Genomic DNA, 54,532 nt, shown 5'->3' on the forward strand with positions numbered 1-54,532 from the left:
AGGGTGGACTTGCCGGCTCCGCTGATGCCGACCACGAGTACGCGTTGCATCAGCGGAGCCTAACCGGGGGCGTGGCCCCTCAGGCGCCGAGCGGCTCCTGCAGTTCGGTGACCCACTGGTCCCGGTCCTCCGGGCAGGCCAGCGACACCTCGCGGGCGTAGCCGGAGGAGCGCTCCCCGTTCGCGTCGATCCACTGCGCCAGGGCCTGAGCGGTCGGCAGGACGGAGTCCATCGAACCCCGGTGCACGACCGTCGCCGCCCGCTCGACGGCGGGCAGCACGACGATGCGCACGTCGCCCCCGAGGTCCTCGGCCCGGACGCCGGCGGCCACCGCCACCCCGGCGTGGACCAGGACGGCACCGGGCCGCGACGCGTCGCCGGCGTCCTCGTAGTACGCCACGCCCGGGGCCGTCAGCGTGACGCCGGCGGACTCGACGCGGCTCAGCAGCTCGTCGTAGAGCGGGCCGATGACCGGGCCGATGTCCTGGCCGTCGTAGCTGGCCGCGACCCCGCTCAACTCGGCGAGGCGGACGGGCGGAAGGCTCTTCACGACGATGTCGATGGAAGACATGGTTCCCTCGTTCTCGATGATCCGGAGCCTCGTCTCGACCTGGGTCAGCCGGGCCGCCGCAGCGGCCATGGCCGATTCCAGTTCCGCCTGCCGCAGCCGCAGCATGCCGCGCAGCTCCTCCGCGCCCACCAGCTCGTCGAGTATCGACCCCACCTGTTCCAGGCTGAAGCCGAGCTCTTTGAGCGCGATGACACGGTTGAGGCGGGCGAGCTGCCCGGCCTCGTAGTAGCGGTAGCCGCTGGCGGGGTCGACACGGGCCGGGTGCAGCAGTCCGAGGGCGTCGTAGTGACGCAGCATGCGGACCGATACCCGGCCGTGCTTGGCGAAGTCTCCGATGGTGAACATGACGCCTTCCAGTGCAGGCCCTGACACGGTGTGAGAGTCAAGCGCGCCCACACTATGCGGCCATCGGGCCAGGTCAGCGGTCGGCTTGGCGGTCGCCTCAGCGGTCGCCTCAGCGGTCCGCTTGGCGGATGCAGAGATCGACGATGGAAGGCGGCAGGGCCCCTTCCGCGGCCGCGCACAGCTCGTCCGTACGGGGCGGCGGAGGTACGGGATCCCGTACGGGGCGGTCGGGCCGGGCGGCGGCCTTCTGGGGCGGGTGCGCGCGGCGCGGCGCGGCCGGTTTCGCGCGCCGTTCGGCCGCTGGGCGGGGGGCCTTGGCGGCGCGCCGGGCGGGTTCCGGCGCGGCGCCCCGGGCGGTGCCGGCTCCTGCCGGGAGTTCGCCGAGGGGCAGCGGCTCGGCGGGGATCCCGAGGGCACCGGCTGCGGGGGACGCGTCGTCCGGCCCGCTCGGATCCGGCGCACCGGCGGGCGGTACGGGGCCGCGCGCGGGCACGTCGGACACCCGCGGGCCGCCGACGGACACGCAGCCGGCGCTCGCGAGGAGGGCGACGAGGGAGAGGGGCAGGACCCGGCGTAACTGCATCGGACCACCATGCCGCACGGGCGGGCGGCCGGTTCCCGTGCTCCCGCGCGCGGGTGCGGCGAGGCCGGCCGAGCGGGACGGCCGAGTGGGCCGGGAGGGCGCCGTGGGGGCTGCTGAAACGGTTCGCTGAGCTCAGTGTGAGCGTTTCCGCCGTGTCGGGAGGTTCAGGAGGTTCACCGGCCCGGGAGAACGCCCACGTGGACGGGGGGTGGACCTGGCGGAGAAATCCCGACAAGGTTCGGACGGGAACGACAGTACGGATGCCGGGGGAGGCGCGACCTCCGGTGCTCCGCACGGCCGTGCCGGCTCCCCGGCCCGGCCCCGCCCGAGCGGTGGGAACGCTCCGGGTGGGCCGCCCGCCTGTCCGCCCGCCTGCCCCGTATGGAGTCTCGCCCCATGACCGCAGCACCCGCGCCCGGCAACGAACCGCAGCCCCCGGAGCCGAAGCACCACCTCTCGAGCCCTGCTCCCGTCCCCGTCCCCGTCCCCGCCTCCGCTCCTGTCCCCGTCGCAGGGTGGCGGGGATGGGGGGCCGTAGGGGCGGTGGCGCTCGGGATCTTCTGCCTCATCACCTCCGAGCTGCTACCCGTAGGCCTGCTCACCCCCGTGGGCGCCGATCTCGGTGTGTCCGACGGCACCGCCGGGCTGATGGTGACCGTGCCGGGGCTGATCGCGGGATTCTGCGCGCCCCTCGTGACCGTGGGTGCCGGACGGCTCGACCGGCGGTGGGTGCTGGTCGTGCTGATCGCCCTGATGGCCGTCGCCAACCTGGTCGCGGCCCTCGCGCCGGGCTTCGGGGTGCTGCTGGCCGCGCGGCTGCTCGTAGGGGTCAGCGTCGGCGGGTTCTGGGCCATAGCCGGCGGCCTCGCCGTCCGCCTCGTCCCGGAGCAGCACGTCGGCCGGGCCACCGCGCTCGTCTTCGGCGGAGTCCCCACGGCCTCGGTGCTCGGCGTCCCCGCCGGGACCCTGCTCGGCGAACTCGGCGGCTGGCGCTTCGCCTTCGCGGCGGTGGGCGGGCTCGGACTCCTCACCCTGATCGCGCTGCTCCTGCTGCTCCCGCCGCTGCCGCCGACCCGGAGCATCACCTTCGCCCAGCTCCCGTCCCTGCTCCGGCGCAACCGCGCGGTCCGGGCCGGGGTGGCCGTCACCTTCCTGCTGGTGACGGGGCAGTTCGCCGCGTACACGTTCGTACGGCCCATCCTGCAGGACGTGTCCGGTGTGAACGCCGCCTACGTGAGCACCCTCCTCCTCGGGTACGGAGTGGCGGGCGTGGCCGGCAACTTCCTGGCGGGGGCACGCGACCCGTACCGCACGCTGTTCACGGTCGGGGCCTCCCTCACCGTGATCCTGGCGCTGCTCGCCACGGTGCCCGGAGCGGTCGCGGGGACGGTGCTGCTGCTGGCCTGGGGGCTCGTGTACGGCGGGGTCTCGGTCAGTCTCCAGAGCTGGATGATCAAGGCCGCACCGGACGACGCGGAGGCCGCCTCCTCGCTCATGGTGGCCATGTTCAACCTGGCCATCGCCGCGGGTGCGCTCGCGGGCGGTCTCGCCGTCGACGGGATCTCGGTGCCCGCGGCCCCCTGGGCCGGAGCCGCCCTGATGGCCCTGGCCGCCGTCACCGTCCGGGTCACCTCGGCGTCCCGCACGGCCACGCGGGCCGTCACGGGCGGGGGCGAGGCGTCCGCCTCCGGTGCTCCCGACGCCGGAGGCCTCGCCGACAGCCGCGACGCCTCACCGGCCGACCGGCGATAGAGCGGCAAGGCCGCAGCGGCACACCCTGGAGGAGGAGTTGACCGTTCGCAATCCGGACGGCCGACCTCCTCACCCTGGCAGAGGAACCGCTCCGGGCGGGAGGGTTCCGGTGAAGTGGTCATGCCCAGATGGGGCGGATGGGGTGGATCGGACATCCGGCTTGACCTGGGGCATCTCCTGGAGAAAGAGTGCGCCGGTCGAACACCGCCACCCGGAGCGACCGCGTCCGCGCATCCGGACGTCCGGCGCCACCGCACGAGCCGCACCTCGGAGATCCCTCACATGCCCCTGTCCGCCCGCCCTCCCCTGGCCGCGGCAGCCGTCGGCGGCTTCGGCGCGGGCATGTCCGCACCCCCGGCGATCGGCGGTGGCCTTGTTCCGGCCGCCGGCGCCGGGACGGTCCTGGCCGCCCGGCGGCGCAGGACCTGACCGGCCGGGTACGGGGGACGACACCGCACCGCCGCGCCGTCCCCCGTACCCGCCGCGAGACAACCGTGTCCCCCGACCCTTATGAGAGTGGGATCGTGCCGGAAGACGATCGCTTGCTCGTACGCCCCTACGTGGCCCCCTCGGGCCCGCCGCGCGGCTCCTCGGCGCCCGCCTGGCCCGAGGAGTCCGGGCGGCTCCTCGTACCGACGCGCTTCGGGTCGCCCGCCGGGGAGCCCGCGCCGGCGGAGCGGACCACACCCTCGGCGGCATTGGCGGCATTGGCGGCTTCAGCGCCTTCGGCGGGTTCGGTGGCTGCCGCGGCCTCGGCGGCCGACCAGCGCGGCAGCCGGCTCCCGTTCGTGGGACTCGCCCTCCTCGCACTCGGGGCGGCGGGTGGCCTCGCGTTCCTCCTGCGCGGCCCCGACCGGGAGCCGCCGCGCACCGTGGTCCCGCCGAACCTGTCCGTGCCGGTCCTCCCCGCACGCAGCCCGGGGGCGGGCGAGGAGACCGCGCCGACCGGGGAGCCCTTGAGCCCGCCCTCGCCCGGAGCCCCGTCCGCGACGGCTCCGCCGGCCACGGAACGGCCCCCTTCGGGCCCGTCGCCGAGCACCAGCCGGGACCCGAAGCCCACGGGCCCGACGGGCACGCGCCCGACGCCCGGCGACGGCACCCTGGGCCCGGGGGACCGCGGGGCCGCGGTGCGCACCCTGCAGGAACGGCTCCACGCGCAGGGGTTCACGTACGTCTCCCTCACCGGCGTCTACGACGAGCAGACCCGGCGCGGAGTCCTCCAGCTCCAGCAGAACAGGAGCATCCAGGGCGACCCGCCGGGCGTCTACGGTCCGGCGACCAGCGCGGCCTTCGGCAGCGAAGACTGACGCCGACGGGCCGTCAGCGCCCGCCGGCGACGCGCAGGATCGTACCGGTCGTGTACGCGGCGTCCGCGGACAGCAGCCAGGCGATGGCCGCGGCGACCTCCGCCGGCCGGCCGGCCCGCCCGAGCGGGATCTCGGCGGCCGCGAGCGCCGGGCGGTCGGGGTCGCCCATGGCGGCGTGCATGTCGGTGTCGATGATGCCGGGGGCCACGGCGTTGACCCGGATCCCGTCCGGGCCCAACTCCTTGGAGAGGCCCAGGGTCAAGGTGTCGGTGGCGGCCTTCGTCGCGGCGTAGTGGACGTAGCGGCCGGGGCTGCCCAGGGTGGCGGCCGCGGAGGACACGTTGACGATCGCTCCGCCGCCCGACTCGGCCATGTCCCGGGCGGCCCGGCGGCAGCAGAGCAGGTACCCGAGGAGGTTCACGTCGAGCACACGGCGCAGGTCCTCGACCCGGATGTCGGCGAGCCGGCCCGGAGTGCCGGTCACTCCGGCGTTGTTGACCAGTCCGGTCACGGCGCCGAACTCGGCTCCGGCGATGTCGAAGAGCCGCTCCACGCCGCACTCCTCGGAGGTGTCGCCGCGCACGGTCACACACCGGGCACCGGCCTCCCGCACCCGGTCGGCGGTGGCCTTGGCGGCGGCGTCGTCGTGGAGGTAGCCGAGGACGAGGTCGTGCCCGTCGGCGGCGAGCCGGACGCACGTGGCGGCGCCGATTCCGCGACTGCCTCCGGTGACGATGGTGACCGGACGACGTGACATATGAGCCTCCTGTGTGACGCATTACCCCGTGTCGTGCCCACACCTGGGATCGCCGCAGGCTAACACCGTGACAACCCGCCGGACCAGCGAAAACGATCTCCCGCAGCGCGCTGCCGGAGCCCTGCCGGGGCCCCGCCGGAGCGGGTTTGCGCGTACTGGTTCGGGTTTGGTCTCGGCTTCGCCACTTGGGAGTTCAGCCGCGGTGCGGTTCGCCGGGCCGGCCGCTCGCCGTGCACGCGATCTGCTGTTCCAGGAGGCGGGCGGAGGTCTGACCGGGGTCCGGGAGGGCCGTGAGCGCGGGCGGATACAGTGCCGACATGGACGCAGCGAGCACGGCCACCGGCACCGGCACCGGCGCCGGAACGGCCACCGGCACCGGAACGGCCCCGACCCTGGAGGACGTGGCCCGGGCCGCCGGGGTGTCCCGGGCCACGGTGTCCCGCGTGGTGAACGGGGTCCGCAATGTGGACCCCGCCATCCAGCAGGCGGTCCAGCAGGCCGTCGCCGCGACCGGATACGTACCGAACCGCGCGGCCCGCTCGCTGGTGACCCGGCGCTCGGGTGCGGTCGCACTGGTGGTCTCGGGTGCGGGAGCGGACACCGGCCGGGTGTTCCAGGACCCCTTCTTCGGGCGGGTGGTGAGCGGGGTCGTACGCGCCCTGCGCCCGCGCGGGGTGCATCCCGTGCTGCTGTTCGCCGACGGGGAGGCGGACCGGGCGCAGGTGGTCGCGTACCTCACCCAGGGCGGTGGGGACGGGGCGCTGCTCGTCACCACCGACGGCCGTGACCCGCTGCCCGGCATGCTCGCGCGCGCCGGTCTGCCCGCGGTGCTCTTCGCCCGCCCGGCGCCCGAGGTTCCGCTGGACTGGGTCGACCTGCGCCACCGCGAGGGCGGAGCGCTGGCCGCGCGGCACCTCCTGGCCCGGGGCTGCCGGCGGCTCGTCGCGATCGGCGGCCCGGCGGACGTCCCGGCGAGCCGGGACCGGGTGGCGGGCTTCCGGGAGGCGCTCGCAGGAACGGCGGTACGGGTGGCCGAGGCGGACTTCACGCTGGACGGCGGCGAGCAGGCGATGCGTGCGCTCCTGGCCGAACGCCCGGACCTGGACGGGGTGTTCGCGGCGAATGACCTGATGGCCCAGGGCGCCTGCCTGGTGCTGCGCGAACACGGCCGCCGCATCCCGCAGGACGTGGCGGTGGTCGGCTTCGACGACTCCGGCGCGGCGGTGGCGGCCAGACCCCGCCTGACGACGGTCCGGCAGCCGGTGGAGGAGATGGCGGCGGAGATGGTCCGCCTCCTCCTGGACCGGGTGGCCGGCACGGCCCCGGCAGAGCCGGTCGCGGTGCTCTTCGACCCGGAACTGGTGGTCCGCGACTCGGCGTGAGCGCCGCCGGCCGGCCGGGAATTCGGGTGCGGCGCGGCGGGGACCGGGCGATCATGCCCGCATGGTCGAACTGCCGCGGGACGAAGTGAACAGCCTGTTCGGCAGGGAGGGGAGCCGCATCCTGGAGGGACGGGCCGAGGGGACCGGTCCCGAGGGCTGGCAAGCGCTCCTGGACCTCGCCGCCGAGGACCGCGGCCACCCGCTCATCGGCTTCGACACCGTCCACGATCGCGAGCTGGTGCGTCCCAACGACCAGCCACTGGTCCGCAGGCCGTAGAGGCAGATGCGACCATTCTTGGAGCCGCGCCAGACGGTGGCCGGGGGTTCACTGGAGGGGATTCGGCAGGCGGAGGGGTCAGGACACGTTGGCGCGGACGCTGTCCCCGATCAGTCCGTCGGTGTACGTCACCGTCTTCGCCGTGAAAACGCCCTTGCCGGTGATCGTGCCGGTGATGTTCTCGCCCGGCGCCAGCTCGACGGTGTCGATCTGGTTCTCATCGGCGGCGAGTTCGGCCACATGCTTGGTGCCGTTGGTATCCGTGATCGTGAAGTACAGCGGGTTCACGTTGATCGCCTTCGAGCTGTTGTTGGTGACCGTCACCGACAGGCTCGTGTAGTTGCTGCTGTCCGCGAGGATGCTCTTCTCGAACTTCGTGTTCTTCGCGACCACGACGACCGCGGACTTCTTCTCCGGCTGAGCCGACGGCGCGGCGTCCGGAGCCTTCGCCGGCGCGGATGACACGACCGGGGCCGGCGCCCCGGAGGCGGCCCCCTTCGATGCCTTCGGGCTGCTCTCGCCTCCGAGTAGCGCCCCGACTATGCCGAGAACCACGACGAGGCCGACGATGCCGAGGCATGAGAACCCGACGATCTTTCCGACGCTGCTCTTCTGGGGCTGCTGGGGAGGGGGCGGGTAACCCCAGCCCGGCTGCTGAGGCGGGCCGGACTGCGGGTACCCGTATCCCGGCTGCTGAGGCGGTCCGGGCTGCGGGTACCCATATCCGGGCGGGGGCTGCTGGCCAGGTTGCTGACCGGACGGCGGGAACTGGTTGGACATGCGGAACCCCCACAGGACTGGTGCGAATCAGGTCACCGTATGGGCACATGGGTGCGCATGGGGGGCGGTATCCGAACTGTGACACTCGCAGCTTGGCCACCGGCATCACCCACGTGTGCCGGGGCGCGCCCCCCAGGGGAGTGCGGGGGATGCGGCCGGCCCGTCCTGATGGAGTGTGACCTGCGCCCCCTATCCGCGGGTTGGCCCGCTGTCACGACTGCGGTACGTGGGCGCGCCCGGGCGCGGAATGCCCCAAGTGCGCGCAAGCCCCGTTGGACCGCCACCACGTCCTGCGGAACGGCAAGGTAGACCCGCCCGCTGACAGCGCCGGGCACACATCGCGGGCAGGCCGCAGCCCCCTAGGGTGACCGGCGCTGAGGCGGAGGTATTGCGCGCAGCAGGTCCCACAGGGGGCGGGAGCCGGCGGCCCACTCGGCGAGCATCCTGCGGTCCACCAGGTGCAGGCGCTGGTCCTTGGCGAAGTCCACGGCATTGCTCGTGATCCGGCCGTTGGTCAGCATGACCAGGACGTCGCCGTTGTGGACCTGGCGACCGGTGCCGTTGAGGACGTGGAGATCGGGGGTGCCGACGGGCTTCCCGGACCAGCCCGCCTTGCGGTGTTTGCACTGGATGACCCAGCGCCGCCCGTACGGATCGGTCGCCTTCACGTCCGCTCCGTTGTCGCCGCGGCCGCCGACCTGCTGGGCGTCCGCGCATCCGTCCCGGTGCATGAGATCGCGCACCGCGAACTCGAACTGCGTGTGGTGCAGACGGTCCAGCTGCTCCACCGCGTAGCGAAGGCCCTGCGCGCGAACCTGTTCCCAGCGGGCTGCTTCCTTGCGACGCCACATCCAGGCCCCGCCCGCCCCGGCCGCTGCCAGGACGGTGAGGACCACGACCCAGGGATGCTCGGCCAGCCGACGCAGTGCCGCGGCCGCCAGGCTGAGTACGACCGTGGCCGCGAAGGCAGCCAGGAGTATGTGTTCCCTGTGCTGGTTCTTCCGCCGCCTGGAACGCCGTACCGGACGCCGCCGCGCACTCACCGGCCCCTCCGGGCGGGCGAGGAGTCCGCCGTAGGCTGCGTCAGCCGTGCGCGAAGGGAGTCGGCCGAGGTCACTGGCACGCCTGGGAGACACCGTTGACGAGCTGGCCGAGGAAGCCGGCCGGCGATGCCCTGGCTCAGGTCGGTGGGGGCGAGCATGGTGCCCAGCGCCAGCACGATGATCACAGCCCCCCTGTCAGAACCGGGGCAGCGGACGACGACCCCTGGCTTCCTGTGTAGCGGGAGGTCAGCGACGAGGTGACTGGATTGCCGGGGATTGGCGGCAATACGGTGCGATGGCCGAATAGGGCGGGCTACGCGTTCGAAGGCACTGTCCTACGGGTGGTAGAGCTTCTCGGCGCGGGCCGCGTCGACGGGCTCTTCCTGGTGCACGTGCAGGAAGTGGTCCAGTTGCCACGCCTGTGCCCTGCCGGCTTGCCGGTTGGTGACGTGAACCCAGGGTGGGTAGACGCGGAAGCCCCGTTTCCCGGCGGAGCCGTCCGCCGACACGACACCGTGCCGGAGGAGCGCCTCCATGGGGAAGACGAACTGGCCGAAGTGGTGATCGACGCGACTGCTGATGACGAACAGGTCGATGGGGTCCGTCGCGGCGAAGGGCTCGATGGGCCCGGCCGGGGACCTCTTCCAGACGGTGACGAATTGGCCGGCCTTGGTGGGGGTCGTCTTGGCGGCACGGAACCGGATGGCGAGTCCGTCCAGGGTGAACGCGTGGGCGGCGTACTCGGCACTCTCCGCTTCGGGGACGGGCTGAGAGCAGGTGAACCCGCAGGGGTCGTAGACAAGTTCCTTCGACGCAAGGAGATCGCCGTGGGCCTGGGTGGTGTCCGACCACGGTGCGAGGACGGGGGAGAGGTGCGAGGCGTGCTTGCGGGTCGTCGGCATTCGTTCACCCTGTCACGGGTGCTTGGACCGGGTCGTCGCAGGATCAGGATCAGGATCAGGGGCAGGTACCGGTACCCCCCGGCGTCAGCGTGCGGCGAGGCCGGGGAGGGCGGGCTCGGTCAGGTGTGAGCCGTCTCGGTGTAGGTGTCGCTGGTCGTGAGGTGGAACGGGATCGTGGTGTCCCTGCGGAGGGCGCTCAGCAGTCGAAGGCGGACCAGCAGATGGCGTTGCGCAGGCGCTGGTCGTCGAGGACGAGTTCGCGGATCGACTCCGGGAGCTGGGCGCGCTGCCACCGGCACTCCCGGCGTCCCGCCGCCTCGGCCTCGCCCTCCGGCGCTGCGGCGCGTGCGGCCTTGATCGCGTAGGCGGCCGCGCCGAGTTCGTGCGCTGCGACGTGGGCGACGGCGCCGGCCTGGCCCGCGGCGTACGCCGCGTGGCGGGCTGCCCCGCGCAGGTCTCTGGCCGCGCCCATCGCATGGCCGCCCGCCGCGCGTGATGCGGTCATCGTGACCTCGCCGCGCACCCACGCGCGGGCGTGCTCGATCGCCTGGCGCGGCCGCGGGTCCTCGGGTCGAGCCGACTCGAACAGGCCGAGCACGTGTTCCGCGCAGGATGCCGCCCACAGGGCGAGGAGGTGATGGTCCGGGTCGGTGAGGGTCCCGCCCCGGCGGATCGTCACGAATCGGGGGTCCCGGATCTTCGGGAGGATCATGGGGCGCTCCGCTCCGCTCTTCGGCCGGGTGGGGCAGTCAGAGTAGCGCCGGGGAAGGGCGCTGAGCGCCCCGTATCCCCTCCGCCTTGCCCGCTACCCCCCGACGGCCGGTGAGCCGCCTCGGGTCTGGAGCGAGGTCTGCCAGCCCGGAGCCTCCGCCGCGGGCTCCGGCGGCGTGCGCCGGCCGCCCGTGGCGAAGAAGGCGGCCAGCGGGAGGGTGGCCGCGCCCACCGTGACCGCGTCCGGGCCCAGGGAGCCCATGTCGATGGTGACCCGGGCGGCCGGATGGCGCAGTGAGTAGCGCATCGCGTGGTCCCGTACCGCCGGGAGGATGTGCGGGCCCAGCATCAGGCCCGCCCAGCCGCCGATCAGGATCCGCTCCGGCTGGAAGAGGTTGATCACGTCCGACAGGCCCGCACCCAGGTACTCCGCGGTCTCCTCGAGGAGGTCCAGCGCGACCTTGTCCCCGCCGCCGGCCGCCGCCAGCAGTGCGGCCAGGGCATCCTCCTCGTCGCCGCCGATCGCGTCCCCGGCCGCCGGGTTCTCGGCCGCCGGGTCCCCGCCGCCCCGCTCCGCCCACCGCGCCAGGAGCGATTCCGCCCCCGTGTACGCCTCCAGGCAGCCCAGCGCCCCGCAGCGGCAGCGCCGCCCGCGGACCTGCACCGTGAGGTGGCCCCACTCCAGCGGCGCGCTCCCGGTGCCGGCGCCGTCCGGGGAGCCGTCGGTGATCAGGCTCGCTCCGACGCCGGAGCCGAAGAGCACGACCACCGCGTCCCGGGCCCCGCGTCCCGCGCCGAACCACATCTCCGCCTGGCCGAGCGTGCGGGCCCCGTTGTCGATGATGTACGGGACCTCGGGCGGTACGGCTCCCGTCGCGCGCAGCAGCGCCTCCAGCGGGACGGCGTCCCAGCCGATGGTCTGCCCGTGGACGACGGTTCCGCCCGGCGCGTCGCGCTCGACGATGCCGGGTACGCCGATGCCGACCCCCAGGAGCCGGTCCGCCCCGACCCCGGCCCGCTCCAGGACGGTGGCGATCCCGCTCCGTACGTGGTCGACGATCGGGCCGACGTCGTAGCAGCCGCGCGGCTGCAACGGCAGCTCGGTGCGCGCCAGTTCGGTGAGGGTCAGGTCGAACAGCTCGACCCTGACCCGGGTTTCGCCGACGTCGATGCCGATCATGTGCGCACTGCCGGGCGCCACGCGCAGCAGCGTACGCGGGCGGCCGCCGTCCGAGTCGACGACGCCGGCCTCCTCCAGCAGTCCGTCCGCCACGAGTTCGCCGACCACGTTGCTGACGGATCCCGAGCTCAGCCCGGTCGCGGGTCCCAGTTCCTGCCGGCTCAGGGGCCCTCCGAAGTACAACTGCTGCAGCACGGCGCTGCGGTTGCCCGTTCGCAGGTCCCGCACCGTACGTCCACTGCGCCCCGTTGTCATATGACTCCTTCCGCCCCTGACATCGATCGCAACATACCGTGCGGAACCTCCGGGCGCGATCCTTCGCCGCCACTTAATTCACGCCCTGAATTAATCGGCCCCGCAGAAAGGGCCCGAACCGCGACCCCTTCGCGCGCAGCCGCGCCGCCGCGCCGCGCCCGGCCCTCCTCCCGGGGTGGGCGCGGCTCTTCGTGGTGGGATGGTGGGCGGGGGCAGGTGAACGGCTCACGGAGAGGCGAGAGGTATGTCCGAGGACCAAGAGGGCACCATGCGGGCGATGACGTACGACACGTACGGCGGAGTGGAGGTGCTCTCCGAGACCCGGATCCCGGTACCCAAGGTCGGACCCGGCGAGGTCCTCGTCCGCGTCCGGTGCGCCTCCGTCAACCCCGTCGACTGGAAGATCATGTCGGGCGGTCTCGACGGCCTGATGGACGTCGTGTACCCCGTCGTCCCCGGCTGGGACGTGGCCGGGACGGTCGAGTACGTGGGCATCGACACCCCCGAGTTCACCACCGGCGACGAGGTCGTCGCCTACGCCCGCAAGGACTACGTCCACGGCGGAACCTTCGCCGAGTTCGTCACCGTGCCCGTACGGGCCCTCGCGCCCAAGCCCGCCTCCCTGACCTGGCAGCAGGCCGCGGGGCTGCCGCTGGCCGGCCTCACCGCGTACCAGCTGCTGACGCGCCTGGACACCGGCAAGGAGGACACCGTCCTGGTGCACGGAGCCGCGGGCGGCGTCGGGTCCCTGGGCGTGCAGATCGCCCGGGCGCTCGGGGCCCGCGTCATCGGCACCGCCTCCGCGCGCAACCACGACCGGCTGCGCGAGCTGGGCTGCGAACCCGTCGAGTACGGTGACGGCCTCGCGGAGCGGGTCCGCGCCCTCGCGCCCGACGGGGTCACCGTCGTCGCCGACTTCGTCGGGGGAGTCCTCGACACCACCCTGGCGGTACTGGCCGAAGGCGGCCGGCACGCCTCCATCGCCGACCACACCGTGCTCGGCGCCGGCGGCCAGTGGATGTGGGTACGGCCCGCCGGCGCCGACCTCGCCGAGCTGGGCCGGCTGGCCGACGCCGGGCAGCTCACCGTCACCGTCGCCGAGACCTTCCCGCTCGCGGAACTGGCCGCCGCCTTCGAACTCAGCCGGGAGGGACACGCCGCCGGGAAGATCGTCCTGGAGGTCTGACCCCGGCAGCGCAGGTGCCGCGCAGTCATCGCGCGTGTCGTAGGCGCCGCTGGGCTTCCGAATGTGCGACCGCGCGCCGCCCGGGTTGGTTTCGGGCGGCGCGCGGAGCGTACGGGAGCGTCGTGCCGGGGATCAGGCGTAGACGCCGAAGCGGAGCGGGGAGTAGCCGTAGCCGGTGCCCCGTTGCCCCCGGATCCGCCTGGAGCCCCTGGAGCAGGCGCCCCTACGGGAGGCGGCCGTCGGGGCCCAGCACGGTGCCGGCCTCCGGGTGGAACTGGTCGTAGCCGCGGTTGTTGCACTGCAGCCCGCCCTTGATGCAGTGCTCGACCATGGCGTTCAGGGTGCGCTCGTCCCACGCGTTGAAGAAGTCGTAGTGGAAGGAGTGGCCGGACCCGCTGGACAGCCTGACCTGGGACATGTCCCCGCTGACCGGGAAGGCCATCTTGAACTCGACCATCGGGACCGCGACCGGGTGCGAGGTGGGGCAGACGTTGTCGTTGTTGCCGGGCTTCGTCACCGGGTAGGCCATGTGCGCCTTGTGGTCCGGGACGTCGAGGTTCTTGCCGTCCCAGCAACTGGGCGACTGCATGCGGATGTTGAGCTGGGTTCCGGCGGGGCAGTTGGCCGGGAACTCGGTGTTCTTGAAGCTGTCACCGCACTCCCAGCCCTCGACCCAGCCCTTGTGGGCGCGGAACTCGGCCGCGGTCTGCGTCGGGCTGCCGACGAGGAAGCGCAGGCCCTTGGGGAAGGGGCGCACGCTCGTGTAGTCGGTGACCCCGGTCTTGTAGTAGATGACCTGGGGGCCGGCGGGCAGGATCTTCTGGCTGCCGTTGAGGAGCGTCGGCATCCAGTAGCCGGACAGGTCGCCCAGTGCGGTGCAGGCCGTGCTGCCGGCGCTCAGGGAGGCGGTGGTGCTGTTGCCGTCCGTACCGGTGTTGCCCATGAAGGTGTGGTCGTGCGAGGCGCCGGGCCGGCCCGCGTACACGATCGGGTCGTCGGGTGCGGTCTTGGTGACCGAGCAGTTGGCCTGGAACTCGTGGAAGTAGCGGTCCGGCGGGTTGTTCCAGGACGGGGTCACGCCGGTGACCTGCGGAACGGCCGGGATGTAGCCGTCGCCGTCGGGGTCGTCGCCCCCGGCGACCGCCGCCACGGCGGAGTGGTCCATGTTCATGTGGACGGCCCCGGAATCGGGCGAGGCCTGTGCGGTGAGCGTGGTGGCGCCGAGTCCGGCGGCCGCGGTCACGGCGATGGCCGCCGAGACCAGGAGGGCGGACAGGGTCCGCGGTCGGAGATGCATCGTTCGTTCAGCTCCTCTTTTGGATGGAGGGGAGGGGGGAGAGGGGGCGCGGGGTTGGGAGAGCGCTCTCTCGGTTGCCCCGGAAAACGCGGGGCGGCCGGTGGCCGCCCCGCGTGCCGGGCGTCAGGGGTTGATCAGGGGAAGGAGACGACGGTGGAGGGGATGGTCGAGGTGCCCGAGGTCGGCGGGCCCGTGTTGTTGATGACGTGCTCGTACTGGCCGTTGCCGCCGAGCGAGACCACGAGGATGTCGTGGAACTTCACGCCGGGCTTCACCGGCACCTGGAAGCCGTGGTCCTGACGGATCGTCGGATCGACGTTGTAGTAGCAGTAGCTGCCCAGGCCCCAGCCCTCGTGGGTGTTGACCGAGTCCGCGACCTTGTAGGCGGCGTATCCCTTGACCGAACCGTTCTGGATCGCGGCCTGGTTGGGGGCGTCGTACGCCTTCTCGTTCTGGAAGAAGATGGTGCGGCCGCGCTCGCCGTTCCACTCCACGTCGTACTTGTTGAAGTGCTCGACGAACAGGCCGGTGGCCAGCACGTCGTCGCCGTTGACCCGGAACCCGTAGTCGGAGCGGTTGGTCTCCCAGCCCACGCCGTCGCCGTGGTCGGCGCGCCAGATCCAGGTGTGGTCGACGATCGTGTCGTGGTTGTTGATCACCATGCCGACCGTGGCCTTGCCCGCGCCCGCGCCGCCGACGCGGATGAACACGTCCTGGACGGTGGTCGGGTTCGCCGCGTGGTCCGTGGTGGTGCCGGCCGGGCCGACCTCCAGCAGAGTGGGCGAGTTGACCTGCCCCGCGTCGACCAGGAAACCGGCGAGCTTGACCCCGTCGACGTCGCCGACCTTCATCGCCGTCACCCCGTTGTCCGGGATGATGGTGGCGAGGCCGAGGCCCAGGACGACCGTGTCCGCACGGTTGACCTGGAGGGTCTGGTCGACGTGGTAGACGCCCGGGGTGAAGAGCAGGTGCAGGCCCTGGGTCAGGGCCTGGTTCATCGTCGCGGCGCTGGTGCCGGGCTTGACCACGTAGAACTGGCTCAGCGGGATCGAAGAGCCCTGCGGCGCGCCGTTGCCCCAGGAAGTGCCGCGGGCGTTGGTGCGCTTGGCCGGGACGAACACCTTGTACTCGGAGCCGTCCAGGTGGAGGAACGGCTTCTCTCGGGAGACCGGGGTGGTGTCGAGGGTGGTGTAGCGCGGCTCCGGGAAGCTCTGCGCGGGCGCGCCCTGGGTGCCGGAGAAGACCTGGTTCCAGACGCCGTTGGACCAGCCGCCGATGGAGCTGTCACGGGTGTACCACTGCTGCTGCGAGTAGTTGCCGACCTGGCCGTCGATCTTCGAGTCGGCGATGAAGCCGCCCGAGGACCAACCATAGCCGGACGGGGCGAGGTTGAGGCCGCCCTTGACGTGCATCCGGCGGAACGGCGCGGCCTGGGAGACGGCCCAGCGGTCGGTGCCGTTGACCGGGTTGAGCGCGAGGTTCTCGGCCGAACGCCAGAAGTTCTGCGTGGCGTTGCCGCCGAACCAGCCCGCGTCCACGGTCACGTCGCCGTTGATGGTGGTGTCGTCCGGGCTCAGCCCGAGGCCGGAGATCGAGGTGTAGAAGCCGATCTGGGCGTTGAGGCCGTTGTAGGTGCCCGGCTTGAAGAGGAACTGGTAGCGCCCGGAGCCGAACTGCGCCGACTCCTGCTGGGCGAAGACCTCGTCCAGCTTGGCCTGGATGTTCGGCGTGGACGGGTCGAAGACGATCACGTTGGGGCCGAGGTCGCCGCCGCCGGGCAGCTGCGGGCCGGTGCCCCCGGTGGTTCCGTAGACCTGGAACTCCCAGAGGGAGTAGCCGTATCCGGTGGTCCGCTGGGTGCCGTGGACGCGGACGTAGCGGGCGGTGCCGGTGATGTCGTGGGTCTGCACGCCGCCCGTGCCGTTGGTCGTGGAGTAGGCCGTGGACCAGTTGGCGCCGTCCGTGGACAGCTCGACGCGGTACGCCTTCGCGGCGGCGGTCTCCCAGCGCAGGACGACCTGGCTCAGCTGGGCGGCCGCGCCGAGGTCGACCTGTATCCACTGCGGATCGGCGAACTGGCTCGACCAGCGGGTCCCATTGTTGCCGTCGACGGCCGCGGAGGCGGGGGTGCCGGCGCCCTCGGAGGAGGAGGCGGTGGCGGGCTTGCCCTGGGAGAGGAGCGTGGGCGCGGCGGTCGCCGCGGTGCCCGGCAGGAGCACGAGGAGGGCCGCGACCAGGGCGGCCGCGAGGGAGGCCACGGTCAGCCGGGACGGCCGCGAGACGCGGCGCGCCGCCGGGTGGGGTGGGTGGGCGGAGAGGAGGGGCATGCGGGGCTACTCCTGACGTTGTGGATCCGGGGGGATCGAAGCGTGAGTGAACTGCCCGGCGCCGGGGCCGTCAAGGGTTTGAGCGTTCATGAACTGAAGATCAAATGACGTGTCAAACACGCATCAGGCCTGTGAACTTGGAGTTTCTTCAATCCTTGTGAAAAGTATTGACGAAAAAACTTTGCCCGACTCTACTGAGGCTCTGACCGCTCCGTCTCGCCGTGCCCGCTACGGCGGGGCGGAGCGCTCGGGCGGGAACTTCGACACGTTCGGAGAATGGGCCCGGATGGGCCGCGCCGAGCCGCCATGCGTTCGTTAGTTGTCGTCAGGGAAGGTCGGGGACGGTGCCGCACTCCGCCCAGGTCACCTGGGTGCCGGGGAGCGTCGCCGACCAGGGTGCGGCCAGGGCCGCCAGGGTGTTCGCGTCCGGCGGCGTGTGGCCGAGGCCGATCGCGAAGCGGGCCAGGCTCGGGGTCCGCTCGAAGGGCCGGGGCCAGGCGTGGGCGTCCGCGCACCCCGTCTCCGCGAGGGCGCCGAGCAGGGCGCGCAGCCGGCCGCGGGTGCGGCCCAGGCTGTCCTCGAAGTCGCGGGGCCGGGAACCCGTCACGGTGACCACGGCCCAGGCGGCGTGCCGGCGGTGCGGGGGCGCGGCGGCGGCGGCGGGCCGCGCGGTGGGGCTCGACTCCAGCGCCTCCCACGTGGCGAACAGCTCCCGCGTCAGCAAGTCGGCGATCGCTGGGGTGACTTGGGCGGTGCAGCTACGGACCGGGGCGGAGGGGGTCAGCACGGTGACGGGGTCCTCGCCGCCAGGGCCTTCCTCCCGCTGCGCCGGGGCCAGGCTCACGGGGGTGCGCCAGTCCCAGGCGGCCCAGGTGGCGAAGAAGGTGCGGAGGAGGGGGCCGGGGGAGAGGTCGGGGGCGGAGGGGACCGTGTGGGCGGACAGCACCGACCAGGCCAGTCCCGGCAGGCCGCCGAAGGGCGCCGAGTCCAGACCACGCGACCGGGCCCAGGACTTGACCTCGCGCGCCAGCCGGGCGAACGCCGCGTGCTCCGGGCCCGCGAAGTCCCGTACCGCCTCGGCGTCGCTCACCGCACTCAGCGCCACCGCCGCGGCCTCGCCCAGCTCCGCCCGCCGGGCGACGGCCCGGTCCGGCGGCACCGCCCCGGTGGCGACCACCACGAGGTCCACGTCCAGCCCGGCGACGCCGAGCCGCAGGCCCGGTACCCGGGCGCCGGTCACCGCGCGCAGCCGCTCCGCCTCGGGGAGGGCCGACGCGACCCGCGCCCGCACTCCCGCCAAGTCGACGGCGCCGGGCAGGGACACGACCAGGTCCAGATCGGAGCCCGGCACCGCACACCCCATCCGGCGCGAGCCGGCCACGTACACGGCCCCTTCGGGGAGCGCCCCGGCGATCCGCGCGGTGAGGGCCGCGGCGTCGGCCTCCGATGCGGACTCCGTACCGGATCCGGATCCAACTCGTGCTCCGGCTCCGGCTCCGGCTCGTGCTCCGGCTCCTGCTCCGGCCTCGGAACCGGTCCCGGCCTCGGCCCCGGGGGCCGGTTCGGGGGTCCAGTGGGTCTTTCCGGTGCCGAGTTCTACCGTGGCACGGATCTCCATCGGGCCGTCCCCGCGCCGCGACAGTACGGCGAGGGAGGCCACGCGGGCCGAGCGGCCGGCGCCGAGGCGGGCCGCGAACTCGCGTTCCGCGCGCCGGGGATCGGGGCTGCGTCCCAGCGTCAGGTGGGGCGTGAACCCCTCGGCCCGGCCCGGGCAGCCGGGGAAGCGGGCCGCCAGGGCCCGCCGGAGCTCCTGCCACGGCGCGTCACCGGCCGCGGCCGGGTCCAGCCACACGGTCGGGCCGAAGCCGTACACGCCCTCCAGGCGCGCCGTGAACGCCGCCGTTTCCGCGGCCGCTTCGGCGAGCAGGGGCAGCGCCGCCTCGAAGGAGGACTCCGGTACGAAGCCGAAGAGCAGGTTCACGTGCGCGGGCCAGCGCTCCGCCTGCGGGTCGTGTGCGCGCCGCACCGCCTCCACGGCCTCGTCCGCCGGCGCCAGCCAGGCCACCGCCGTCCGCGCGGTGGCCTGGACGTCCAGTACCGCGCGCCCGGACCCCACGCCGCCGTCGCCCCCGTCGGCAGCCGGGTCGAGGTCCAGGGTGGCCTCGACCCCGTAGTGGTCGGAGATGAACAGTCCGTCCGCTGCCGGGGAGTCACCGCGCAGCGCGGCCTCCGCCACGCGAACCCCCGCCGACCGCAGCAGGATCCGGTCCAGCCGAGCGGCCCGTCCCGTCAACGACCCCACGGCCGCGAGCGGATTGGCGACGGGGTCGAAGGTCGCGGTCCCGTCCTGCGGCCCGTGCACCTCGGTCCACGCGTCCCGGAGTCCCAGTGCCGCCGCCGGCCCCTCGGCTCCCGACCGGCCGTCGTTGAAGTCGCCGAGCAGGACGACGTCGGCCGCCTCGATGCCGGCCAACCCTTCCGAAAGCCGGGCCAGTTCGGCCGTGCGCCGGTCCTCGCCCCGCTCCGTGTGGTCGCTCGTGAGATGCGTGGCGGCGACCACCAGGGGTCCGCCCGCGGTGTCCACGGTCACGGCGACGACCGCCTTGTGCGGACCCAGTACGTGAACGCCCGCCTCCCGCACCGGAAGTCGGCTCAGCACCAGCAGCCCGCTCTCCGCCACGTCCCGGCCGCCCGGGTCCGCGGCGACCGTGTAGCCGGCCTGGACCCACGGCTCGGCGAGCAGCATGCCGAGCAGTTCGCGCTCCACCTCCTGGAGCGCGATCACATCGGCGTCGGCCTTCGCCAGGTCGGCCAGCAGCAGCGGCCTGCGCCGTGCGGTGGCGATGCGCGGGGCGTCGTACCGGTCCCAGAGCGTGTTCCACGTCAACAGGCGTATCTGAGAAGGGCGTTGAGTGCCGGTCGCGGCCTCGGGCGCGGCCCGCCACGCGCCGCCGCCGGACGCGTCCCACGCGTACGGGGTTCGCGCCGTGAAGAACGGCGCCCGCAGCAGCCTCGGGTCGCGGACCCGTCCGGCCACGGTGCTGTCGATGATGTCGACGCCCGTCGCCCGGTCCCACACCAGCTCGCCGTCGGCCTCCACGAACAGCACCCGGTGCCAGGGGATGTCGCCCCCGGGCACGAAGGAGGGCAGGGGGACCCGCTTCGGCGCGGCTCCGCGCTGCAGCAGTCCCAGCGTGAACCGGGCGGGATCGAAACGGGGGTCCCAGCGGACCTGGTGGTAGAGCTCCTCGCTGGTACGCATCAGCCCTCCTCGCGGCTCGCCGTACGGGCCGCCGTGCGGGCAGTCGTAGGGGTCGCCGTACGGGCAGTCGTACGCGCCGCCGCAAGGGCCGTCGTAGGGGAAGGCGGCGCACCGATCGTGCCCGCCGTGTCCTCGACGGTTCCGTCCGCCCCGATGTACCACGTGCGGTGCGCCTCACCGGGATACGGCGGAGCGAACCGGCGCAGCTGCGCGGTCAGCACCTGCTCCGGCACCGGGTGCGCGCGCGTGGAGTTGCGGCGCGTCAGCTCCGCCTCCCCGACCAGCAGCACGGCGTGCGTGACGAGGGCGTCACGCCGCCGGGCGACCGCCCCGGCCAGCCCGCGCTGCTGGGCCGTGAGGGAGGTCGCGTCCCACACCACCGTGCCCCCTCGTCGCGCGGCCGAGGCCAGTGCGGAGTCCAGCCGGTCGAGGCCCTCGCGGAGCACGTCCGCGTTGTCCCGCTGGTCCGCGCGGGAACCCCGGGCGCCGCGCAGGTCGTCGAGGCTGATGTACGCCTCCACCCCGGGCAGGTTCCGGGCGTAGGTGCTCTTCCCGCTGCCCGAGGGTCCGCAGAGCTGCACGAGCCGGGGGAAGGAAGCGCCGTCCCGCCACCGCCAGGTCGCCGCGACGGCCTCCTCGGCGCCGGTCAGCTTGCCCTGCCCGTAGGCATGGCGCGCTTCGGCCCAGCACCGGTCGGCGGCGTCACCGCGGATCCCGCCGCCGCGTCCGTCTCCGTCCCCGTCCCCGTCACCTGTGCCGGCTCCGGCGAGGGCCTCGCGCAGCCCGTCCCGCAGGGGCTCCAGGGGTGCGGGTCCGAGCAGCCCCGCCTCCTCGGCGTGCAGTGCGGACCACTCGACGCACGCGCCGGCCCCGTCGCCCCGCCCGCCGTCCGCACCGGCTCCGGGGAGCGCCCCGGCCAGCGCGTGCAGTACGCCCAGATCGGCCGCCTCCGCCATCCGTACGAGCCCCGCCCGCCGTTCCGTGTCCGGGTAGGGGAAGGGCTTGCGCAGCGCCGGGTAGAGCCCGACCAGGTCCGCGACCCGCCGTGCGGTGGCCATCCCGAGCGGCCCCGCCGCCAGCCGCGACGCGAGCACGGCCCGCGGTACGCCGTGCAGGGCCGCAGCCAGGATCCCGGCCAGCCGCTCCTCGCCGGACCTGCGCACGCTCAGCCCGTCGATGCGGTCCGCCACTTCGGCGACCAGCTCCCCGACTCCCGCCGCCTCGACCGCCGTGTCCGCGAACACCGTGCGGAGCAGCCCGGCCGCATCGGGATCCGCGCCCGACCGGGCGTCCCAGAGGGCGGCCGCCGGACCGAGCCCGTTCGGCACGACCTGGGCGTACATCCAGTGCGTGTCCGTCTGCACGTGCCCGCCCCGCACCCATTTGGCCACGCACCGCCCGAAGTCGGCCCGGTCGAAGCCGGCCGCGGTGCGGACGACGTACCCCTCCTGCCGCGCCGTGTCGAGCCGGAGCCGGCGCAGGGCCCGCTCGTCGAAGACCCCGCGCCACAGGACACGCGGTCCCGGGACGCCGAGACCGCGCAGGAAGAGCACCGTCCGGTCCCAGTCCAGGCAACGGTCGCCGTCCCACACCGAGAACCCGTAGAACCACGCGTCGAGTTCCTCGTACGCGAGCGAGTGCCGGGCGTAGACGTTCTCCCCGCACACCCGCCAACCGGCCGGGATCCCCGGGCCGATACGGCTCTGCAGGCCCTTCACCCAGGCCCGCGACGGATGGTGGCCCGAGTCGAGCGAGCGTGCGTGCAGGCCGTCGGCGTACAGGGTGGTGTTCTCGCCGTCGAGCTTCTCGGTGACCACGACCTCGCGCCCGGCGAGCCCGGCCAGCATGCTGGGTCCGGTGGTCCGCACATCGTCGGACGTGGCACCCGGAGACCAGGGCAGGTGCGGGGTCCGGGGGTAGTGCGTACGCATGATCCGCTCCCTGCGGGCCGAGGCTGGTGCCCCGGTCACTCTAGGGAGGCGGCACCCGCCCGGACCAGCGAATATCGGCGGCTCAGTACCCGATGGTGAACCGCTTGCCCGCGTGCGCGTCGCGCTCGATCTCGTCCAGCAGCGCCACCGCGAAGTCCTCCACGGAGATCTGGCTGCTCCCGTGATCGTCCACGACCAGCTCGTCGGCCCCCAGCCGGTAGGTGCCCGTCCGGGTGCCCGGCTCGATCGTGGCGGCCGGGCTGAGGTTGGTCCAGTGGACTTCGTCCACCGGAACGGTCCGCAGGAAGTCGAGGGCGTCCCCGTGGGCGTGCATGACGGCGAGCACCGGCGCCGGGATCCCCGCCTGGTCCCAGACCATCGGCCCGCCGGGGGTGCGCAGGGAGCCCGCCCCGCCGACGGTGACCACGCGCGGCCGGGGCCCGTCCTCGCCGAGGGCCTGTACGCCGCCGATCAGTGCCTTCGCCGCGCCGACGAGCGTGCCGGGATCCCCGGAGCCCGGACCGTACGCGCTGACCACCACGTCCTGCCCGGCCGCCGCCCGGCTCACGGACGCGGGGTCGAGGACGTCGCCGCGTACGACGGCGACGTCCGCGGAACTGACTTCGGACTCGGCGAAGTGCGCGGGATCGCGTACGACGGCCGTGACCTCGTGTCCGCGGCCGAGTGCTTCGTGCAGCACCCGGGATCCGATCATGCCGGTCGCGCCGAAGAGAGCGATCTTGGCCATGGCCACTCCTGGAGGTGGAGGCTGGAGGGGCCCCGGTCGGGGTCCGCCGGGCCCATCCAAGCGAATCCCGCCTCCCGCACCCGGCAGCGCCACGCGGTCAGTGATGGCGAGGTCAGCGACGGTGCCGTCAGCGACGGTGCCGTCAGTGACGCCGCCGCCAGTGACGGTGCCGTCAGTGACGGTGCCGTCAGTGACGCCGCCGCCAGTGACGGCGCGGTCCGTGGCAGAACGGTCCGTCGCAGAACGGTCAAGGGCAGCCCGGCCAGTGACGGCGCGCCCGGTGAGACCGCCGTCAGCGGCACAGCGCGACGATGGCCGGGTCCACCGTCCCCCGGGCCGCCGCGCACAGCGGCGCCATGTCGTACGTACGGTTCGGCGCGGGCCGGCTGCCCCGGGGCTTCGCGGCGGGCGCCGCGGGCTTCTTCGGCGCGACCCGCCGGGGCCGCTCCGGCCGGCGCCGCGGGGCGGCGGGCTTCACCCGGCTCCGCGCCCGGGCGGCGGGCGCCGCGGGCACGGCCGGCCGCGGAGCAACCGCCGCCCCCGGCACGGGAGCCGAGGCGCCGCCCTCCGCATCCGCGTCCGCGTCCGGGCCCGCATCCTGCGCGACCTCCGGCAGCGCCCCCAGCGGCCAGGCCTCGGCCGCCGGTCCCGGCAGGCCCGTCCGGACCTCCGTCGGCGCGGGCCGTGCTCCGATCCCGGGCGCCGGAACGGCCCCCGGCCCGGCCGGACCCACGGTCACACATCCGGTCACACACCCGGCCGCGACGGCCAGCGCGACAATGATCAGGGGCATCCACGGTCCCCGGCGCGACTCCATCCGCCCACCCTGCCCGACGGGCGCCCGCTCACCCGCACGCGCTCACCCGCACGGGTGGTCCCGACTCCCCGACAGCGGGCCTCAGCCGCAGGTCACGCTGTCCCTCGGCGTGTAACGGGTCTTCATCGTCTCCCGCTTGACCTCTTGGCCGCCCTTCACGAACACCCGGTCGACGGCGACGTCGAAGCCCTCCAGCGGGGACTGCGGCTCGCACTTCGGGCCGGTGTCCGTGCGGGTGGCGGGCGGCTTGACGTTCGTCCGCGGGCCCTTGGCCGCGCGGATCTCGTCGTACTGCTTCGTCCCCAGGAAGGTGATGGTGACCGACGTGTCGGTCGCCTCGGCCTGGATGTAGAGGGCCTTGCCCGAGTCGTTGGCGAAGCGCAGGTCCAGGCTGCCCCACGCCACGGTGGCCTCGCGGCCCTCCGGGTAGCGCTCGATGTAGAAGGAGTGCGCACCGTACTCGACGGGCTTGATGCCGGAGAAGAACATCGCGTTGAAGACCGTGGTGGCCACGGCCGAAACGCCGCCGCCGGAGGCCTTCTCGTACTGGCCGTTGTTGATGATCAGGCCGTCGACGAAACCGTTCTCCTTCGTGCGTTCGCCGACGCGGCGGTTGAAGCTCCACGTCTCGTCGGGCAGCACGAGCGAGCCGTTGATCAGCTCGGCGGCCCGCCCGATGTTCGTCGTCCGGTACGGGGCCTTCTCGAAGTCGACCGTGAAGGAGGACACCTCCTCCTTGATGCCCAGCTGCCCGATCGTGTCCTTGGTGAGCTTCGGCCGGACCTCCTCCGTGGCGACCTCGCCGGTACGCTCCGCCGCGCCCGCCCGCGTCAGCAGGGGCAGTACGGCTGCGGACAGGCCCTCCTCGGCGACCCGGCGGCCGGCCCGGCCCTCCTCGGCGACGGAGACCGCGCCGGCGGAATCGGTACGCAGCTTCGCCTCGACGGGTCCCGCGGTGGCCTGCCGCAGCGGACCGGCCAGCTCCGGGTCGGCGAGCAGGGCCTTGGCGTCGAGGCCCGGCGCGAGGCGGCCCTGACCGTCGTCCTTGAGGGTGAGGTGCTTGGCGAGGACGGCAGGGCCGACGGGTATGCGCTTGCCCTGCACGGTCAGGGTGACGGGCGCGGACACCGCGGGTTCGGCGAACTCCTTCAGCGCCCGCTCCGTCTCCTGCTGCCCGATGCGGGGCTCCGTGGTCCGTACGGGCAGCACGACGGGCTGTCCGTCCGCCGGCCGGGTGTAGGACGAGCGGAGCACGCCGAGGGAACCGTCGACGTCGAGCTCGGTACCGGTGACCGGGGCCACCGCCTTGGCCTTGCCCTTCTCGAAGGAGACCGAGCCCTCCTTGGCCTCCTGACGGGTCTTCGCGCCGAGCCCGTCCAGGGCGGAGCGGGCCGCCTTCTCGTCGAGCCGGACCACGGGCTCCACCGCGGGATCACCGGAGGAGAACAGCCGGCCGATCACGCTGACGGGGTCGGAACCGGAGCGGGCCGCCCGGTCGGCGGTGGCGCCGGTGTCCAGGGACAGGCCGAGCGTGGCCGGCTGGGCCTGCTCGGTCCGCTCCCCGATCTTCAGGGCCACCGGGGCCGCGGCGGACGGGCCGAGCGCACGGTTCAGGGTCTGCCGGGCCTCGGCGCGGCTCATCCCGCCTATGTCGACGCCGCGCACCTTCGTGCCGGCGGCTATGTCGTCGCCCGCCAGCAGCAGGCCCGCGGCGTACAGCCCACCGAAGCCGAGGACCGCGACGCCGCCGGCCACACCGGCCACGCCCGGGACGGTCCACCGCTTGCCGGTGGCCGCCGGGGTGCCCGTACGGGGTGCGCGTCGCATGTGTCGGTCTCTCCTCGGGCCGGTGACGTGGTCGGACCGGCGGTTTTCATGCCGCCAGTTCGCCCCGGGAACGTAGCAAGATCCGTGTAACCAGGTAATAAGGAGGTATAGGGGTGGCAAAGGGGAATGTGTTGATCTCCGTAACCCGGGGGCCGTCCGCGCTGTTGCACAGCCGGCGGGTCCACCCGTGCGGAACGTCCCGGCGAGGCCCGCGCGGTGGCCGCGATGCCCGCGCGACGGGGCCGCACGGCGCCCCCGCGGTGCCCCTACGGTGAATGGAGTCCGATGCCGCAGCTGACCGACGAGGACGTGACGCAGGACACGGGCGCCGCCCCGGCCGCACCCGGGGTACGGGCGGAACCCGGAGCCCGGGCCGAAGGCGCCGCCCCCGCCGCGCGTCCGGGCACGTGGATGACCCCGGAGGAGTACGGGGCCTCCCGCGCCACCCTCTGGACCGGCGCCGTCGTCCTCGTCACCGACGGCGACGGGCGCGTCCTGGTCCAGAGCGTCGACTACCGCCCCGACCGGCTGCTGCCCGGCGGAGCCGTGGACGCCGGCGAGGCGCCGGCCGCGGCGGCCGCCCGCGAGGTGTACGAGGAGCTCGGCGTCGAGGGCCGCTACCCGCGCGGCCTCGCCGTCGACTGGATCCCGGCCGACGCGCCCGGCATGCCGCCCGGGATGGGGTTCCCCGGCGAGATCCTGCACGTCTTCGACGGCGGTACCTGGAGCCGGGAGCGCATCGACTCCGTCCGCCTCCCCGCGCAGGAGATCACCGGCATCCACTTCGCCGAGCCGGCCGAACTGCCCGCCCTGATGGACGCGGGCGACGCCCGCCGCGCCCTGTCCGCCCTGCGGGCCCGGATCAACGGAGGAGGCGCCGCGCTGCTGGAGGACGGCCGTCCCACCACCCCCACCGCCCTGGACCGGCTCGGCGTCCTGCGCAGCCGCCGCGTCCCCCTGCACGGCACCTGGCACCCGGGCCCCGCCCCCGCGCACCTGACACCACGGGACCCCGCCGGCTGGCTCTTCGCCCCCGACGGGCGCGTGCTGCTGCTCATCGCCCGCGCCACCGGTGCCGCCCACCTCCCGCCCCCGACGGCGGGCCGCACCGCGGGCGCGCTCCCGCTCGGGTACCGGTACGCCGACCAGGGCGCCCACCCGCGGACCGCGGCCCGGCTCACGGCGCTGCCCCCGGGCCCGGACCCGGCGTACGCGCGACTGCTGGCCACCCCCGAACAGGTCCGGGAACTCAGCGACTGGGGCCCGGCCGGGCACGAGGAACTCGCTGCCGTCCACACCGCCCGCGCGCACCTCTCCCTCCCGTCGCCGCCCCGCACCCCGCCGACGGAACTCCCGGCGGAGGGCTGCCACTGGTGAGAGCGGAGCGGCTCAATCCCCGGTCCGCGGGCCCCGGTCCCGCAGCATGAGGGGATGAGCGAGACTGCGATCACCTACACCGTCTACGTCCAGGCCGATCCCGCGCGCGTGTGGCAGGCCCTGACCGAGCCCGCGTTCACCCGCCGCTACTGGGGGCTCGACTTCGAGACCGACTGGCGGGTGGGCTCGAAAATGGACTGGGTGGAGCGCGGGGCGCGGACGAGCGATCCGGAGCAGGTGGTGCTGGAGTGCGTACCGGAGCGGCTGCTCTCCTACACCTGGCACACCTTCACCCCGCAGTGGGCCGCCTCCGTGGGCATCGGCGAGGAGCTGCGCGCCGAGCTGGCCCGCGAGCGGCGCACGAAGGTGACGTACGAGATCGAGCCGGTCGGTGACACGCTCGCCCGACTCACCATCCTCCACGAGGGCTTCGAACCGGGCGGCACCCTCATCGGCATGTGCGGGCGCGCCTGGCCGATGCTCGCGTCCAGCCTCAAGACCCTCCTGGAGACCGGCGCCCCGCTCCCGGAGCAAGGGCACGCGAACGACCAGGGCTCCGGCGGATACGAGAGCCACGGGGGCTGAGCGCGGGGCAGTGCCCGTGGGGTGAGCGGGGCTGGTGGGGTCAGCGAGGTCAGGTGCGTGACGGGACGGTGCAGCTCGGCCGCCCGTCGGGGATGTCCTTGCTGTCGTCGTACGGGTCGACCACCGGCCACCGCCGCTCGGAGGCGGCCGCCTCCCTGGAGAAGTAGGGGTGGACGTAGCCGTCGACGGTGCCGCAGTCGTGGTTGCCGAGCTGCCGGCGGTACCCGGCCGGAGTCAGCTTCCCGGCCGTCACGCCGGGGGAGTCGGACACGGCGTAGAGCAGCACGAGCTGCCTGCGTACGACCACCCGCGCCACCTCCTCCGTGCCCGGCACGGGCCCCGGCTCCGGGTGCGGGGCCACGCGCCGCACGGCGTAGACGAAGGTGTAGTCGGCGCGGATCCTGATCTGTCCCGGAGCCCCGCCGGCCTCGAAGGCCATCCGGCCGCGCACCCTGATGCCGCCCAGGGCCGGAGTGAGCCGGGCGGGGTCGAAGCGGGTGAACAGCTCGGTGGGGTCGGCGTCCGGGAGACCCGGTTCGCGCAGGTGCTCCGTCAGCTCGGCGCGGGCGGGCTGCAGCGGATCGAGCAGCTCCATGGCCTCGGCGGGCCACGCGCCCTGGAGCACCTCCGGATCCAGATTGGCCGCGACCAGGAACTCCCGGGCCCGGCGCAGTCCGTCGGCGACCTTCTCCTTCGGGATCGAACCGACCGCGGTGGCCGCGGGCAGCGGGAGCTCCTCCTTCTCGGTCGCCCAGGTCCGGGCGGGCGAGCCGCGCAGCGGCAGGCCCGTCGTGGCCGGCCACGTGTCGGGCCATGCCTTCTCGTCCAGCGTGGCGGCGTAGGGCTCGCCCTCGGGCCGCCCCTGTGGGGCGGTCACCAGCCACGCGGTGACACCGGCGAGCGCCAGGGCGGCGACGGCTCCGACGGACAGGCGTCTGACGCGCCGTCGGCGCTGGTCGGCGTGGAAGGCCGCCTCGCGGTCCTGATGCCGGTCCTGATGCCGGTCCTGATTCCGGTCCTGGTCCTGGTCACGGCCCTGGACCCGGACCTGGTCCCGGCCCCGTCCCTGCTCCTGTACCCGTGCCTGGTCTTGTCCGTCCGCGCGCAGTCGCGTGATGAAATCCGCCGGTTCCGTCATGTCAGGCCCCCGCCCATGCTTTTGACTCAGCCCATCTCACAGGGCGTCACCGATGCGGCACAAGCCGGACCGAGATCACGTAACAGTCCTGTGACCTGCGCAGATGCGGGACGACTGGCTCCGGTGACCCCGTCCGTACCGTCCCACAGGGGCTTGATGCCACCCTGACAACTCGTCGTTCACCGGTGTCGTGTGGAATGACCGCATGGGGAGAAGCGAGTACCAGATACGCCCAGGCGGCCCGGAGCGCCGTGCCGAGGGGACGACCGGCGCGGTGGCGGCGAACGGGCCGTCCGAGCACTGGCGTTACGCCCGGCACCTGGAGTCCCTGGCAGCCGTCTCCGGTCAGCCCGGGGAGGCCGAGGCCGTGGCCGCCGTCCTGCGCGACCCGGACCTGGTGATGGCGGAGAGCGCGGTGGTCACGCACCTCGACCGGCGGGCGGCCGGGCTGCTGACCGACGCGGCCTTCCCGGCCTGGGCGCAGTCCGTCGGGGCCGCCCTCGGCGGCCGTACCTTCGCGGGCCGCCGGCTGCGCGAGTGGACCCTGCTGAAGGCCGTCACGCAGGGCGAGCCCTGGTCCGCGGGGGAGCTCCTCGCGGCCTCCGACTGGTGTCAGCGCACGGCGGCCCAGTCCCTGCACGGGGACGAGGCCCTACGGCTGCTCGCCGCGGGCGCCCGGACCCGCCGGGTCCGCAACGCGGCGGCGCAGCGACTGCTGAGGCGGGCCGCGATGAGCTCGTGACCCGCCCGGCGGGTCCCGTTTGACGGTCCGCACGGCACGCGCGGGACCCACGGAACGCAGGGGAGGGCCGGGACCGCACCGCGGTCCCGGCCCTCCCGTCCTGCTGCCGCGCGCTACTTCGTGCCGCGCCGCACCCGCGCCGCCGCGCGGGCCTCGGCGGCCTGCCGGGCCTCGATGGTCTTGCGGGACTCCTTGCCCTTGCCGGGCCGCCCGGGCCGGGTGCCGATCCCGCGGAAGCCCAGGTCCGAGCCCGAAGGCCGGCCCTTGGCGTCGGTGGCCGCGGCGCCGGCCAGCGGTACGCCGGAGGGGGCCTTCGCGCCGGTGATGCGGCTCAGCGCGGCCTCGCCGGAGCGGACCTGGGTGATGGTCGGCCGGATCTTGGCGTCGGCCATCAGCCGGACGATGTCGCGCCGCTGGTTGGGGGTGACCAGGGTGACGACCTTGCCGGACTCGCCGGCGCGCGCGGTGCGGCCGCCCCGGTGCAGGTAGTCCTTGCTGTCGGCCGGCGGGTCCACGTTGACCACGAGGTCGAGGTCCTCGATGTGGATGCCGCGGGCGGCGACGTTGGTCGCGACCAGGACGTTCAGCAGGCCGTCCTTGAACTGTCCCAGCGTCCGGGTGCGCTGCGGCTGCGACTTCCCGCTGTGCAGCCCCTCCGCGCGTACGCCCATGGCCCGCAGGTGCTTCACGAACTGGTCGACCCCGTGCTTGGTGTCCAGGAACATCAGCACCCGGCCCTCGCGCGCGGCGATCTCGGTCGCGGCCGAGACCTTGTCCGCGGCGTGGATGTGCAGCACGTGGTGGTCCATCGTGGACACCGAAGCGGACTGCGGGTCCACGGAGTGCCCGACCGGGTCCTTCAGGTACCGCTGGACGAGCTGGTCCACGTTGCGGTCCAGCGTGGCGGAGAACAGCATCCGCTGGCCGGCGTGGTGGCACTGGTCGAGGATCTCGGTGACCTGCGGCATGAAGCCCATGTCGCACATCTGGTCGGCCTCGTCGAGGACGACGATCTTCACGCGCTCCAGGTGCACGTCGCGCCGGCCGATGAGGTCGCTGAGCCGCCCCGGGGTGGCCACCACGATCTCGGCGCCGGTGCGCAGCGCGCCCGTCTGCTTGCCGATCGACAGGCCGCCGACGACCGTGGCCATGCGCAGCTTCAGGGCCTGCGCGTACGGGGCCAGGGCCTCGGTCACCTGCTGCGCCAGCTCGCGGGTCGGTACGAGGACCAGCGCGAGCGGCCGCTTCGGATCGGCCTGCTGACCCGCCGTACGGGCGAGCATGGCCAGGCCGAAGGCGAGGGTCTTGCCCGAGCCGGTCCGCCCGCGGCCGAGGATGTCGCGGCCCGCCAGGGAGTTGGGGAGGGTCGCCGCCTGGATGGGGAACGGCTCCGCCACCCCCTGGTCGGCCATCGTCGTCACCAGCTCAGGGGGCAGGCCGAGCTCCGAGAAGGACTCCACCGGCGGCAGCGCCGGCGTGGTCGTCCGGGGCATTGAGTACTCGCCCTGGGGGCCGAGGGTCCGCGGGGTCTTTCCGCCGCCCTTCGCACCGCCCTTCGGGCCTGCCTTCGCTCCGGGCTTGATGCCGAAGCGCCCATGAGGTGACGGGTTCTTCATGCAGAACCTTCCGTGAGGCGTGTTTCAAATGTTTGGGCAAGATGATCGGGAGTACGACGCGAACGTCGCCAAAAGGCAAATTTTACCATCGGGGTTACGGGGCCACCGGCCCGAGTTCCCCGGTCCGCACCCGGTCCAGATGGGCGGTGACCTCGGCCGTCGCCCGCCCGAACCAGTCGGCGATGACGGCGATCTCGTCGGGGGTGTACTCGGCGAACACCGCGCCGAGCCGGGCGTAGAAGGGCTCGTACACGGCGAAGATCCGCGCGGCGGCGGCCGGGTCCGCGACCACCCGTACCCGGCGCCGGTCCGCGGGGTCGGGCTGCCGGCTCGCGTACCCGGCGCGCTCCAGGCGGTTGAGCACCCCGGTCACCGCGCCGGTGGTGAGGTTGGTCAGCTCGGCGAGGTCGCCGGCGCCGAGCGGGTCCTCGCCGGCGCCCAGGATGTGGCCGAGGCAGGTCAGGTCGGTGACGTTCAGCCCCAGGAGCTGCGCCACCTCCTGCTGGCCGACGATGCCGAGAGCGACGTACCGGTCCATGCGCGACAGCGCTTCCTGAACCGTGGCCGCGGGGCGGGGCTTGCCCTGCACGCGGTTACTCCTTAGCATCTAAGTTACTTAGCTCGTGAGATAAGTGGCTCTCTCCGTAAGAGAGCGCCATTCGAGCCTACTGAACCGACGAAGCAGGGGAGAACGATGAGCGCTCACGGCCACGTGGACCTCGGCCACACGGTGGCGGGCTGGACCGGCACTGCGATCGCCCTGGCGGGAAGCGCGGCCGCGGGCGCGTCCCTGTGCGCCGCCTGGACCCCCGGCATCTGGATCGGCCTGGGGGTCGTCGTGGCGGCGGGCATCGTCACCTGGCTCCTGCACCTCGCCGGATGGGGCAAGCCGAGCGGTCCCCGGCCGGAGGGCCAGTGGGACTGGCGGGTCCGCGACACCGCCGCGCACTCCGGCCACGCCGACTGCCTGGGCTGCCGGCTCAGCGGGCCGCGGCGAGGTGCCGCAGCAGCCCCTGGCTCTCGATCCGCCGCGTCGTTGCCCGCTGCGGATAGCACCGCATGAACATCCGGGTGAAGTGCTCCCCGTAGTGGATCACCGCGGCCTCGTCGTACCCGCCCCCGCCCCGCTGGGCCCGCGCCGGGTCGAGGGGGCGGATCCGGGCGCCGAAACGCGGCTCGTGGAAGTAGGCGAGGGCGTACCGCTCCCGGTCCGCCAGCCTCACCCGGTGCGGGGTGGAGAGCAGGGCGCCGCCGGTCATGAACTGGAGGATGTCCCCGGGGAACACCGTCAGCACCCGCGCCACGGGCCGCACCGCGGCCCAGCCGGGCCGGTCCTCGGCGAAGCCCGCCGTGCTCTCGCCCGGCAGCCAGTTGCGCGGGCGCTCCTCGCCCGGCACCGGAGGTCGTACGAAGAGCCCGCCGACCTCGTCCTGGGCGGCGATCACGAGCAGTCCGTAGTCGGTGTGGGCGCCGATCCCGCGCTCCGCGGTCCGCTCCGCGGCGGGGAAGCGCAGCACCCGCATGTGGTGCCAGCCGCCGCGGGTCAGGCCCGCGAGCCGGTCGATGCCGGCCGGTCCGAGGCCCAGCCCGAGGGCCACGAGCCGCAGCAACCGCTCGCCGAGCCCGCCGACGCCCGCCAAGTAGGCCTCCATGGCCGCGCGGTAGCCGGGGGAGGGCCAGGGGACCGGGCCGTGGCAGGGCAGGCCGGCGGCCGCGGCCGCCGGTGCGGGGATGTCGGGGGTGATGGTGAAGATCTCCGAGGCGTCCGGCCGGCCGGCCGTCACCTCCTCGCCCGAGGCGATGTACCCGCTGTACGAAGTGTCGTTGACGTACCCGGCCTTCTCCGCCGCCGGCCGGGCGAAGAACCGCCGGCTCGCCGCCAGCGCGGCCCGCGTGCGGGCCTCCTGCCGTCCGTCGACGGCCACTTGGAAGATCCCGTCGCGCTGCCAGGCGCGGACCATGGCCCCGCCGAGCATGATGTCCGCCGTCGTTCCCGTGATCCGAGCCGGCACCCGGAACGTCGCGAGCTCGCCCATGTCCGTCCCCTCTCGAAGACTCCTTCGGAGCGCCCCGCCGAGAGCCCTTCCAAGGGCCCGTGCGAAGGCCTGCTCCCCCGATTCACGGACGGGACGGAGAAAAGTTCGAATACCCGGAAGCGCCCCGGTTGGCCGCGCTTGGCGTGTGCTCGGGCCGATCAATGGGCAGGATCGGGTCCGGCCGCGTGTGCGGCCGGTGGAACGTTGTGAAGGATCAGTACAGATGGCAACTGGCATCGTGAAGTGGTTCAACTCTGAGAAGGGGTTCGGCTTCATCCAGCAGGACGACGGCGGTCCCGACGTGTTCGTGCACTTCTCCGCGATCCAGTCCAGCGGCTTCAAGGCGCTGGACGAGGGGCAGAAGGTCGAGTACGACGTCACGCAGGGTCCCAAGGGTCCCCAGGCGGAGCAGGTGATCGCTCTCTAGCGCCGCTTCACGAGCCCGGTCCGTGACGTGAGCCCCGCCGGATCTTCCGGCGGGGCTCACGCACGTCCGGGCCGGACGGGTAGCGTGGGCCGGATGATGACCGGCACGCCGGACACCCGGCTGATCGTGCTGCGCGGCAACTCCGCCGCGGGCAAGTCCTCCGTGGCGGAGGGCATCCGCGACCGCCACGGCCGGGGCCTCGCGCTCGTGGGCCAGGACAACCTGCGCCGCGTCGTCCTGCGCGAGCAGGACACGCCGGGCGCGGCGAACATCGGGCTCATCGGCAGCGTGGCGCGCTACGCGCTGGACCACGGCTTCCACGTGATCGTCGAGGGGATCCTCTACGCGGACCGCTACGGCCCCATGCTCGACGCCCTGCGCCGCGCCCACCGCGGGCCGACCCACTTCTACTACCTCGACGTGCCCTTCGAGGAGACCCTGCGGCGGCACGCGGGCAAGCCGCAGGCCGCCGAGTACGGCGAGGCGGAGATGCGCGCGTGGTACCGGCCGCTCGATCTGCTGCCCGGCGACTGGGAGAGCGTCATCGAGCCGGAGCACTCGCTGGAGGACACCGTCGCCCGGGTGATGGCCGAGACCGGGCTGGTGGTGGAGGGGGCGTAGCCCGTCCCCGCCGCCGGGGTGGGGCGGGATTCCCCGTGACGGATCATCCCGCCCGGTGCAGGGCGACGAGGAGCGGCCAGATCCGGTCCGCCAGCTCGGCCGGGTCCGCCAGGCCTGCGGGCAGGTCGCCGTGCAGCCAGTCCGCGAGCACGGCGGTGAAGGTGGCGGCCACGGCCGAAGCCACCAGCTCGGGGCGCGGGGCCCCCACCGCGGCCCGTTCGGCGCGGCTGCGGGCGCGCAGTTCCCGGTACAGGCGTTCGCCGAGCGGGCCGCCGCCGCCCGGCTGGAGCAGCGTGCGGTAGAGCGGTGCCCGGTCGGCCGCGCCGCCGAGGAAGGCGGCCAGCGCGGCCGGGGGGCGGGCCGGGGGAGGCGCGGACGGATCCGTCTGCCAGGCGTGCAGGGCGTCGACCGCCGCGTGGACGACGTCGGCGCACGCGTCCACCGCGAGCGCGGTGAGGTCCTCGTAGTGCAGGTAGAAGGTGGCCCGGCCGACGCCCGCTCGGCGGACCACCGCGGAGACGCTGACCTCGCCGAGCGGCCGGTCCGCGCACTCGGCGAGGAGGCTCTCGCGCAGCCGGTCCTTGGTGCGGGCGGTCCGGGGGTCGGTCCGGGAGGTCATCCGGCGAGCAGCGCCGCGCCCAGGGCAAGGGCGCCGGGCAGGGCCTGGGCGAGGAGGATGCGGCGGTTGGCGGTCGCGGCCCCGTACACCCCGGCGACGATCACGCAGACGAGGAAGAAGATCTGCGTGGCGAGCGAGTCGATGACGAGGGACCAGACCAGGCCGGCGGCGAGGAATCCGTTGTAGAGGCCCTGGTTCGCGGCGAGCGGGGCGGTCAGACGGGCCGTGTCGGCGTCGAAGCCGGACAGGGCGCGCCCGGGCGGCCGCTGCCACAGGAACATCTCCAGGACCAGGAAGTACGCGTGCAGCGCGGCGACGAGGCCGATGAGGATCGTTGCGACCGTGTGCACGGCCACCTCCCTGGGGCGGGGCGAGCCGGAGGGCGGTCCCTCCGACTTCCTGGACAACTGTACAGGAAGTCGGGTCGCGGCCGGCGGTCCGCGGCGCGGCTACGCTGACCGCATGACTGCGCACGTATATGAAGACTTCGCCCCCGGACGCCACCGCGAGGCCACGCTGATCCGGCACGCACTCGGCAGCGTTCACGAAGAGGCCCTGGTCGCGGGCCTGGCGGGCGGTATCGGCTTCATGTACTTCGTGTTCGAGTACGCCGGCCGGCCGCCGATGCCGACGATCGTCGCCCAGGCCCACCCCGACCCCTGGGTCCAGGTCGCCCTCGGCCGCCTGCGCATCCCGTACGAGGCCACGCGCAGCGCCAAGCCCCGCTGGCACCGCGTCGAGGCCGCGCTCGACGCCGGCGCCCCGGTGTTCTGCACCGTCGACCGGTCCGCCCTGCCCTGGCACGGACCCGCCCCGATGGCCGAACTGGCCGCCGCCGACCCGTACGTGGTGACCGTGGTCGGCTACGACGGGGACACCTTCCAGGTCGACGACCCGGCAGCCGGTCTGGACGGGGCGGGCAGCGCGTACGCGATCGGCCGCGAGGAGTTCGGCGCGGCCTGGTCCGGGCACAAGAAGGGCCGCCACCAGATGGTGGTGACCACCGGGAAGCCGGCCGGTGAACCCGACCTGGACGCGGCGATCGCCGCCACCGTCTCCCGCCTCACCGGGCCGGTGCTCGGCAACCACTTCGACGTGAACTTCGGCTTCTCCGGCATGGAGAAGTTCGCCGCGCAGCTGCGCGACACCAGCACCAGGACGGGCTGGGAGCGCCGCTTCGCCACCCCCGAGGCCTTCGCCCTGGGGACGCGGCGGCTGTACGCCTGCCTGGAGGAGGAGTGGACCGCCCCGGGCGCCACCCGGCCGCTGTACGCGGACTTCCTCGACCTCGCCGGGCACGGTGAGGCGGCCGCGCTCTTCCGCGACTCCGGCCGGCACTGGTCGCAGCTCGCGGAGCTGGCCCGCGCGGCGGATCCCGCGGCGGACGCCGCGGGGCGGCGGGAGCTCTTCGGCGCCTGCGCCGAGCTCGTGGACGAGGCCCTGGTGCTGGAGCGCCGGGCGGTCGCGCTGCTGCCGGAGGCCGCGCCCGCCGAGTAGGGCGCGGAGGCCGCGTCAAAAGTTGAGTTGCTCAATTTTTGACGCGGTGAAACCCATGGGCGTACGGTGGACAAACCGTCCCCGAGCACCGCTAAGGCCCCGTACCGCCCATGGAAATGACCCTCGTCTCGATCGTCGGCGTCAGCAGCATCGTCGCCGTCGCCGCCTTCTCGAAGCGGCTCGGCCTCGCCGCCCCGCTGAGCCTGGTGGTCGTCGGCATCGCCCTCAGCTTCGTACCGGGGGTGCCGGCGCTCGCCATCGAGCCCGAGTGGGTCCTCGCGGGAGTGCTGCCGCCCCTGCTCTATTCGAGCGCCGTGAACATGCCCGCGTCGGACTTCCGCCGCAACATCAAGGCGATCGGCGGTCTCGCGGTCCTGCTCGTGGCCGTCACCACCCTCGGTGCGGGCTGGCTCTTCCACTGGCTCATGCCCGGCCTCGGCTGGCCCGCCGCCTTCGCCCTCGGCGCCGTGGTCAGCCCCACCGACGCGGTCGCCGCGACCTCCATGGGCAAACAGCTCGGCCTCCCGTCCCGGCTGCTGACCATGCTGGAGGGCGAGGGCCTCGTCAACGACGCCTCCGCGCTGGTGCTGCTGCGCTCCGCGATCGCGGCCATGGCCGGAACCGTCTCCCTGGCCGGAGTCGCCGGGAACTTCCTCTTCTCCGTGGCCCTCGCCACCGCCGTCGGCATCGTCGTGGGCCTCGTCAACGTCCGGGTCCGGGCCCTGCTCAAGGACAGCCTGCTGAACACGGCGATCTCCTTCGTCGTGCCCTTCGTCGCCTTCCTGCCGGCCGAGGAGTTCCACGCCTCCGGGGTCCTCGCTGTGGTCGGCGCGGGTCTGGTCACCGGCCACCAGGCCCCGCGCTTCCTCAGCGCCCAGGACCGGCTGTCCGAAGCCATGAACTGGCGCACCCTTGCCTTCCTGCTCGAGAGCGCGGTCTTCCTCCTGATGGGACTCGGCCTGAAGGGCCTCCTCGACCAGGTCGCCGCGGACGGGCTCAGTGCCTGGCGGGCCCTGTTCATCGGGCTCGCGGCCGCCGCCCTGGTGATCGTGGCGCGCATGGTGTTCGTCGCCCCGCTCATCGCCTCCCTGCGCAAGGACGCGCAGCGGGCCGCCGAGAAGAAGCCCCGCCTCGACTGGCTGATGGACCGGCTCGGCGCCCCGGAGTCCGAGCAGCAGGCCAATCCGCTGAGGCCCCGCAGGGAGCTGACGCCCCGCCGCAGGGAGCAGATGAGGGAACGCGTCACCCGGGCCTCGGCCGACGCCGACTTCAAGGTCAACGAGAGCCTCGGCTGGCGCAGCGGCGTGGCCCTGGCCTGGGCCGGGATGCGCGGGGCGATCACCGTCGCCGCGGCCCAGACCCTGCCCGAGGACACCCCGTACCGCCCCCAGCTGCTGCTCATCGCCTTCGTGGTCGCCACCAGCACCCTGCTGCTCCAGGGCCTGACCCTGCCGGCCGTCATCCGGAAGGTGAAGATCTCCGGCGACGACCCGGTCCGCTTCCAGGAGGAGTACGCGCGGCTGCTCGACGAGGTCGCCGCCGCCGGCCGGGCCGCACTGGAGGAGCCGGGCCTCGTCCGGGGCGACGGCAGCCCGTACGCGCCCGACGTCCTCGCCAAGGTGCGCGAGGACGCCCGGCTCGAGCGCAAGGACGGGGAGGCGGGCGTCCCCGCGATCGAAGGAGCCCGTGAGCAGTACGTGGACCTGCGGCTCGGTGTGATCGCGGCCTCGCGGGACGCCGTACTGGCGGCCCGCTCGACCGGGATCTACAGCTCGCAGGCCATCAACCGGGCCCAGCGCGGGCTGGACCTGGACGAGGCCGTGTTCCAGAGGCTCAGCGCCGCCGCCGGTCACTGAGCCGGTGCCGGTACCGAACCCGCGCCTCGTCGCGGGGACGCGGGCGCGGACGGCGCGGAGGATGCGCTCAGAGGTGGGCGTCGAGGAACGCCCGGAAGTCCGCGGCCGTCATCGGTCCCGCCTGGGTCGCCACCGGCTCGCCGGCCGTGATGAGGACGGCCGTCGGGGCCCCCGTCACCCCGTACCGCTTGGTCTGCGCGGGGCAGCGGGTGATGTCCACGCGCACCGCCGTCAGCCGGGTCCCGTACTCCTGCGCCAGTGCGGCGACGACCGTGTCCATCGCGCGGCAGGGTTCCAGGGCCTTCGGCCAGCTCCCGCAGAAGTAGGCGAGCACCGGGCCGTCCGTCATGCCGAGGATGAAGTCGAACTCCTGGTCCTCCAGTGGCTGGTGTACCCGGCGTGGTGCCATGGATGGTGCTCCGCTTCGTGTGCCGTGCGATCCGAACGGCTCCATCATCGCCGCTGGGGCCCGTTGTCAGTGCCGTCTGTGAAGCTGACCGGTATGGACGACAGGATGCTCCGGCGCCGGGTCTACGGCGCCGACCACGACGACCCCGACCCGGGTCCGCTCCCGGGGCACGCCTACGGCGAGCTCGTGGGCGGGCCCCTCGACGGGCTGCTGCTCGACATCACGGGCTGGAGCGGCCCGCAGCTCGCCGAGGAGGCCAGGCTCCCCACGGAGATAGGGCGCTACGGTCCCGGCGGCCGGGCCCACTACCGCCGTCGCGTCGCCGATCCCGGTCACTGGGACTGGACGGGCGACAGCCGCTGACCCCGGGGCGTTGGCCGGCGGCCTCAGCCCGCCGCGTTCCGGCTGACCTTGCGGGCCCACAGCACCAGCGGGACCTGGAGCGGCAGCCGGCCCACGGCCACGGCCCGCAGGGCGGGGGAGCGTCGGCGGGCGTCGGCGGCCATCTTGACGTTGGCGGGGAACACGCCGACGAAGAACGCCGCCGTCGCCAGCGCCGCCACCCGGCGGGTCCGCGGGTGGGCCACCCCGGCCGCGAGCGCGAGCTCCGCCACGCCGCTCGCGTACGTCCACTGGCGCGGGCTGCCGGGCAGCGAGCGCGGCACGATCGCGTCGAACTGCTTGGGGGCGACGGCGTGCGCCACCGCCGCGCCCGCCAGCAGACCGGCGAGCAGGAGCGGTGAGGAGGGTATGCGCGGCATCAAAGATCCTCTCGGAAGGGCCTGGGCCCGGCGATCCTACTCGCCGGTAGCTCCGGGTGGGGAGGCGACCGGAATCTCCGTCGCCGCGCGCGTCCCGAAAATCTCCGAAGATTTTTCCGGGAAGCTGTCGATCCCGGCGTCTCCCGTTCGACGCAGGGGTGAGAGGCGGGGAAGGGCCCCGTCCTCCACCACCGAGGAGTCACCATGCCGCGCTTCCTTTCGATGATCCGCATCGACGAGCAGAACCTCACCCCCGACACCCCGTTCCCGGCCGACTTCAACGACCGCATGGGCGCCCTCATGGAGGAGATCACCAAGGCCGGAGTCATGCTCGACACCGCGGGCCTGCTCCCCACCTCCGAGGGCACCCGGGTCACCTGGTCCGGCGGGAAGCTCAGCTACACCGACGGACCCTTCACCGAGACCAAGGAGGTCGTCGGCGGGTACGCACTCATGCAGTGCAAGGACAAGGACGAGGCGCTGGAGTGGACCAAGCGCTTCCTGGAGATCCACCCCGAGAACTGGACGGTCGGCGCCGAGCTCCGTCAGCTCGACGGAAGCTGACGGCCGAGCGGCGCCGCGCCGCGCCGCAGCCTGCCGCGCCGTTTGCCCTGCCTCGTCACGGCTGCTCTGATGGGTAGCCGTGACGGCAGTGAGTACGACCCGAGCGGTCGAAGCGGTGTTCAGGATCGAGTCCGCGCGGATCATCGCGGGCGTCGCCCGGATCGTGCGCGACGTCGGCATCGCCGAGGAGATCACCCAGGACGCGCTGGTCGCGGCGCTGGAGCAGTGGCCGGCCTCCGGCGTGCCCGACAGGCCGGGGGCCTGGCTGATGGCCACCGCCAAACACCAAGCCATCGACCTCGTCCGCCGCAAGGAGACGTACGCGCGCAAGCTCGCCGAAGTGGGCCGCACCCTGGAGGACGTCCCGCCGCCGGAGGAGGAGGCCGCGCTCGCCGATCCCGAGTCCATCGACGACGACCTGCTGCGGCTGATCTTCACCGCCTGCCACCCCGTCCTCGCCACCGAGGCGCGGATCGCGCTGACCCTGCGGCTGATGGGCGGTCTGACGACCCAGGAGATCGCCCGCGCCTTCCTCTGCCCCGAACCGACCGTCGCCCAGCGGATCGTCCGGGCGAAGCGGGCGCTCGCGAAGGCCGCGGTGCCCTTCGAGGTCCCGTACGGAGCCGACCGCGAAGAGCGCCTCGCCTCCGTGCTGGAGGTCATCTACCTCGTCTTCAACGAGGGCTACTCCGCGACGGCCGGCGACGACCTCGTCCGTCCCGCCCTCTGCGAGGACGCCCTGCGCCTCGCCCGCGTCCTGGCCGGCCTGATGCCCGAGGAGCCCGAGGTGCACGGCCTCGCGGCCCTGCTGGAGTTCCAGGCCTCGCGCATCGCCACCCGCACCCGCCCGGACGGGGAGCCGGTGCTGCTGGCCGACCAGAACCGGTCCAAGTGGAACCGCCTGCTGATCCGGCGCGGCGTCGAAGCCCTGCACCGGGCGGGCACCGGCCCCTACTCCCTCCAGGCCGCCATCGCCGGCTGTCACGCCGACGCCGTCCGCTACGAGGACACCGACTGGCCCACGATCGCCGCCCTGTACGGACGGCTCGTCCTGCTGATCCCGTCACCGGTGATCGAGCTCAACCGGGCCGTCGCCGTCTCGATGGCCGAGGGCCCGGCGGCGGCGCTCCCCCTGGTCGACGCCCTGACGGAGGAACCGGCCCTGCGCTCCTACCACCTGCTGCCGAGCGTACGGGGAGACCTGCTGGAGCGGCTCGGCCGCCCGGCGGAGGCCCGCGCGGAGTTCGAACGGGCCGCCTCCCTCACGCGCAACGCCCGGGAGCAGAGCCTGCTGCGCGCCCGCGCGGCCCGCCTCTGAGGCGCACGGCCCGGCGGCGCCCCGGGATCGGCCGCGGCGGGATCAGCCGCGGCGGGCGAACGCCGCCACGTCGAGCGGGGTCTGCGCGGGCCGGCGCGGCGGGGTCAGCGCGATGGGGCGGCGCAGCGATCCGTGACGGGCGATCTCCCGGACCGTCTCGCGCAGGGCCTCCAGGAAGCCGTCCATGGTGCGGCGTGCGGCCGGGGTGTCCGAGTAGATCGAGTTCATGTGCAGCCCCTCCGCGTCCCGCTGGAACCAGGAGCAGGCGCCGTTGGCCTGGGCCGACCACACGTGGGAGGTGGGCCGCCAGTCCTCGTGGCGCTCGGCGCCCGGGCACTTGCGCATGTCGATGTACGAGAAGAAGTTCACCGGGTACGGCCAGGAGCGGGCGGCGAACTCGCGGGGCGCGAGCAGTTCCCAGGCCCGCACGAACGGCACGTCCAGGTGGCCGATCATCTCGTTGAAGCCCTCCCGCACCGAGGCCATCACCTGCTCGAAGTCCCGCCCGGGCGAGGCGTCGAACTCGATGGGCATGGTGTTGACGAACCAGCCCACCGAGTTGCCCCACCCGGCCCGGCCGCGCTCGCTCACGGGCATGAACCCCCGGTAGACCCCCGGCCCGCCCGCCTCGCGCAGACAGACCGCGACGGCGGCGAGCACGCCCATGAACGGCTTGCCGTCCACCGCCAGACAGGCCTTCTCGAAGACCTCCGCCTCGGCGGCGTCCAGCAGCGGGGAGGCCTCGTTCACGATCGAGTACATCCGGCCCGGCTCCACACCCAGTTCCAGCGGGAAGCGCGGGAAGAACTCGCCGCCACCGCTCGCCATGAACTCCTTCCAGTAGCCGAGCCGTTCGTCGTCCGCGTCGATGGAGAGGTACCGGCTGCGCTGCTCCTCGGCGAAGTCGAGATAGCTCGGCGCGGGCGCCGGATCGGGCAACTCGCCCCGGCGCAGGGCCTCGTAGCCCCTCTCGACCTCCTGGACCACGATCGGCATCGACATGCCGTCGCAGACGATGTGGTCGAAGGCCAGGTAGACGGTCGCCGAGTCCTCGCGCAGGACGGCGCCCATCGTGAACAGCGGCCAGGACAGCGTGTCGATGCTCCGCTTGAACCGCTCCACCAGGAAGCGGGTCAGTTCCTCGGTGCGCTCGAAGGCGGCGACCGGGACGGTGTCCAGGGCCAGTTCGGCGGCGGGGATCGGGGCGCACGCCAGCTCCCCGGCCAGGCGCCGGAACTCGCAGCGCAGCACCTCGTGGCGGCGTACGAACGCCAGCAGCGAGCCGGTCAGGGCGTCTTCGTCCAGCGGGCCCGCGACCTCGAAGGTGACGGCGATCCACGAAGCGGTCGGGTCGTCGGCGGCGCGGCTCTCCTCGGCGACGGTGAAGTGCTTGTCCTGGTTGAAGGAGGCCCTCCTGTCCGCCGGGCCGTCCGCACCGTCCGGGCCGGGGGACTGTGCCCCGGCCGTGGACCGCAAACGCCACTCGACGACCCGGCCGGGTGCCATGTGGTGCATCTCCAGAGGAAACTGCCGCATTCCGTCATCCCTTCGACCCCCGAGTCAACCCCGAGCGCCTAACGACACCCGGGCCACGGAAGTGACGCGCGCCGGGGGGTTCACCGAAGGCGGCGCAGGAGCGCGCGCAGTCCCTTCGGGCGCGGGGCGGCGACCTCGGCCGGGGGGCCGAGCGCTACGGGGAGGCCGGGGTCGTCCGGGCCGATGCCCTGCTCGACGGCGTCCGCGAGGCGGGTCAGGAACGCGCGGAACTCGGCCTCGTCGTAATGGCGCCAGCCCGGATACGGCTCGAACGCCGAGGCGAGCACCTCGCCGGAGGCCACTGCCGCACGCAGGCCCGCCGCCTGCCGGCGCAGCGGTTCGTCGCTGATGGGGCTCACCCGCAGGGCGACGGCGTAGGCCCGGACCAGGTCGTCGTCGAGCGCCGAACCGTCGCTGTGGAACATCGCGTTGTACAGAACACCGTTGACCAGACAGGTCACCCACGGCTCGACCGCCATCTCAAAACCCTTCTCTCTCCCGGCCTGCACTCTGCCAGACTCGGCCCATGCCCAGCGATCCCGTTGTCGTCTGCGAGGTCCCCGACGGCCTCGGCCTCATAGAAGTCACCGGGGTCGTCGATGCCAGCCTGCTCCTCCTCGGGGGCCGGCCCGTCCTCCTGGAGGGCAGCGACTTCTGCGGCAGCCTCGGCTGGCTGGCCTCGCGTGCCACCGGCCCGGGAGCTCCCACCCCCGCGGAGACCAAGGCGCTGACCGCATGGCTGGCCGCCCCGGAGCTCGTCGCCGACCCGCTCACCGGGAGCTTCCTGCCCCCGGACCCGGAACGGCTGCGGCCCCTGCTCTCCCTCCTCGCCCCCGGCCGGTACACGATGACCGCCGCCGCGGCCCCGCAGCCGCTGCGCGTGGTCCACCCGCGCAGCGAGCACGTCGAGAGGTGGTACGCCGACGAGGAGCTCGCCCTGCTCACCACCGACCACTGGCCGCCGCCCGACCGGGACGCCGTACGCGCGTACGTACGGCGGATCCGGGCGGGAGAGCGGCCCGCGCTGGTGGCCCTGAGCCCCGCCGAGGACTCCATGGCCGCCTACCTCCTGGACGGTCACCACAAGCTGGAGGCCTACCACCAGGCCCGGATCCAGCCCCTGATCATCAGGCTGACCCCGATCGACCCCGCGCCCTTCCGGCTCCAGGACTGCGAACCCGTCCACGAGGTCTTCCCCGGAGAGCCGCTGATGCGGATGTTCCGCTACATCCGCGAGGACGTGGACGAGGCGGCCCGGAACCGGCGCACCGGCTGACAGCTGCTCCGGACGTGGATCAGTCCGCGGACGAGGCCGAGTCGTCGGGGCGCAGTTCGATGTGGTCCGCGGCCAGGTCCACCGCCACCCGGTGTTCCATGCCCAGGGCCTCCAGGAACTTCTGCGGGAGCTGCACGCGCCCCGTGCGGTCGAGCATCACGTACTCGCGCTCGCTCACCGACTCGGCGCCGTGCTCGTCGGTGACGGTGCGGCGCAGCACCTCGCTGCTGGTGCGGCCGTCGCGCATCGCCACCGTGCGCCGGACCTCGCCCGCGACGAGCGGGTCGTGGGTCACGATGACCACGGTCGCGCCCAGTTCCCGGTTGACGGTGCGGAAGGCCTCGAAGATCGCCCCGCCCGTCTCGGAGTCCAGCTCGCCCGTCGGCTCGTCGGCGAGCAGCACCGCCGGATCGTTGGCCATCGCCACCGCGATGGCCACCCGCTGCTGCTGGCCGCCGGACAGTTCGGCGGGGCGGCGGTGCGCCAGCTCGCCGATCTCCAGCGCTTCGAGGAGCTCGCCGGTCCGGACCGCGTGCCGCTTGGCGGCGGCCCGCCGCCCGCCCTTCAACTGCATCGGCAGGGCGATGTTCTGCGCCGTCGTCAGGAAGGGCAGCAGGTTGCGGGCCGTCTGCTGCCAGACGAAGCCGACCGCCTCGCGCCGGTAGCGCAGCCGGTCGCGCGCCGACATCTCCAGCAGGTCGTATCCGCCGACGCTGGCGGTGCCGGCCGTGGGCACGTCCAGCCCCGCGAGGATGTTCAGGAGCGTGGACTTCCCGCTGCCGGACGCGCCGACCAGGGCCATCAGATCGCCCTGCGCCACGGTCAGTTCCAGTCCCTGCAGGGCCTGGACCTCGACCCCGTCCGTACTGAAGATCCGTACCAGGCGGTCGCAGGCGATGGCCGTGTCCGCGCCGTGCCGGCGGGGCTCGGCGGCGGCCAGGGCCTGCCGCCGCAGCTCCTCGTAGGTGGGCTGATCGCTGTTCACCGCTGGTCTCCCGCTCTCAACTCGGTCGTGATCTGTCGTCTGCCGGAGATCGCCGCCTCCGCGAGCACGGCCCCCGCGACGAGGACGGCCAGGCCCAGTGCCTGGATCAATACGGGCGTGACGAGGACCGGCAGACCGGCCGGCACCCGGGTGCCCACCAGAGTGGACAGGTCCACGGCCGGCCCCAGCAGCGCGACGCCGCCCGCCGCGAGCAGTGCGCCGCCGAGCGCGGCGGCCAGCGCCAGCGGCACCGACTCCACCAGGATCAGCAGGATGCCCTGCCGGGGCCGCAGGCCCATGGTGCGCAGCCGTGCGAGCAGCGCCGCGCGGTCGGGGGCGGCCCGGACCAGGGTCAGTAGGACCGCCAGCAGCGCGAAGCCCGCGGCTCCGGCCAGTGAGGCCCAGAACAGCCGCTCGGCGGAACGCTGGAGCGGGTCGGAGCCCAGTTCGGCGGCCGCGGCGGAGCTGGTACGGACGCGGTAGAACACCTCGCCGGCCGCCGGGTCCGCGGTGCGGACCGCCTGCTCCAGCCGGTGCTGGTCGACCTCACCGAGCGCGAACCAGCTGTTGGGCAGCCCCATCTGCGGTATCGCGGCCAGCACTTGGGCGGCGGGCAGCACCACGGTGGTGGACCGGGCGCCGGGCCGGGCCGGGGTGCCGTCGATCACCCCGACGGTCGTGAGCTTCAGCTCCCCGCCGTTGTCGAGCCGCAGCCGGAAGCCGGAGGTGTCGTCGTCGGCGAGGTCCCGGCTGATCAGCGCGGGCACCGTCGCGCCCGAAGTGCCCGCGGCTCCGGCCGCCAGCAGCGCCGGATCGAACCGGCCGCGGCCGGTCGCCGCGGACAGCTTCGCGTACTCCACCGGGTCCGCGACGATCACGGAGATCTGGGTGCTGCCCGTCTTGGTGCCGTAGAGGAACACGTTGTCGTCGTTCCACACCTGCACCGAGGACCGTACGCCGGGCAGTGCGGCGGCCGCCTTCGTCAGGGACTCCGGGAGCGTGCTGCCGCCCGGCGCCGCGAGCTGCGCGTCGCCGCCGACGGCCGTACGGGCCGCCGCGAAGCGGGCGTCGGCCACCGCGGTCAGCACCGTGGCGCCGAAGCCTCCGGTGGTGACGGCCAGCAGCATCGCGATCAGCGGCAGTACGGACGGACGGGCCCGGCCCCCGGTGCCCCGCGCGGCGCGCGCCAGCCCGAGGAAACCGATCAGCCCCGGGCCCCGCCCGGCCGCCCGGGCCAGCGCCCCGACCAGGGCGGGCTGGAGCCGGGCCAGCAGCAGGCCGCCGCAGAGCGCGAGCAGCAGCGGAGCGGCGATCAGCAGCGGGTCCACCCCGGCGCCGGCCGGAGCGACCCCGCGCGAGCGGACCTCGAACACGGCGGCCGCGGTGGCCGCCAGGGCGAGCAGCTCGGCGACCAGCCGACGCCGGGGGCCCGGCGGGCGCTTCGGCGACAGCAGCACGAAGGCCCGTACGGGGACGGCCAGCAGCGCCAGGAGCGTGGCGGCCGAAGCGGCCAGCAGGGTGCCCGCCGAGCGGGGGGTCGGCAGCAGGACCACGGCGAGCACCGCCGCGAGAGCGGCGGCCGGCAGGACGGTGACGGCGTTCTCGGCGAGCAGCCGGCGCACGATGCCCGCGCGGGAGCCGCCGCGGGCCAGGAGGAGCCGCAGTTCGGCCTCCCGCCGGTCCCCGGTGAGCCCGGCCGCCAGGCAGAACACCACGAACGCCACGCCGGCCACCCCGGCCGGGCCCATCGCGGCGAGCGGCGCGGCCGCCTGGCGCCGGGCCTCGGCGAGGGTGAACTGCTCGGGGAGGCGGGAGGTGAACCTCAGGTCGCTCCGGCCGGTCTCCCGGGTGAGGCGCGTCGCGGTCGGGCCGCTGACGTACGAGGCGACCGCCTTGGCGGTGGCCGGGAGCTGGTCGGCCCGCAGCGTCCCGGTGTCCACGGGGATCCGCCAGAAGTCTTCGGTCTGCGTCTCGCCCCAATAGACGAGCCGGTCGAGTGCCTCCGCGCCGACGAGGGCCTCCGTGCGCCAGAACGCCTGCGGAGGCTCGGTCGTGGTCATGTTCTGGCAGGCACGGAGGAGGCAGGTGAAGTCGGTCCAGTAGTCCTCGGCCTCGTCCTTCGCGGCGTAGAGACCGACGACCTCCGCCTTCATCGTGGTCAAGGCCTGGCCGGTGGTGGTCTCCAGCACCATGCCGAGCCGGATGCCTATGGTCTTCGCGGCGCTCTGCGACAGGGCGATGGGTACGGGACTGCCGGGGGTGGGAGCGGGAGCGTCCGGCCAGTGTCCTTCCACCAGGCGGACGTGCTCGGAGGCCGTGCGCAGGTGGTGGAGACCCAGCCGGGGCGGCACCCCGTCGGGGGCGGCCAGGCCGCGGTTGGCCAGCGGACGGGCACCCGCGGAGGAACCGTGGACGGGGCCGGCGGGGGCGACGGCGAAACCCGGGGCGGTACGGGAGACCAGGGTCGCCAGTACCTCGTCCAGGTTCTGCGCGCTCTCCTCCCCGTAGCGGGGGCGTGCGGTGACGTACAGGCTGGTCTGGGCCGGCCCGCGGGACTCCAGGAAGGAGCGCAGCGCCTGGTCGGTGCCCCGGTCCATGGCACGCGGCAGGGCCGCGGCGAGCAGGACGGCGACGAAGGCCAGGGCCGCACCGAGCAGGGCGCTCAGCGGGGTCGCGCGCAGCCGCGTCCGCACCCAGGGCGCGGGCGGGGGCACGGGACGGGGAACGGACTTCTGAGGTACCCGCGGGTCGGCGCCGCCCGGGGCGCGCCGGTCGGCGTCGGTCGCGGCCGGCCCGGTCATATGTCCTCCACGTGCCGCAGCCGGTCGGCCGGCTTCGAGCGGTTCTGATTGCGCCGCCCGCCGAAGACCGCCGACAGCAGCGGTACGGCGGCGATGGCGGCGGCGAGCAGCAGGATCCGCACCGCGGGCAGGTCCACCAGCACCCCGGGCTCCGGCCTTCCGGCGGTCGGGGTCAGCACGGTCAGCGGCACGACGAGATGGACGATGACCACGCCCAGGCCCACCCCGACCGCGGTGCCGAGCCCGACCAGCAGGCAGCTCTCGGCGGTGGCCGTGCGGGCCAGGTCCCGGCGCCGGGCACCCAGCGCCGTCAGCACCGAGAACTCCCGGGCCCGCTCCCGGGCGGCGGCCGCGGCGGACGCGGCGAAGCCGATCGCAGCGAGCACCGCGCAGGCCGCCGCGAGCGCGGCCAGCGCCCCCTGCGGGCCCGCGCTGAGCGGATCGTCCAGCAGGGTCGCGGCCACCTCCTCGCGCAGCCGCACCTGCTGGGAGCCCGCGCCGGAGCGCAGTTCGGCGGCGGCGCGGGCCGGGGCCGGGTCGTCGGCGGAGGTGGCCGGCAGCCACCATTCGCCGGGCGTCGGCAGCTCCCGGCCACCCGAGGCGAGCAGCCGGGCGGCGGTGTCCAGGTCGACGGCGATCGCGGTGTCGCCGGCCACGGGCAGGGAGCCGATCGCGGCCGTGACCCGGACCGGGAGGGTGACGCCGTCCAGCTTGACCGGCACCAGATCGCCCACGGCCGCACCGATCGCGGACAGGTACGCCCGGGTGGCGATCCCCGGGATCTCGGCGGCCGGAGCGGGACCGGGCGTCAGGCTGGCCTGGACGCCGCCGCGTTCGCCGGAACCGTCCCGGTAGCGCAGCGTGAGCGGGGCCGCCGGGCCGCCCGGCGCGGGATCGGCGCCGGGGAGCAGTTCGGCGGCCGGGGAGCCGTCGTTGAGCGGCGGGGCGGACAGCTTCCAGCCGGGTGCGGGCAGCGCGACCGGCGCCGCCGCGCCGTCCCGGGTCTGCGCGACCGCGAGGCCGTGAACGGTCAGCTCGTCGAAGACCTTGACCGTGCTCGGCTCGCCGGAGCCGGCACCGGCACTCGGATCGGCGTTCGGATCGGTCCCGGGGAGCGGTCCTTCGCGGTCGTACGAGAGCACGAGCCCGGCCAGGCTGAGCGGGGTGCCGGCCGACCCGATGGGGGCGCCGAGCATCGTGCCGGTGTGCACCGACACGGTGGCGTCACCGCTGTCCGGGAGCTGCACCATCGCGGCCCGGTAGGTGATGCCGAACCGGTCGCGCAGCAGCAGCCCGAGGCCGGTGCGGCCGCCCGCGCCGGTGGAGCGCACGGAGACCGAGACGTCGATGCGCTGGGGCTGGCCGGGGAGGGGGACACCGGTGGCGGGCGCGGGCGCGGGCGTGGAGGCGGGGGAGGGCGCGGGGGCGGGGATCAGCGGGGCGAACAGTGCGCGCATGCTGCGCCCGTCGCGCAGGTCGGCCCGCAGCGCGAGCCGGTCGGCGGCGGCCGCCGCGTCCAGCGCCATCAGCTGGCCGGGGCGCCCGCCCGGCAGGTCCTGCCGGATCCGGAGCACCGGCAGGACGCGCTCCCCGCCGGGCAGCGCCGCGTACCGGCCGCCCCGGCCCAGCGCGGGCAGGTCGCTGTTGGATATCAGCAGGCCCCCGGCGGTGGTGAAATCGGCCTGGTCGCGCTGGGACTCGGACCACGCGGTGTGCTGACCCAGGGCCAGGACCCCGCTGGAGACGGCGAGTACGAGCAGCAGCACCGGCCCCGTGGCCCGGCCGGGCCGGCGGGCCAGCTGCCAGCCGACGAGCGCCGGACCCAGCCCCCGGCCCCGGGCGGCGACCCGGGCGCCGAGCCGCGCCGCGAAGGGCAGCAGGCGCAGCACCAGCAGGGTGCCCGCGCACAGCGCCAGCGTCGGGGCGGCGACCAGGACCGGGTCCACGCCGAGCAGCCCCTCGGTGCGGGCGGCCGGGCCGGAGCCGCCCGCACCGTAGCGGGAGAGCTGCTCGTAGGCGAGTACGGCCAGGGCCACCAGCGCCAGGTCCGCGCCGGAGCGGGCGGCGCCGGCGACGAGCGCCTGGCGGCGGCCGGTGCGGTGCAGGGCGGCCGCAGCGGCGCCCCGCAGGACGACCGGGAGGGTGGTCAGCACGACGCACCCGAGGGCGCAGCCCGCGGCGACGGGCCAGAGCAGCCAGCTCCGGGTGACGGTGAAGGGGACGTGCGCCAACGAGCCGTAGCCGCCGAGCAGGCGCAGCAGCGGCGGGGTCAGCAGGGGCGCGAGGAGGGCGGCGGGCAGCGCCAGCAGCAGCGACTGGGCCGCGGTGAGGACACCGAGCCGGCCGCGGGAGGCGCCGCGCGCCGCGAGCAGGGCGCGCTCGCCCTCCTGGCGTTCCGTCAGCAGGTGCGAGACGAGCAGCAGCGCCGCCCCGGCGAGCACGGCCAGTTGCAGCGCGCCGACCAGCAGGGTGGACCGGGCGACGGTCAGGCCCGACCGCAGCTCACCGAGCAGTACCGGAAGTTCGGTCGAGGGGGCGAGTCCGGAACCGCCCTGGAGCTCCTTCAAGGCCTTGGCGGCCCGGCCGCGGACGGCCTCGGCCCCGGCCGCGTCCACGGTGGAGAAGTCGGCGGTGAGGAGCACGGCGCGGCTGTCCTGGACCAGCCCGCCCGCGGTGAAGGCGGAATCGTCCACCAGCAGCGGCCCGTAGGTGGTGAATCCGGCGACCTGGAGACCGCGCGCACCGAGCGGATCGAGCCGCCAGTACGGGGAGTCCGGTTCGGCCGCCCGGTAGACGCCGGTCACCAGCACGGTCAGCGGGGAGCCGCCGTACCGGTCGTCGAGCCGCACCTGCGCGGGCAGCGCTCCCTCGGACAGCCCGAGCCGGTCCAGCGCCGCCTTCGGCACGGCCACGGGAACGGGGCCGCCCCCGGCGACCGGTCCCGCGACGGCCGGCGGCAAGGTGCCCGCGAGGAGCCGTACGCGGTCCTTGGCGAAGGCGGCCAGCAGGGTCAGATCGGCGTCCTTGCCGGGGGTGCGCGGGCCGGGCAGCCCGTACGAACGGCTGCGCGCCACGCTCTCGGCACCGGCCGGGAGGGGGCCGAACAGCCCGCGCGCGAAGCCCCGTACCGCTTCGTCGTCCTTGGCGCGGTCGGCCGCCGGGTGGGAACCGGTGATCAGGACGGTGCCGCGCGCGAGTCCGGGCCCCTGGAGGGCCTGGCGCAGTCCGGCGTCGCCCACTCCGCGGGTGAAGGCGAAGAGCGCGGTGAGCACGGTCGTGGTGATCAAAACGGTCAGCAGTACGGCGGCTGCGAGCGGCAATCGCCCGCGCAGCCGGCGCACGACGAAGCCGAGCATGTGCCTGTTCCTCCCCCGCACCGGACTGGTGGCCCCGGATACCGGACGATGCTGCCAGATTCGAACAGATAGCGGAAGGGACTTGCGTGAGTGGTGCAACGGATGAACAAATCGTCGGGGCGGGACCGCAAGAGCGCCGTTTTTCATCCGTTCATCCGCTTGGAGGGGGAGCCGCAGCATGACGCAGGACCAGGAACGGCGACAGGAACCGGGACAGGAGCCGGGACGCGCACCGGGGCAGGACGCCGGGGCGGCGCCGATGGTGGTGGTGGACGACGTGCGGCGCAGTTTCGGGTCGGGTGAGCAGGCGGTGCACGCCCTGCGCGGAGTGTCCTTCGAGGTCCGCCGCGGCGAACTCACCGCGCTCAAGGGGAGGTCCGGTTCCGGCAAGACCACCCTGCTGAACCTGGTCGGCGGTCTCGACACCCCGACCGGCGGCAGCGTCGCCCTCGACGGCACCGATCTGGCCGGTCTCGACGAGGACGGCCGCCTCGCGCTGCGCCGGGACCGGATCGGCTTCGTGTTCCAGTCCTTCGGCCTGATCCCCGCCCTGACCGCCGCCGAGAACGTCGGGGTCCCGATGCGGCTGCGCAAGGTACCGGCGAAGCAGCGCGAGGAACGGGCCCGCACCCTGCTCGCCCTCGTCGGCCTCTCCGAACACACCGAGCAGCGCCCCGGCGAACTCTCGGGCGGCCAGCAGCAGCGGGTCGCCGTCGCGCGCGCCCTCGCGAACGAGCCCGACCTGATCATCGCCGACGAACCGACCGGCCAGCTCGACTCCGACACGGGCCGGCAGATCATGCGGCTGCTGCGCGCGGTGGTGCGCAGCGAGGGGGTCACGGCGCTGGTCGCCACGCACGACCCGGCGCTGATGGAACTGGCGGACCGGGTGGTGGAGCTGCGGGACGGGCGCATCGTGGAGGCTTCGTCCGGGGAGTCGGGGGAGTCCGGGGACGACGCCCCACAGGGCTGAGCGCCCCGCAGGGCTGAGCACCCTGCGGGGCGGTGGCTTTGCACGGCATGCGGAGGGACCTACTCGGTGTGCAGGGCCGCGGCGATGGTCATCCGGGCCGCCGAGCGGGCCGGAATCAGCGCGCCCAGGACGGCGATCGCCACCCCCGCGCACAGCATTCCGGCGAGCTGCGGCGCGTGCCAGACGTCCTTCATCGACTCGGGGAAGGCGACGATGCCCACGTTGTCCACGACGAGCCGGTGCGCGACGATCCCGAGGGGGATCCCGAGCAGCCCGCCGGCCAGGCCGAGTCCGGTCACCGAGGTCACCGTCATCGCGACCACCTGGCGCGGGGTCATGCCGATCGACTTGAGCATGCCGAGGTCGCGGCGGCGGTCGCGGGTGTTCAGCAGGACGGTGTTGAAGACCCCGAGCGAGGCGACGAGGGCCAGCATGACCGAGAACACCGAGGAGAAGCCGACGACCGTGGTGGTGGCGGCGTTGACCTTGGCGGAGTCCACCGCCTCGGCGCGCAGTCCGGGGTCGGCCGCGTCGACGGCGTCCGCGTAGGCGCGGGCGTCCGCCCCCGGGGCGAGCCGGACGGTGTACTCGACCGGACGGCTGTCCGGGGCGAGCCGGCCGAGGGTCTCCCACGTGGATTCCAGGGAGCGCGCGTCGCTGTCGATCAGCCGGCCGACGACGGTCGCGGCCGTCCGCTTCCCGTTGGCCTCCAGGGTGACCCGGTCGCCGACCGCCAGCCCGCGTTCGGTGAGGAAGGAGGGGCCCGCCGCGATCTCGCCGGGTCCGCTAGGCGGCCGGCCCTCCACGAACGAGGCACCGGCGGGGGAGAGGCTCCCCCGGTAGAAGGTCCCGAACGCGGGCTGCGTGTAGCCGACCAGACCGACTTGGACCAGCGCGCGGGCCCGTACCTCCTGTGCGCCCAGCGACCGCAGCCGTTCCTCGATCTGCGCGTCGCTCAGCAGCGGCTCGACGGGGTTGTTGCCGTGGCCGCCGACCTGGACGTGGACCACCGTTCCGCCGGGGCCTCGGCCCGTCTGTGCGTACGCGACCATCGTGCTGGTCAGACCGGTCGCCAGGGTCACGGTGGTGACACCGAGGACGATGGCGGCCATGGTCATGAAGGCGCGGCCGGGGCGGGCGAACGGGTGGCCGAGGCCCAGGCTGACGGAGCGCGGCAGCCGTGAGGAGGCGAGCACGCGCTGGACGCGCAGCCCGCGCCCGGTGCGGGGCGCGCCGCCTGCGCTGATGGCCTGCGCGGCCGGCAGCCGGTGCGCGCGCAGGGCCGGTACGAGCGCGGTCAGCAGGACCAGGGCGGGCATCCCGGCCAGGCACGCGACGCCGATCCAGGGCGGGACGGTGCCCACGCCCGCCATCCCCGTCTCGATGCCGGAGAAGGCGATCTGCAGGATGGGCGCGGCCAGCGCGTTGCCGAGCAGGGTGCCCAGGACGCTGCCGGCCACGGCGGGGACCGAGACCATCGTCAGGTAGACGGCGACGACCTGGTTCGGAGTGAATCCGATGGCCTTGAGCACACCGATGTGCCGACTGCCGGAGACCACGGCGCCGCTGACCACGTTCGCGACGATCAATGAGGAGACGAGCAGGCCCAGGACGCCGAAGAGGGAGATGAAGGGCAGATAGGCGTCCGCGCGGGCGGAGAAGGCCTTCTTGAGGGTGAGGTAGGTCTGCGCGGCCGTCAGCGAGTCCGCGGGAAGTCCGTCCGTGGCCCGGGTGAGCGAGTCGCGCAGCTGCGCGCCGGTGGACGGGTCGGTGAAGCGGTAGAGCATCTGGGTGGCGGTCGGGTGGAGGGCCGCGGCCTGCTCGGGCGTCACCCAGGCGGCGGCCGACTTGCTCATGCTCGTCGCGAAACCGACGACGGTGAGCGTCGGGAGCCCGGGAGCTTCCAGCTTCGTGCCGAGGAGATCGGCGTACGGGGTTCCGTCGACCGCCCAGTTGACGACGATCTCGCCGGGTCCTTGCGCCCAGTGTCCCATCAGGACGTCGACCCGGTCCACCGGACCCGCCGGATCGGCGCGGCCCACCACGGTGAGCGGGCCGGCCGGCATCCAGAGCCAGCCGTCGGGCACGTCGACGACGGCCTGGGGGAACGGGCCCGCGGCGGCGGCCACCCCGGGTCGGTGCGCCGTCTGCGCGAGCTGGGCGTCGGAAACCTTCGCGGGGTCGTACGTGGCCACGGTGTGAGCGCCGCGCTGCGCGGTGTACGCCTTGTCGAAGGGGCCCGAGGCGGCGGCGAGCAGGCCGAGCGCGAGCAGGACGGTCGTGGTGGAGCACAGGACGACGAGGCCGATGACGAACGTCTGGACCCGGCGGCGCTTCACGGCGGCCCGGGAGGCCCGCCACACGGCGCTCACGCGGAACGCTCCAGGGTTTCGCCGTCCAGGGTCTCGCCGTCCGTGTGCTCACGGTCCAGCGCACGTTCGCGGGCCACGCGGCCGTCGGCCATCTCGACGAGGCGGCCGGCGCAGCGGGTTGCCAGATGCGGGTCGTGGGTGACGATCAGCAGGGTCTGGCCTATCTGGTTGAGGTCGATCAGCAGGTCCATCACCTGCTCGCCGGAGCGGCTGTCCAGGGCGCCGGTCGGCTCGTCGGCCAGCAGCAGTGCCGGACGGTTCATCAGCGCCCGGGCCACGCCGACGCGTTGGCGCTCGCCGCCGCTCAGCGTCGTCGGGTAGTTGTTGCGGCGGTCGGCGACGCCGAGCTCGTCGAGGAGTTCCAGGGCGCGGCGGCGGGCCTGGCGGGCGGAGGTACCGGTGAGCTGGGCGGCCAGCGCGACGTTGT

At 74.0% G+C, this 54,532-nt stretch carries 51 protein-coding genes (2 of these 51 cut by a window edge); 19 read left to right on the forward strand and 32 right to left on the reverse strand.

Going from position 1 to position 54,532, the window contains the following annotated elements:
* The 3 genes from AC3IX6_RS35665 to AC3IX6_RS35675 all read right to left on the reverse strand — a co-directional run.
* Positions 1–50 carry the 5' portion of a P-loop NTPase family protein gene (locus AC3IX6_RS35665; RefSeq protein WP_489367407.1) on the reverse strand. The gene continues 532 nt to the left of window position 1, outside the view, so 50 of the gene's 582 nt are visible here — the first part of the coding sequence; it begins with the start codon at positions 48–50; the stop codon falls past the left edge of the window.
* 29 nt (positions 51–79) lie between these two features.
* Complete coding sequence (locus tag AC3IX6_RS35670; RefSeq protein WP_489367408.1) at positions 80–916, reverse strand: MerR family transcriptional regulator; 837 nt, start codon at positions 914–916, stop codon at positions 80–82.
* Positions 917–1,025: 109 nt separating this feature from the next.
* Positions 1,026–1,499, reverse strand: coding sequence for a hypothetical protein (locus tag AC3IX6_RS35675; RefSeq protein ID WP_489367409.1), 474 nt, complete (start codon positions 1,497–1,499; stop codon positions 1,026–1,028).
* Positions 1,500–1,895: 396 nt separating this feature from the next.
* On the opposite strand from AC3IX6_RS35675, the gene AC3IX6_RS35680 reads away from it, so the two are divergent.
* The 3 genes from AC3IX6_RS35680 (at position 1,896) to AC3IX6_RS35690 (ending at position 4,558) form a co-directional block, all read left to right on the forward strand.
* Positions 1,896–3,251: an MFS transporter gene (locus AC3IX6_RS35680; RefSeq protein WP_489367410.1), complete on the forward strand. Its 1,356-nt coding sequence runs from the start codon at positions 1,896–1,898 to the stop codon at positions 3,249–3,251.
* A gap of 282 nt (positions 3,252–3,533) precedes the next feature.
* Positions 3,534–3,680, forward strand: a complete 147-nt coding sequence (locus AC3IX6_RS35685; protein WP_489367411.1) for a hypothetical protein — start codon at positions 3,534–3,536, stop codon at positions 3,678–3,680.
* Between the two features lie 95 nt (positions 3,681–3,775).
* Positions 3,776–4,558, forward strand: a complete 783-nt coding sequence (locus tag AC3IX6_RS35690; protein WP_489367412.1) for a peptidoglycan-binding domain-containing protein — start codon at positions 3,776–3,778, stop codon at positions 4,556–4,558.
* Between the two features lie 13 nt (positions 4,559–4,571).
* Here the strand turns inward: AC3IX6_RS35690 and AC3IX6_RS35695 are convergent, their stop codons facing one another.
* Positions 4,572–5,315 carry an SDR family NAD(P)-dependent oxidoreductase gene (locus AC3IX6_RS35695; RefSeq protein ID WP_489367413.1) on the reverse strand — a complete coding sequence of 248 codons (744 nt, stop codon included), beginning with the start codon at positions 5,313–5,315 and terminating at the stop codon, positions 4,572–4,574.
* A gap of 193 nt (positions 5,316–5,508) precedes the next feature.
* On the reverse strand, positions 5,509–5,634 hold the full coding sequence (locus AC3IX6_RS35700; RefSeq protein WP_489367414.1) for a hypothetical protein: 126 nt from the start codon (positions 5,632–5,634) through the stop codon (positions 5,509–5,511).
* On the opposite strand from AC3IX6_RS35700, the gene AC3IX6_RS35705 reads away from it, so the two are divergent.
* Together AC3IX6_RS35705 and AC3IX6_RS35710 are read left to right on the forward strand one after the other, a co-directional pair.
* Positions 5,633–6,697: a LacI family DNA-binding transcriptional regulator gene (locus AC3IX6_RS35705; RefSeq protein WP_489367415.1), complete on the forward strand. Its 1,065-nt coding sequence runs from the start codon at positions 5,633–5,635 to the stop codon at positions 6,695–6,697. The two genes, AC3IX6_RS35700 and AC3IX6_RS35705, sit on opposite strands and share 2 nt — an antisense overlap.
* A gap of 61 nt (positions 6,698–6,758) precedes the next feature.
* The gene (locus tag AC3IX6_RS35710; protein WP_489367416.1) at positions 6,759–6,974 is read left to right on the forward strand and encodes a hypothetical protein; all 216 of its coding nucleotides are present in this window, start codon (positions 6,759–6,761) and stop codon (positions 6,972–6,974) included.
* A 78-nt stretch (positions 6,975–7,052) separates the two neighbouring features.
* On the opposite strand, the gene AC3IX6_RS35715 is transcribed toward AC3IX6_RS35710, so the two are convergent.
* From AC3IX6_RS35715 to AC3IX6_RS35735, 5 genes are all read right to left on the reverse strand, one after another.
* Complete coding sequence (locus AC3IX6_RS35715; protein ID WP_489367417.1) at positions 7,053–7,439, reverse strand: DUF4352 domain-containing protein; 387 nt, start codon at positions 7,437–7,439, stop codon at positions 7,053–7,055.
* A gap of 674 nt (positions 7,440–8,113) precedes the next feature.
* Complete coding sequence (locus tag AC3IX6_RS35720; RefSeq protein ID WP_489367418.1) at positions 8,114–8,797, reverse strand: restriction endonuclease; 684 nt, start codon at positions 8,795–8,797, stop codon at positions 8,114–8,116.
* A 335-nt stretch (positions 8,798–9,132) separates the two neighbouring features.
* Positions 9,133–9,699: a MepB family protein gene (locus AC3IX6_RS35725; RefSeq protein ID WP_489367419.1), complete on the reverse strand. Its 567-nt coding sequence runs from the start codon at positions 9,697–9,699 to the stop codon at positions 9,133–9,135.
* Between the two features lie 196 nt (positions 9,700–9,895).
* The gene (locus AC3IX6_RS35730) at positions 9,896–10,411 is read right to left on the reverse strand and encodes a putative immunity protein (protein ID WP_489367421.1); all 516 of its coding nucleotides are present in this window, start codon (positions 10,409–10,411) and stop codon (positions 9,896–9,898) included.
* Between the two features lie 93 nt (positions 10,412–10,504).
* On the reverse strand, positions 10,505–11,845 hold the full coding sequence (locus AC3IX6_RS35735; protein WP_489367423.1) for an ROK family transcriptional regulator: 1,341 nt from the start codon (positions 11,843–11,845) through the stop codon (positions 10,505–10,507).
* A gap of 268 nt (positions 11,846–12,113) precedes the next feature.
* Between AC3IX6_RS35735 and AC3IX6_RS35740 the strand changes: the two genes are divergently transcribed.
* Complete coding sequence (locus tag AC3IX6_RS35740; RefSeq protein ID WP_489371659.1) at positions 12,114–13,031, forward strand: NADP-dependent oxidoreductase; 918 nt, start codon at positions 12,114–12,116, stop codon at positions 13,029–13,031.
* A gap of 223 nt (positions 13,032–13,254) precedes the next feature.
* On the opposite strand, the gene AC3IX6_RS35745 is transcribed toward AC3IX6_RS35740, so the two are convergent.
* The 7 genes from AC3IX6_RS35745 to AC3IX6_RS35775 all read right to left on the reverse strand — a co-directional run bounded on the left by AC3IX6_RS35745 (position 13,255) and on the right by AC3IX6_RS35775 (position 25,240).
* Entirely contained in the window at positions 13,255–14,328 is a 1,074-nt protein-coding gene (locus AC3IX6_RS35745) for a DUF1996 domain-containing protein (protein ID WP_489367424.1), read from the reverse strand.
* 134 nt (positions 14,329–14,462) lie between these two features.
* The gene (locus AC3IX6_RS35750; RefSeq protein WP_489367425.1) at positions 14,463–16,655 is read right to left on the reverse strand and encodes a discoidin domain-containing protein; all 2,193 of its coding nucleotides are present in this window, start codon (positions 16,653–16,655) and stop codon (positions 14,463–14,465) included.
* Between the two features lie 325 nt (positions 16,656–16,980).
* Positions 16,981–19,917, reverse strand: a complete 2,937-nt coding sequence (locus AC3IX6_RS35755; RefSeq protein ID WP_489367426.1) for a poly(A) polymerase — start codon at positions 19,915–19,917, stop codon at positions 16,981–16,983.
* Positions 19,917–21,848 carry an RNA ligase family protein gene (locus AC3IX6_RS35760; protein ID WP_489367427.1) on the reverse strand — a complete coding sequence of 644 codons (1,932 nt, stop codon included), beginning with the start codon at positions 21,846–21,848 and terminating at the stop codon, positions 19,917–19,919. Before AC3IX6_RS35760 ends, AC3IX6_RS35755 begins: the two co-directional genes overlap by 1 nt.
* Before the next feature lie 82 nt (positions 21,849–21,930).
* Positions 21,931–22,596, reverse strand: coding sequence for an NAD(P)-dependent oxidoreductase (locus tag AC3IX6_RS35765; protein ID WP_489367428.1), 666 nt, complete (start codon positions 22,594–22,596; stop codon positions 21,931–21,933).
* A 292-nt stretch (positions 22,597–22,888) separates the two neighbouring features.
* A complete protein-coding gene (locus tag AC3IX6_RS35770) occupies positions 22,889–23,389 on the reverse strand; it encodes a hypothetical protein (RefSeq protein WP_489367430.1) in 501 nt (166 codons plus the stop codon).
* Between the two features lie 105 nt (positions 23,390–23,494).
* Positions 23,495–25,240, reverse strand: a complete 1,746-nt coding sequence (locus AC3IX6_RS35775; RefSeq protein ID WP_489367431.1) for a VanW family protein — start codon at positions 25,238–25,240, stop codon at positions 23,495–23,497.
* 285 nt (positions 25,241–25,525) lie between these two features.
* On the opposite strand from AC3IX6_RS35775, the gene AC3IX6_RS35780 reads away from it, so the two are divergent.
* Both AC3IX6_RS35780 and AC3IX6_RS35785 read left to right on the forward strand, forming a co-directional pair.
* The gene (locus AC3IX6_RS35780; protein ID WP_489367432.1) at positions 25,526–26,617 is read left to right on the forward strand and encodes an NUDIX domain-containing protein; all 1,092 of its coding nucleotides are present in this window, start codon (positions 25,526–25,528) and stop codon (positions 26,615–26,617) included.
* A 54-nt stretch (positions 26,618–26,671) separates the two neighbouring features.
* Positions 26,672–27,202, forward strand: coding sequence for an SRPBCC family protein (locus AC3IX6_RS35785; protein WP_489367433.1), 531 nt, complete (start codon positions 26,672–26,674; stop codon positions 27,200–27,202).
* 49 nt (positions 27,203–27,251) lie between these two features.
* Here AC3IX6_RS35785 and AC3IX6_RS35790 read toward each other — a convergent pair whose 3' ends face one another.
* Positions 27,252–28,340 carry a hypothetical protein gene (locus AC3IX6_RS35790; protein WP_489367434.1) on the reverse strand — a complete coding sequence of 363 codons (1,089 nt, stop codon included), beginning with the start codon at positions 28,338–28,340 and terminating at the stop codon, positions 27,252–27,254.
* Positions 28,341–28,545: 205 nt separating this feature from the next.
* Between AC3IX6_RS35790 and AC3IX6_RS35795 the strand changes: the two genes are divergently transcribed.
* Positions 28,546–29,082: a hypothetical protein gene (locus AC3IX6_RS35795; RefSeq protein WP_489367435.1), complete on the forward strand. Its 537-nt coding sequence runs from the start codon at positions 28,546–28,548 to the stop codon at positions 29,080–29,082.
* Between the two features lie 113 nt (positions 29,083–29,195).
* Here AC3IX6_RS35795 and AC3IX6_RS35800 read toward each other — a convergent pair whose 3' ends face one another.
* Positions 29,196–30,698, reverse strand: coding sequence for a DEAD/DEAH box helicase (locus AC3IX6_RS35800; RefSeq protein ID WP_385373907.1), 1,503 nt, complete (start codon positions 30,696–30,698; stop codon positions 29,196–29,198).
* 94 nt (positions 30,699–30,792) lie between these two features.
* Positions 30,793–31,287 carry a MarR family transcriptional regulator gene (locus tag AC3IX6_RS35805; protein WP_489367436.1) on the reverse strand — a complete coding sequence of 165 codons (495 nt, stop codon included), beginning with the start codon at positions 31,285–31,287 and terminating at the stop codon, positions 30,793–30,795.
* A 105-nt stretch (positions 31,288–31,392) separates the two neighbouring features.
* Between AC3IX6_RS35805 and AC3IX6_RS35810 the strand changes: the two genes are divergently transcribed.
* A complete protein-coding gene (locus AC3IX6_RS35810) occupies positions 31,393–31,761 on the forward strand; it encodes an HGxxPAAW family protein (RefSeq protein WP_489367437.1) in 369 nt (122 codons plus the stop codon).
* Here AC3IX6_RS35810 and AC3IX6_RS35815 read toward each other — a convergent pair.
* A complete protein-coding gene (locus tag AC3IX6_RS35815) occupies positions 31,679–32,734 on the reverse strand; it encodes a 2-oxoglutarate and iron-dependent oxygenase domain-containing protein (protein ID WP_489367438.1) in 1,056 nt (351 codons plus the stop codon). The two genes, AC3IX6_RS35810 and AC3IX6_RS35815, sit on opposite strands and share 83 nt — an antisense overlap.
* 223 nt (positions 32,735–32,957) lie before the next feature.
* Here AC3IX6_RS35815 and AC3IX6_RS35820 point away from each other — a divergent pair, with 223 nt between their 5' ends.
* Both AC3IX6_RS35820 and AC3IX6_RS35825 read left to right on the forward strand, forming a co-directional pair.
* Positions 32,958–33,161 (forward strand): cold-shock protein, encoded by a 204-nt coding sequence (locus AC3IX6_RS35820; protein ID WP_489367439.1) that lies wholly within the window; start codon positions 32,958–32,960, stop codon positions 33,159–33,161.
* A 96-nt stretch (positions 33,162–33,257) separates the two neighbouring features.
* Positions 33,258–33,782: a kinase gene (locus AC3IX6_RS35825; protein WP_489371660.1), complete on the forward strand. Its 525-nt coding sequence runs from the start codon at positions 33,258–33,260 to the stop codon at positions 33,780–33,782.
* Positions 33,783–33,825: 43 nt separating this feature from the next.
* Here AC3IX6_RS35825 and AC3IX6_RS35830 read toward each other — a convergent pair whose 3' ends face one another.
* Both AC3IX6_RS35830 and AC3IX6_RS35835 read right to left on the reverse strand, forming a co-directional pair.
* Positions 33,826–34,401 (reverse strand): TetR/AcrR family transcriptional regulator, encoded by a 576-nt coding sequence (locus AC3IX6_RS35830; protein ID WP_489367440.1) that lies wholly within the window; start codon positions 34,399–34,401, stop codon positions 33,826–33,828.
* Complete coding sequence (locus AC3IX6_RS35835) at positions 34,398–34,751, reverse strand: DUF1304 domain-containing protein (protein ID WP_254381581.1); 354 nt, start codon at positions 34,749–34,751, stop codon at positions 34,398–34,400. The genes AC3IX6_RS35830 and AC3IX6_RS35835 overlap by 4 nt, the downstream gene beginning before the upstream one ends.
* 112 nt (positions 34,752–34,863) lie before the next feature.
* Here AC3IX6_RS35835 and AC3IX6_RS35840 point away from each other — a divergent pair, with 112 nt between their 5' ends.
* Complete coding sequence (locus tag AC3IX6_RS35840) at positions 34,864–35,898, forward strand: BtrH N-terminal domain-containing protein (RefSeq protein ID WP_489367441.1); 1,035 nt, start codon at positions 34,864–34,866, stop codon at positions 35,896–35,898.
* A 110-nt stretch (positions 35,899–36,008) separates the two neighbouring features.
* Positions 36,009–37,754, forward strand: coding sequence for a cation:proton antiporter (locus AC3IX6_RS35845; RefSeq protein WP_489367442.1), 1,746 nt, complete (start codon positions 36,009–36,011; stop codon positions 37,752–37,754).
* A 67-nt stretch (positions 37,755–37,821) separates the two neighbouring features.
* Here the strand turns inward: AC3IX6_RS35845 and AC3IX6_RS35850 are convergent, their stop codons facing one another.
* Positions 37,822–38,163, reverse strand: a complete 342-nt coding sequence (locus tag AC3IX6_RS35850) for a thioredoxin family protein (protein WP_489367443.1) — start codon at positions 38,161–38,163, stop codon at positions 37,822–37,824.
* Positions 38,164–38,256: 93 nt separating this feature from the next.
* Here AC3IX6_RS35850 and AC3IX6_RS35855 point away from each other — a divergent pair, with 93 nt between their 5' ends.
* Positions 38,257–38,526, forward strand: coding sequence for a hypothetical protein (locus tag AC3IX6_RS35855; protein WP_489367444.1), 270 nt, complete (start codon positions 38,257–38,259; stop codon positions 38,524–38,526).
* Positions 38,527–38,549: 23 nt separating this feature from the next.
* On the opposite strand, the gene AC3IX6_RS35860 is transcribed toward AC3IX6_RS35855, so the two are convergent.
* Entirely contained in the window at positions 38,550–38,924 is a 375-nt protein-coding gene (locus AC3IX6_RS35860; protein WP_489367445.1) for a DoxX family protein, read from the reverse strand.
* Between the two features lie 204 nt (positions 38,925–39,128).
* Between AC3IX6_RS35860 and AC3IX6_RS35865 the strand changes: the two genes are divergently transcribed.
* Together AC3IX6_RS35865 and AC3IX6_RS35870 are read left to right on the forward strand one after the other, a co-directional pair.
* Positions 39,129–39,488 carry a YciI family protein gene (locus AC3IX6_RS35865; RefSeq protein WP_327251158.1) on the forward strand — a complete coding sequence of 120 codons (360 nt, stop codon included), beginning with the start codon at positions 39,129–39,131 and terminating at the stop codon, positions 39,486–39,488.
* 88 nt (positions 39,489–39,576) lie between these two features.
* Positions 39,577–40,806 (forward strand): RNA polymerase sigma factor, encoded by a 1,230-nt coding sequence (locus tag AC3IX6_RS35870; RefSeq protein ID WP_489367447.1) that lies wholly within the window; start codon positions 39,577–39,579, stop codon positions 40,804–40,806.
* Positions 40,807–40,848: 42 nt separating this feature from the next.
* Here the strand turns inward: AC3IX6_RS35870 and AC3IX6_RS35875 are convergent, their stop codons facing one another.
* Entirely contained in the window at positions 40,849–42,342 is a 1,494-nt protein-coding gene (locus tag AC3IX6_RS35875) for a condensation domain-containing protein (RefSeq protein ID WP_489367448.1), read from the reverse strand.
* 80 nt (positions 42,343–42,422) lie between these two features.
* Positions 42,423–42,821 carry a hypothetical protein gene (locus AC3IX6_RS35880; RefSeq protein WP_489367449.1) on the reverse strand — a complete coding sequence of 133 codons (399 nt, stop codon included), beginning with the start codon at positions 42,819–42,821 and terminating at the stop codon, positions 42,423–42,425.
* A 47-nt stretch (positions 42,822–42,868) separates the two neighbouring features.
* On the opposite strand from AC3IX6_RS35880, the gene AC3IX6_RS35885 reads away from it, so the two are divergent.
* Complete coding sequence (locus AC3IX6_RS35885) at positions 42,869–43,618, forward strand: hypothetical protein (protein WP_489367450.1); 750 nt, start codon at positions 42,869–42,871, stop codon at positions 43,616–43,618.
* 19 nt (positions 43,619–43,637) lie between these two features.
* Here AC3IX6_RS35885 and AC3IX6_RS35890 read toward each other — a convergent pair whose 3' ends face one another.
* Genes AC3IX6_RS35890 through AC3IX6_RS35900 form a run of 3 tightly spaced genes read right to left on the reverse strand, consistent with a single transcriptional unit; the run spans position 43,638 to position 50,760 of the window.
* Positions 43,638–44,603 carry an ABC transporter ATP-binding protein gene (locus AC3IX6_RS35890; protein ID WP_489367451.1) on the reverse strand — a complete coding sequence of 322 codons (966 nt, stop codon included), beginning with the start codon at positions 44,601–44,603 and terminating at the stop codon, positions 43,638–43,640.
* Positions 44,600–47,404: a hypothetical protein gene (locus AC3IX6_RS35895; protein ID WP_489367452.1), complete on the reverse strand. Its 2,805-nt coding sequence runs from the start codon at positions 47,402–47,404 to the stop codon at positions 44,600–44,602. Before AC3IX6_RS35895 ends, AC3IX6_RS35890 begins: the two co-directional genes overlap by 4 nt.
* Positions 47,401–50,760, reverse strand: a complete 3,360-nt coding sequence (locus tag AC3IX6_RS35900; protein WP_489367453.1) for an FtsX-like permease family protein — start codon at positions 50,758–50,760, stop codon at positions 47,401–47,403. Before AC3IX6_RS35900 ends, AC3IX6_RS35895 begins: the two co-directional genes overlap by 4 nt.
* Before the next feature lie 259 nt (positions 50,761–51,019).
* Here AC3IX6_RS35900 and AC3IX6_RS35905 point away from each other — a divergent pair, with 259 nt between their 5' ends.
* A complete protein-coding gene (locus AC3IX6_RS35905; RefSeq protein ID WP_489371661.1) occupies positions 51,020–51,733 on the forward strand; it encodes an ABC transporter ATP-binding protein in 714 nt (237 codons plus the stop codon).
* A gap of 59 nt (positions 51,734–51,792) precedes the next feature.
* On the opposite strand, the gene AC3IX6_RS35910 is transcribed toward AC3IX6_RS35905, so the two are convergent.
* On the reverse strand, positions 51,793–54,105 hold the full coding sequence (locus AC3IX6_RS35910; RefSeq protein WP_489367454.1) for an ABC transporter permease: 2,313 nt from the start codon (positions 54,103–54,105) through the stop codon (positions 51,793–51,795).
* Positions 54,102–54,532 carry the 3' portion of an ABC transporter ATP-binding protein gene (locus AC3IX6_RS35915; protein WP_489367455.1) on the reverse strand. The gene runs 325 nt beyond the window's last position, so 431 of the gene's 756 nt are visible here — the last part of the coding sequence; its start codon lies beyond the right edge, outside the window — the gene reads right to left on this strand; its stop codon occupies positions 54,102–54,104. The genes AC3IX6_RS35910 and AC3IX6_RS35915 overlap by 4 nt, the downstream gene beginning before the upstream one ends.

Source organism: Streptomyces sp. GL_141 (assembly GCF_057834385.1).

Coding starts and splice junctions, on each gene's coding strand:
- AC3IX6_RS35670 (WP_489367408.1), bottom strand. CDS start 916: ATGTTCACCATCGGAGACTTCGCCAAGCACGGCCGGGTATCGGTCCGC.
- AC3IX6_RS35675 (WP_489367409.1), bottom strand. CDS start 1,499: ATGCAGTTACGCCGGGTCCTGCCCCTCTCCCTCGTCGCCCTCCTCGCG.
- AC3IX6_RS35680 (WP_489367410.1), top strand. CDS start 1,896: ATGACCGCAGCACCCGCGCCCGGCAACGAACCGCAGCCCCCGGAGCCG.
- AC3IX6_RS35685 (WP_489367411.1), top strand. CDS start 3,534: ATGCCCCTGTCCGCCCGCCCTCCCCTGGCCGCGGCAGCCGTCGGCGGC.
- AC3IX6_RS35695 (WP_489367413.1), bottom strand. CDS start 5,315: ATGTCACGTCGTCCGGTCACCATCGTCACCGGAGGCAGTCGCGGAATC.
- AC3IX6_RS35705 (WP_489367415.1), top strand. CDS start 5,633: ATGGACGCAGCGAGCACGGCCACCGGCACCGGCACCGGCGCCGGAACG.
- AC3IX6_RS35700 (WP_489367414.1), bottom strand. CDS start 5,634: ATGTCGGCACTGTATCCGCCCGCGCTCACGGCCCTCCCGGACCCCGGT.
- AC3IX6_RS35710 (WP_489367416.1), top strand. CDS start 6,759: ATGGTCGAACTGCCGCGGGACGAAGTGAACAGCCTGTTCGGCAGGGAG.
- AC3IX6_RS35725 (WP_489367419.1), bottom strand. CDS start 9,699: ATGCCGACGACCCGCAAGCACGCCTCGCACCTCTCCCCCGTCCTCGCA.
- AC3IX6_RS35730 (WP_489367421.1), bottom strand. CDS start 10,411: ATGATCCTCCCGAAGATCCGGGACCCCCGATTCGTGACGATCCGCCGG.
- AC3IX6_RS35735 (WP_489367423.1), bottom strand. CDS start 11,845: ATGACAACGGGGCGCAGTGGACGTACGGTGCGGGACCTGCGAACGGGC.
- AC3IX6_RS35740 (WP_489371659.1), top strand. CDS start 12,114: ATGCGGGCGATGACGTACGACACGTACGGCGGAGTGGAGGTGCTCTCC.
- AC3IX6_RS35745 (WP_489367424.1), bottom strand. CDS start 14,328: ATGCATCTCCGACCGCGGACCCTGTCCGCCCTCCTGGTCTCGGCGGCC.
- AC3IX6_RS35750 (WP_489367425.1), bottom strand. CDS start 16,655: ATGCCCCTCCTCTCCGCCCACCCACCCCACCCGGCGGCGCGCCGCGTC.
- AC3IX6_RS35755 (WP_489367426.1), bottom strand. CDS start 19,917: ATGCGTACCAGCGAGGAGCTCTACCACCAGGTCCGCTGGGACCCCCGT.
- AC3IX6_RS35760 (WP_489367427.1), bottom strand. CDS start 21,848: ATGCGTACGCACTACCCCCGGACCCCGCACCTGCCCTGGTCTCCGGGT.
- AC3IX6_RS35765 (WP_489367428.1), bottom strand. CDS start 22,596: ATGGCCAAGATCGCTCTCTTCGGCGCGACCGGCATGATCGGATCCCGG.
- AC3IX6_RS35770 (WP_489367430.1), bottom strand. CDS start 23,389: ATGCCCCTGATCATTGTCGCGCTGGCCGTCGCGGCCGGGTGTGTGACC.
- AC3IX6_RS35775 (WP_489367431.1), bottom strand. CDS start 25,240: ATGCGACGCGCACCCCGTACGGGCACCCCGGCGGCCACCGGCAAGCGG.
- AC3IX6_RS35780 (WP_489367432.1), top strand. CDS start 25,526: ATGCCGCAGCTGACCGACGAGGACGTGACGCAGGACACGGGCGCCGCC.
- AC3IX6_RS35785 (WP_489367433.1), top strand. CDS start 26,672: ATGAGCGAGACTGCGATCACCTACACCGTCTACGTCCAGGCCGATCCC.
- AC3IX6_RS35790 (WP_489367434.1), bottom strand. CDS start 28,340: ATGACGGAACCGGCGGATTTCATCACGCGACTGCGCGCGGACGGACAA.
- AC3IX6_RS35795 (WP_489367435.1), top strand. CDS start 28,546: ATGGGGAGAAGCGAGTACCAGATACGCCCAGGCGGCCCGGAGCGCCGT.
- AC3IX6_RS35800 (WP_385373907.1), bottom strand. CDS start 30,698: ATGAAGAACCCGTCACCTCATGGGCGCTTCGGCATCAAGCCCGGAGCG.
- AC3IX6_RS35810 (WP_489367437.1), top strand. CDS start 31,393: ATGAGCGCTCACGGCCACGTGGACCTCGGCCACACGGTGGCGGGCTGG.
- AC3IX6_RS35815 (WP_489367438.1), bottom strand. CDS start 32,734: ATGGGCGAGCTCGCGACGTTCCGGGTGCCGGCTCGGATCACGGGAACG.
- AC3IX6_RS35820 (WP_489367439.1), top strand. CDS start 32,958: ATGGCAACTGGCATCGTGAAGTGGTTCAACTCTGAGAAGGGGTTCGGC.
- AC3IX6_RS35825 (WP_489371660.1), top strand. CDS start 33,258: ATGACCGGCACGCCGGACACCCGGCTGATCGTGCTGCGCGGCAACTCC.
- AC3IX6_RS35830 (WP_489367440.1), bottom strand. CDS start 34,401: ATGACCTCCCGGACCGACCCCCGGACCGCCCGCACCAAGGACCGGCTG.
- AC3IX6_RS35840 (WP_489367441.1), top strand. CDS start 34,864: ATGACTGCGCACGTATATGAAGACTTCGCCCCCGGACGCCACCGCGAG.
- AC3IX6_RS35845 (WP_489367442.1), top strand. CDS start 36,009: ATGGAAATGACCCTCGTCTCGATCGTCGGCGTCAGCAGCATCGTCGCC.
- AC3IX6_RS35850 (WP_489367443.1), bottom strand. CDS start 38,163: ATGGCACCACGCCGGGTACACCAGCCACTGGAGGACCAGGAGTTCGAC.
- AC3IX6_RS35855 (WP_489367444.1), top strand. CDS start 38,257: ATGGACGACAGGATGCTCCGGCGCCGGGTCTACGGCGCCGACCACGAC.
- AC3IX6_RS35860 (WP_489367445.1), bottom strand. CDS start 38,924: ATGCCGCGCATACCCTCCTCACCGCTCCTGCTCGCCGGTCTGCTGGCG.
- AC3IX6_RS35865 (WP_327251158.1), top strand. CDS start 39,129: ATGCCGCGCTTCCTTTCGATGATCCGCATCGACGAGCAGAACCTCACC.
- AC3IX6_RS35875 (WP_489367448.1), bottom strand. CDS start 42,342: ATGCGGCAGTTTCCTCTGGAGATGCACCACATGGCACCCGGCCGGGTC.
- AC3IX6_RS35880 (WP_489367449.1), bottom strand. CDS start 42,821: ATGGCGGTCGAGCCGTGGGTGACCTGTCTGGTCAACGGTGTTCTGTAC.
- AC3IX6_RS35885 (WP_489367450.1), top strand. CDS start 42,869: ATGCCCAGCGATCCCGTTGTCGTCTGCGAGGTCCCCGACGGCCTCGGC.
- AC3IX6_RS35895 (WP_489367452.1), bottom strand. CDS start 47,404: ATGACCGGGCCGGCCGCGACCGACGCCGACCGGCGCGCCCCGGGCGGC.
- AC3IX6_RS35900 (WP_489367453.1), bottom strand. CDS start 50,760: ATGCTCGGCTTCGTCGTGCGCCGGCTGCGCGGGCGATTGCCGCTCGCA.
- AC3IX6_RS35905 (WP_489371661.1), top strand. CDS start 51,020: ATGGTGGTGGTGGACGACGTGCGGCGCAGTTTCGGGTCGGGTGAGCAG.